Source organism: Xanthomonas sp. 3075, assembly GCF_014197275.1.
Taxonomy (GTDB): domain Bacteria; phylum Pseudomonadota; class Gammaproteobacteria; order Xanthomonadales; family Xanthomonadaceae; genus Xanthomonas; species Xanthomonas campestris_B.
This window is the reverse complement of sequence record NZ_JACIFI010000003.1, coordinates 230,685-272,195: the sequence shown is the minus strand read 5'-3', so window position 1 is coordinate 272,195 and position 41,511 is coordinate 230,685. Positions and strand designations below refer to the sequence as shown.

General features: G+C 58.2%; 37 protein-coding genes, 2 tRNA genes, 1 other RNA gene and 1 pseudogene. 6 read left to right on the top strand and 35 right to left on the bottom strand.

The genetic code is table 11. The features are described 5' to 3' along the window. The coding region (locus GGR62_RS04880; RefSeq protein ID WP_184406835.1) for a transposase at positions 1–106 on the bottom strand (106 nt) is incomplete at its 3' end. A 351-nt stretch (positions 107–457) separates the two neighbouring features. On the opposite strand from GGR62_RS04880, the gene GGR62_RS04875 reads away from it, so the two are divergent. Further along, complete coding sequence (locus GGR62_RS04875) at positions 458–712, top strand: hypothetical protein (protein WP_184406834.1); 255 nt, start codon at positions 458–460, stop codon at positions 710–712. 208 nt (positions 713–920) lie between these two features. On the opposite strand, the gene GGR62_RS04870 is transcribed toward GGR62_RS04875, so the two are convergent. The 17 genes and pseudogenes from GGR62_RS04870 to uvrB all read right to left on the bottom strand — a co-directional run bounded on the left by GGR62_RS04870 (position 921) and on the right by uvrB (position 18,500). After that, a complete protein-coding gene (locus tag GGR62_RS04870; RefSeq protein WP_260305500.1) occupies positions 921–1,409 on the bottom strand; it encodes a DUF4189 domain-containing protein in 489 nt (162 codons plus the stop codon). A gap of 1 nt (position 1,410) precedes the next feature. Beyond that, positions 1,411–2,025: pseudogene (locus GGR62_RS04865) on the bottom strand (type IV secretion system protein); the annotation flags it as partial. A gap of 718 nt (positions 2,026–2,743) precedes the next feature. Continuing rightward, a complete protein-coding gene (locus GGR62_RS04855) occupies positions 2,744–3,859 on the bottom strand; it encodes a type IV secretion system protein (protein WP_260305498.1) in 1,116 nt (371 codons plus the stop codon). Positions 3,860–3,930: 71 nt separating this feature from the next. Then, entirely contained in the window at positions 3,931–4,755 is an 825-nt protein-coding gene (locus tag GGR62_RS04850; RefSeq protein WP_184406831.1) for a hypothetical protein, read from the bottom strand. 56 nt (positions 4,756–4,811) lie between these two features. Then, entirely contained in the window at positions 4,812–7,253 is a 2,442-nt protein-coding gene (locus GGR62_RS04845; RefSeq protein ID WP_184406830.1) for a VirB4 family type IV secretion/conjugal transfer ATPase, read from the bottom strand. A gap of 82 nt (positions 7,254–7,335) precedes the next feature. Further along, positions 7,336–7,644, bottom strand: a complete 309-nt coding sequence (locus GGR62_RS04840; RefSeq protein WP_184406829.1) for a VirB3 family type IV secretion system protein — start codon at positions 7,642–7,644, stop codon at positions 7,336–7,338. Beyond that, positions 7,637–8,032, bottom strand: a complete 396-nt coding sequence (locus tag GGR62_RS04835) for a TrbC/VirB2 family protein (protein ID WP_184406828.1) — start codon at positions 8,030–8,032, stop codon at positions 7,637–7,639. The genes GGR62_RS04840 and GGR62_RS04835 overlap by 8 nt, the downstream gene beginning before the upstream one ends. Positions 8,033–8,102: 70 nt before the next feature. After that, positions 8,103–9,026 carry a lytic transglycosylase domain-containing protein gene (locus tag GGR62_RS04830; RefSeq protein WP_184406851.1) on the bottom strand — a complete coding sequence of 308 codons (924 nt, stop codon included), beginning with the start codon at positions 9,024–9,026 and terminating at the stop codon, positions 8,103–8,105. Positions 9,027–9,079: 53 nt separating this feature from the next. After that, positions 9,080–10,111 (bottom strand): P-type DNA transfer ATPase VirB11, encoded by a 1,032-nt coding sequence (gene virB11, locus GGR62_RS04825; RefSeq protein ID WP_184406827.1) that lies wholly within the window; start codon positions 10,109–10,111, stop codon positions 9,080–9,082. A gap of 12 nt (positions 10,112–10,123) precedes the next feature. Then, a complete protein-coding gene (locus GGR62_RS04820; protein ID WP_184406826.1) occupies positions 10,124–11,380 on the bottom strand; it encodes a TrbI/VirB10 family protein in 1,257 nt (418 codons plus the stop codon). Then, complete coding sequence (locus tag GGR62_RS04815) at positions 11,377–12,150, bottom strand: TrbG/VirB9 family P-type conjugative transfer protein (RefSeq protein ID WP_184406825.1); 774 nt, start codon at positions 12,148–12,150, stop codon at positions 11,377–11,379. Before GGR62_RS04815 ends, GGR62_RS04820 begins: the two co-directional genes overlap by 4 nt. After that, positions 12,147–13,076 (bottom strand): type IV secretion system protein, encoded by a 930-nt coding sequence (locus tag GGR62_RS04810; RefSeq protein WP_184406824.1) that lies wholly within the window; start codon positions 13,074–13,076, stop codon positions 12,147–12,149. Before GGR62_RS04810 ends, GGR62_RS04815 begins: the two co-directional genes overlap by 4 nt. A gap of 65 nt (positions 13,077–13,141) precedes the next feature. Beyond that, the gene (locus tag GGR62_RS04805) at positions 13,142–13,546 is read right to left on the bottom strand and encodes a hypothetical protein (RefSeq protein WP_184406850.1); all 405 of its coding nucleotides are present in this window, start codon (positions 13,544–13,546) and stop codon (positions 13,142–13,144) included. A 368-nt stretch (positions 13,547–13,914) separates the two neighbouring features. Continuing rightward, the gene (locus GGR62_RS04800) at positions 13,915–15,582 is read right to left on the bottom strand and encodes a type IV secretory system conjugative DNA transfer family protein (protein WP_184406823.1); all 1,668 of its coding nucleotides are present in this window, start codon (positions 15,580–15,582) and stop codon (positions 13,915–13,917) included. 36 nt (positions 15,583–15,618) lie between these two features. After that, complete coding sequence (locus tag GGR62_RS04795) at positions 15,619–15,861, bottom strand: hypothetical protein (protein WP_184406822.1); 243 nt, start codon at positions 15,859–15,861, stop codon at positions 15,619–15,621. Positions 15,862–16,307: 446 nt separating this feature from the next. Then, positions 16,308–16,382: transfer RNA gene (locus tag GGR62_RS04790), tRNA-Val, on the bottom strand. A 96-nt stretch (positions 16,383–16,478) separates the two neighbouring features. Continuing rightward, entirely contained in the window at positions 16,479–18,500 is a 2,022-nt protein-coding gene (gene uvrB / locus GGR62_RS04785) for an excinuclease ABC subunit UvrB (RefSeq protein ID WP_184406821.1), read from the bottom strand. A 94-nt stretch (positions 18,501–18,594) separates the two neighbouring features. Here uvrB and GGR62_RS04780 point away from each other — a divergent pair, with 94 nt between their 5' ends. Further along, the gene (locus GGR62_RS04780; RefSeq protein ID WP_326520234.1) at positions 18,595–19,182 is read left to right on the top strand and encodes a GspH/FimT family pseudopilin; all 588 of its coding nucleotides are present in this window, start codon (positions 18,595–18,597) and stop codon (positions 19,180–19,182) included. 50 nt (positions 19,183–19,232) lie between these two features. On the opposite strand, the gene GGR62_RS04775 is transcribed toward GGR62_RS04780, so the two are convergent. From GGR62_RS04775 to grxD, 13 genes are all read right to left on the bottom strand, one after another. Then, positions 19,233–19,309 (bottom strand) — tRNA-Asn (locus GGR62_RS04775). Positions 19,310–19,362: 53 nt separating this feature from the next. After that, entirely contained in the window at positions 19,363–19,812 is a 450-nt protein-coding gene (locus GGR62_RS04770) for a type IV pilin protein (RefSeq protein ID WP_184406819.1), read from the bottom strand. Positions 19,813–19,824: 12 nt separating this feature from the next. After that, on the bottom strand, positions 19,825–23,730 hold the full coding sequence (locus tag GGR62_RS04765) for a PilC/PilY family type IV pilus protein (RefSeq protein ID WP_260305491.1): 3,906 nt from the start codon (positions 23,728–23,730) through the stop codon (positions 19,825–19,827). 10 nt (positions 23,731–23,740) lie between these two features. Then, positions 23,741–24,247 (bottom strand): PilX N-terminal domain-containing pilus assembly protein, encoded by a 507-nt coding sequence (locus tag GGR62_RS04760; protein ID WP_184406817.1) that lies wholly within the window; start codon positions 24,245–24,247, stop codon positions 23,741–23,743. A gap of 3 nt (positions 24,248–24,250) precedes the next feature. Then, on the bottom strand, positions 24,251–25,417 hold the full coding sequence (locus GGR62_RS04755) for a PilW family protein (RefSeq protein WP_184406816.1): 1,167 nt from the start codon (positions 25,415–25,417) through the stop codon (positions 24,251–24,253). Next, on the bottom strand, positions 25,414–25,890 hold the full coding sequence (pilV, locus tag GGR62_RS04750; protein ID WP_184406815.1) for a type IV pilus modification protein PilV: 477 nt from the start codon (positions 25,888–25,890) through the stop codon (positions 25,414–25,416). Before pilV ends, GGR62_RS04755 begins: the two co-directional genes overlap by 4 nt. After that, a complete protein-coding gene (locus GGR62_RS04745; RefSeq protein WP_184406814.1) occupies positions 25,887–26,402 on the bottom strand; it encodes a GspH/FimT family pseudopilin in 516 nt (171 codons plus the stop codon). The genes pilV and GGR62_RS04745 overlap by 4 nt, the downstream gene beginning before the upstream one ends. Positions 26,403–26,572: 170 nt before the next feature. Beyond that, positions 26,573–27,958 (bottom strand): nucleotide 5'-monophosphate nucleosidase PpnN, encoded by a 1,386-nt coding sequence (ppnN, locus tag GGR62_RS04740; RefSeq protein WP_184406813.1) that lies wholly within the window; start codon positions 27,956–27,958, stop codon positions 26,573–26,575. Between the two features lie 106 nt (positions 27,959–28,064). Beyond that, positions 28,065–31,289: a TonB-dependent receptor gene (locus GGR62_RS04735; RefSeq protein ID WP_184406812.1), complete on the bottom strand. Its 3,225-nt coding sequence runs from the start codon at positions 31,287–31,289 to the stop codon at positions 28,065–28,067. Between the two features lie 656 nt (positions 31,290–31,945). Then, positions 31,946–32,021, bottom strand: a non-coding RNA gene (locus GGR62_RS04730) — sX9 sRNA. Positions 32,022–32,081: 60 nt separating this feature from the next. After that, a complete protein-coding gene (locus tag GGR62_RS04725) occupies positions 32,082–32,681 on the bottom strand; it encodes a YhgN family NAAT transporter (protein WP_184406811.1) in 600 nt (199 codons plus the stop codon). After that, positions 32,678–33,421 (bottom strand): SDR family NAD(P)-dependent oxidoreductase, encoded by a 744-nt coding sequence (locus GGR62_RS04720; RefSeq protein ID WP_184406810.1) that lies wholly within the window; start codon positions 33,419–33,421, stop codon positions 32,678–32,680. Before GGR62_RS04720 ends, GGR62_RS04725 begins: the two co-directional genes overlap by 4 nt. Then, positions 33,418–33,738, bottom strand: coding sequence for a Grx4 family monothiol glutaredoxin (gene grxD / locus GGR62_RS04715; RefSeq protein ID WP_184406809.1), 321 nt, complete (start codon positions 33,736–33,738; stop codon positions 33,418–33,420). Before grxD ends, GGR62_RS04720 begins: the two co-directional genes overlap by 4 nt. Before the next feature lie 121 nt (positions 33,739–33,859). On the opposite strand from grxD, the gene GGR62_RS04710 reads away from it, so the two are divergent. Then, positions 33,860–34,438, top strand: a complete 579-nt coding sequence (locus GGR62_RS04710; protein WP_184406808.1) for a Fe-Mn family superoxide dismutase — start codon at positions 33,860–33,862, stop codon at positions 34,436–34,438. Positions 34,439–34,556: 118 nt separating this feature from the next. Here the strand turns inward: GGR62_RS04710 and GGR62_RS04705 are convergent, their stop codons facing one another. Further along, complete coding sequence (locus tag GGR62_RS04705) at positions 34,557–35,717, bottom strand: 5-(carboxyamino)imidazole ribonucleotide synthase (RefSeq protein WP_184406807.1); 1,161 nt, start codon at positions 35,715–35,717, stop codon at positions 34,557–34,559. Further along, the gene (gene purE, locus GGR62_RS04700; protein WP_184406806.1) at positions 35,714–36,217 is read right to left on the bottom strand and encodes a 5-(carboxyamino)imidazole ribonucleotide mutase; all 504 of its coding nucleotides are present in this window, start codon (positions 36,215–36,217) and stop codon (positions 35,714–35,716) included. Before purE ends, GGR62_RS04705 begins: the two co-directional genes overlap by 4 nt. Positions 36,218–36,276: 59 nt before the next feature. On the opposite strand from purE, the gene GGR62_RS04695 reads away from it, so the two are divergent. The 3 genes from GGR62_RS04695 to GGR62_RS04685 all read left to right on the top strand — a co-directional run bounded on the left by GGR62_RS04695 (position 36,277) and on the right by GGR62_RS04685 (position 38,545). Further along, positions 36,277–36,546, top strand: a complete 270-nt coding sequence (locus GGR62_RS04695) for a Trm112 family protein (RefSeq protein ID WP_184406805.1) — start codon at positions 36,277–36,279, stop codon at positions 36,544–36,546. Beyond that, positions 36,543–37,427 (top strand): carboxylating nicotinate-nucleotide diphosphorylase, encoded by an 885-nt coding sequence (nadC, locus tag GGR62_RS04690; RefSeq protein WP_184406804.1) that lies wholly within the window; start codon positions 36,543–36,545, stop codon positions 37,425–37,427. The genes GGR62_RS04695 and nadC overlap by 4 nt, the downstream gene beginning before the upstream one ends. Before the next feature lie 62 nt (positions 37,428–37,489). Continuing rightward, positions 37,490–38,545 (top strand): DUF2272 domain-containing protein, encoded by a 1,056-nt coding sequence (locus GGR62_RS04685; protein ID WP_184406803.1) that lies wholly within the window; start codon positions 37,490–37,492, stop codon positions 38,543–38,545. Between the two features lie 353 nt (positions 38,546–38,898). On the opposite strand, the gene pnp is transcribed toward GGR62_RS04685, so the two are convergent. Continuing rightward, positions 38,899–41,013 carry a polyribonucleotide nucleotidyltransferase gene (pnp, locus tag GGR62_RS04680; RefSeq protein ID WP_184406802.1) on the bottom strand — a complete coding sequence of 705 codons (2,115 nt, stop codon included), beginning with the start codon at positions 41,011–41,013 and terminating at the stop codon, positions 38,899–38,901. 169 nt (positions 41,014–41,182) lie between these two features. Beyond that, positions 41,183–41,443: a 30S ribosomal protein S15 gene (gene rpsO / locus GGR62_RS04675; RefSeq protein ID WP_184406801.1), complete on the bottom strand. Its 261-nt coding sequence runs from the start codon at positions 41,441–41,443 to the stop codon at positions 41,183–41,185. Positions 41,444–41,511: the final 68 nt, after the last annotated feature.

Sequence of the window (41,511 nt, the reverse complement as noted above, 5' to 3'; positions counted from 1 at the left end):
CCGGGCTGAAGCCATGCCGACGGCACAACTCCGCCACGGCCATGCCCGCGTCGGCCTGCTTGATAAACCCGATGATCTGCTCGGTGCTGAATCTGTTCTTCTTCATGTCCGTCCTCTTGGGGGCACGGACTTTATAGCTTCAGCTGGTACGGCTCAGTGGGGGCAGGTCAATAGCAAGCAACCAGAAAGCAAAATATCCATAACTTTTCAAATGCATACACCTCAGTATCGAAGATTAGAATTTGATTGATCTGCTTTAGCCATCAAGCCGGTCGGCTGACTCGCTCCTGTGTTACCAGATGTCATAACTCTTCCGGAATCTTGAGATGACGTAGGAGATTGCGCTGAACCTTCCCCTTGTCGAGCTGGTGCAGGCGGGATGTAAGACCCAGGCGCCTGCCCCTGCGGCCCAGGCGATCCGCCGGCCGAGGCCGCGCCACCGATCTGCGAGTACGCCATGAAGCTGCCCAGCGTGCCCTGGAAGAAGAATGCTGCCATCGGCGGAGTCGTCAGGATCAGGAGCGTCAACAATACGCCCATCCCGCCCGTTTGCATGGCCTGGCTTGTGATGCCGTTCGTGAAATCGGTTTGCAACAACACGCCAAGTCCCTTGACCGCCCAGAGCGATCCGGCAACCTTCACAACCATCTTCATGCAGATCGACACCATGGCCGCCAGCACGCCCATCGAAAACATCGTGCCGATAACGTAACATCGTGCCGATACCGTAGAGCAACCATTCCTAGAAAATCTCTTTACTCGTTGCAGAATCAGCACTGTTATTTTTGGAACTTAAAGAGGATAGTAGAGTTGCAACACATCGTTGACTAAAGAAAACCCCGCCACCTTTAGCACGCAGGAATAAACCAGCAAAGCCTGCAATTAATATAATAAGAATAACCCTGCAGTGGAAGACGTCATCAATACCGTCTAAACTCGGCCAAACTACATGCTGAATAAGTAATCCGACAATCTTGGTGAGCACATTCCTTAAGAGCACTTTCTTCAGCGAGAGCTGCAGATTTATGTAGAAATGTATTAAGCCTTTCCAATGTCCGAGACTGGGCTTGGGCTACACAGCTGTTCTTGTAAACTAACGTTACCTTGCACTCCTCTCCACCAGTCTGAACGCAGAGATCCAAGGCTTTTTTCTTGGCAGAGGATTTTTTCTTCTCGCTATCAGAGGCGCCTAAGACTGAATTATCCTTGCTTCTTGCTAGTGCTCCCCACCTGGTATCCCACTGCCCGGTTGGTTGAGGAGCCCCCGACGAACCTGAGCTCATTGGCGCGCAGCCTGAAACGCCCTGCCCTCCAATCGGATAGTAGCCAGGTGGACAATTGCCCTCGGCAAAAGCCGTCTGTCCAAACAAAAAGATAGTAAAAATCAATAAAAAACCAATTTGCTTCATATTATTCACCGGAATTTCTATTTGACGCACGCCCGCCTGCCACTTGTGCTTGAGGCGCACTCGAACTGGCCACACGCGTATCTGCGGCTCTTAAGTTTTCAGTGCTATTAACTGTGCTAGACGGCGTAGCGGGAGTATAAGACCCCGGCGCCTGCCCCTGCGGCCCTGGTGATCCGCCGGCCGAGGCAGCGCCACCGATCTGCGAGTACGCCATGAAGCTGCCCAGCGTGCCCTGGAAGAAGAATGCTGCCATTGGAGGGGTCGTCAGGATCAGGAGCGTCAACAATACGCCCATTCCGCCCGTTTGCATGGCCTGGCTTGTGATGCCGTTCGTGAAATCGGTTTGCAACAACACGCCAAGTCCCTTGACCGCCCAGAGTGATCCGGCAACCTTCACAACCATCTTCATGCAGATCGACACCATGGCCGCCAGCACGCCCATCGAAAACATCGTGCCGATCCCGTAAAGCAGCCACTTCTGGAACAGCTGCTTGGTCTGGTCGAAGAGCAGGCACAGGATGAACAGCGGACCAAAACCAACGAACATCGCGATGTCCACTTGATACAGCAACAACATGGCAGCCGCCGTCAGCCCCGGACCACCTGTACCAATGCACGTTAACCACTGTGCGGTAGTTTTGTACTATTGCAGTCCTTCGTCATTCACTAATTGCAAGAATTCATTATTATTGCGAACAAAGTGCATACAGACCAGCTCCAATCGAACTGCTTTTAACGTAACCCATTAGTTAAAATAACTCCCATAAGGGCTGACCTAAGGAAAACTACAGCTCCAAAACTTGGTCGACACTAAATTCTAATACGCCCTAAAATAAGGATCACTGCAAGCAGCGTAAAATAATTTACAATCCGACACACCACTTGCCGCACAGCGACTAGTAGCCATTTGAAGAGCTTGCTTACTATCAGGCGCAGAGATAATACTTGAACTATTTGCAGACTCCGAATCTACGACAGCAACGCATGCATTTTTGTAGACAAAAATCACTTTACAACTTCCGCCTGCGCCCCCCTTATTACAATTATCAAGCGCGGTGCGGCGGGCAGCAGACTTAGATTTCTCTCCTGCAGTAGCTCCTAGCGTTTGTGTGGCCTTATCTTTCGCGAGAACTCCCCATCGAGTTTCCCATTCTCCTGTTGCTTGTGGTGCTGCGCCCCCCCCTTGATTATTGATGGGAGCGCACCCCACTGCTCCCTGGCCACCTATGGGGTAATAACCCGGAGGGCAATTACCCTCCGCGAGCAAAGGAAATCCCATTGCACAGGCCAAGGTAAATAAAATCAAAGAAAATAAAAGTCTCATAAATCCCCTACTAATTTCTTTCGGAAGCTCTGCTGCCGCTGTTTTGTTGTTGGATCGGCTCAGAGGCAACTAACTGGCGATTGCGTTCACTGCCAACGGATGCAGAACCTTCCAAAGGCCTTTGTGGCACGTAAGACCCAGGCGCCTGCCCCTGCGGCCCAGGCGATCCAGCAGCCGATGCAGCACCACCAATCTGCGAGTACGCCATGAAGCTGCCCAGCGTGCCCTGGAAGAAGAATGCTGCCATTGGAGGGGTCGTCAGGATCAGGAGCGTCAACAATACGCCCATTCCGCCCGTTTGCATGGCCTGGCTTGTGATGCCGTTCGTAAAATCGGTTTGCAACAACATGCCAAGCCCCTTGACCGCCCAGAGCGATCCGGCAACCTTCACGACCATCTTCATACAGATCGACACCATGGCCGCCAGCACCCCCATCGAGAACATCGTGCCGATCCCGTAAAGCAGCCACTTCTGGAACAGCTGCTTGGTCTGATCGAAAAGCAGGCACAGGATGAACAGTGGACCAAAGCCAATGAACATGGCAATTGCGACCTGGTAAAGCAACAACATGGCGGCTGCCGTCAGCGCCGGCCCGCCAGTACCAATGCCGGTAAGCCATAGTGCCGTGGCCTTCTCTCGTTCAAGACCTTGGTCACCGACCACCTGTAGCGAATCGATCGTGGTCAGCGCAACCTGCATCCAGGCCAGGCTTTGGTCGATCTGCTCTTCGGCCGTCTCCTCACTATTACCAGTAATCAAACCGGTGATTTCCTGAGGAACATCTACCGCGAGAAACTGGTGCAAGTCCTGCCCGAACATCCCCATTGAGGAGGCGACCATCACTACCAGCGCACCACGCGCCATGCCGGTGACCAATGCCATCATCGAATCACGGCTTCTCCCTGAAATGATGAGGTAGCCCTGAATCAGTACCCACAGCGTCATCAAAGTCAAGGCGATCCCACCGACCCAGACCATGAGACGGCGCATCGTCTCCAGCCCGAAATTGTAAATTTCGATCCGGAGATATTTGATGATGGCCTGAAAGAAGAAGAAATCTCCTATCGAGCCACTGTCGGCACTGAAGCTGGGCAGCCAACCGGATACTGTACTAGCGATGTCCATAACCATGAGACGCTTTCCTTGATTCTATCGATGCCTGAGCAAGAGCTCTGACCAGACTACTTGATATGCGATTATCGAGTCTGTTCGTTTTCCAGCGCTGCGCGCAACGCAAGATTCTTGACGACCGTCCCCAACAAAACTTCTTTGCCGTTCAATGCCTTCTTGGCAAGCGATTTCTGCTTATCTTCCATCAACACGATGTAAGACTCGTATGCCTGATTGCGGGAATTCCATGTCGCCATTTGAATATCCATCGAGTTGGACAGCACTTTGAGCTTGTACATCGCTTGCGCCATCTGACCGGATGTCCTATTGCCGACATTACCTTTGGCAATGATATCCAACTCGCGCTGAAACGCCGGCATGGTCGTCTCCAGAAAATCGATGGAATCGTTATACCGCTTATTTTTCAACATCTGGATAAAAGCACAGGTTTTTTTCTGCTGCTTATCGAGATCCTCAGTCTTGAGGGTTTCCTGAATCTTGCTCAGCACGATCTCTTTCAGCCCGGATACGCTAAAAATACTGGGGGCCTCGCCTCCGCAGCGTTCACGCACCATGAAATCTTCTTCTACCTTTACCAACTTCACTCCGTCAGGAAGCAAAGACTGATATGTGCTCAGGTCAATAAGCGCCATTGCTGCATCGTACTGCTGCTTCCAACGCTGCGCCTGATCAACAAAATATTGAATCTCCTGCGCATAATGTGCATTGTCTTTTGCGAACTGCGCGTACGACTGCACCTCTTGGAGAAAGTTTTCGACAAAATTCGTTGGGTCGAAGAAGATAATAGCTTGGCTATTGAGAGAAATCGCGCAGCCAACAGCCAAAACCAATGCGCGCAACTTACGCTTCAGCTTAACGGATTTCTGACCACCCTCAGTCTGATTACTCATCTTCTCTCTCCAACTTCCCTTATTCATTGAGCACCGCTCCTTAGACACAATAGCCACTAGGCTGCGGCCACTTGATGCTTGCTACTACGAGACCCTTTGCGCTTTTCGTAGAAATTTTCCAACCAATCTTCTGGCGACAATTCGCTGATATGAATGCCGCGCTTCACAGCTGCATCCTGAATCACCCGATGCATGATCTCGATGTTGTCGGTCGAAGCCGATATCACGGATAGCGCATCATCCATGCCGCGCAGATTGAGCTGACACACACTCGATGCATGCCCCTGCTTCACGAGGAAACAGCGCGACCGCTCATCCAGAGCAGTCACCACCTGGAATTCCGCATCGGTAAGCTTCAGGCCTTCGATGTAATCTTCCTTGCTTGCATTTGGATTAGGCAGCAGAATCAAGGTCGCCGTCTGCTCGATCAGCGCCGCCGCGATATCGCTCTTCAGCGCGTCTTCCGGGCTCTGAGTCGCAAAAATCCCCATACCATTCTGCTTACGAATGGTCTTCTGCTTGTTCTTGGCGAACTCCTTCAGGCCACCCTCGCCATCGAGGATCTTCCAGAACTCGTCCATCACATAGATGAGCGGACGCCCGTCGATCAGTGACTCCAGCTTATGCAAGAGATAATTGATGACTGGAACGCGGACTTCAGGGTTGTCGATCACATCGGTGTAATCGAAGCCAATGATGTTCGCGCGACTCAGGTCGACCGTGTCTACGGGATTGTCGAACACCCAGCCAAGAGAGTTACCCAGCGTCCAGCGCCGCATCCGGGCGTACAGCCCGTCGTCGCCCATGTTGGGAAGACTCTTCTGGAAGTTGCTCATACTGCGCAAATGCATCGGGGTGTCGAGCATGTTCTCGACGGCCCGATAGATATCCTCCTCTTCACGCGAGGTGTATTCGCGCTTACCGGCCAGCACCTTGATCAGGTCAGCCAGGAACTGGACATTCTCTTCCGATCGCTCGCACTGGAACGGATTGAAACCGGTGGGCTGGCCGTTCTCCAGGGCGAGATAATTTCCACCGCAGGCGCGAACAAAAATCTCCGCACCACGGTCCTTGTCGAAAAAGAAGATGGTCGGCGATGGTTCGTATTTCTGCACCTGGCTCAACAAGAAGTTGATCAGGGCCGTCTTACCCGTACCGGACTTGCCGATCACCATCGTATTCGCAATCGCTTTTTCACCGAGCGAATTTTCCGAAGGATGGGTCGCGTGGAAATTGAAATAGTACGGCTGACCATTGGTAGTCTGCAGCGTCGTGACGCAATCTCCCCACGGATTATTGTGCTGTTTGCCGGTGGCGAAATTATGCAGCGGTGACAAGCCAAGGAAATTCAGCGAACTGATATTGGCCAGACGCGTCCTGTAGCGCCAGTTTCCAGGCAGCTGAGAATAGAAGGACGACGCGATCGCGATATCTTCCTTGGCGGAAACGAAACTCGCATTCGAAAGTTCGGCACGTGTTGCCGCAATGTTCTGCGACAGCCGTTCCTGGCTATCGGCATAGATTGCGATCAGGAAGTGGTATTCGCCGAGCACAAAATTGCCCGAAGACAGCTGGTCCATCGCCTGGTCCAGCTCGATGATCTGGCTGACGGCCTTGTCCCCGGAGGAGATCATCATGCCCTTGGTACGGTCGAGCACCTTCAATGCATCCTGCCGTCCCATCGGGCTGAAGGAATGGGTAATGACGTACTCGAAGTCGAGATACTTCAGGCCGTTCAGAATGCCGGGAAATGTCGCCTCGGCGTATTCCTTAATGTTGAGAATGGCCCCGAAATGATTCCCCCCGTTCGGGGTCGTCACCAGGAAGTCGCCGGTCTTCGGCGAGAACGTGTGACGGCTGACCGGCAGATAATCCCTGATCGGCGCCGACAGTACCGGAACCGGCTCGTCGATTCGGTTGATCAGATAGCCAAAAAACTCGAGCGTCTCGGAGAAAACGACACCATTCTTGGCCTCATACATCCCTAGGCGATAAGGAGAGTAGTCGCGAATCACTGCTTCGACGTTGCCGGCCATTTCCATCAGCTTGGCAATCGCCTGATTTTGCTCGGCCTGAAGCTTGTCTACATTTGTCGACTTTTCGACGAAGCGCTTGCCTGCCACGACAGGGCGATAGATCATCGTCAAATAGAGCTCGTTCTGCATGATCCGCTGCGCCGAGAGCATTTCGAAATACTCATCGGAGAGATCCTGATTGAAGCGATGTTTGAATGAGCTCTTGTTTTTGAGGCGGCGCTTGCGGCGCACATCATGCACCCAGAACGCGACATTAACGAAATCCGGTGCGCGCAATGTCTGCAGCAGTCGATTGAAGGTGTTGTGCTTGTGTTCCAGATCCCAGTCCTCACGGCCGACGAAGGGCAAGCCCTCGAGATGCCATGTAATCAGGAAATCGCCGCCCGTGGTCTTGATGACCGCAGGTGCTACATGGGATGACAACGTGATGAAGTCACCAATTGGCGCATCTGGACTGAACATGCTCTATTCCATTGAAAACACGTAACTAGGGGCCCTCCATGGAACGGACCGGCAACCGTGCCGCCGGTCCGATTTCCAGGCTTCAATCTTTCGGCGCGGGTGTTCGACGATAATTGTTCGGCGAAAACACCCAATGCCCGGCGTGATCGCCAACATTCCTGACCTTGAACTGAAATTGAAGCTTCAAACCAAGCATTCTGAAAATCATTTCATCACGACGCGCCATTTGCCGCAGGATGAATATCTCCAGAGGCATGGCAGCCATCACCCACATCCTTGTGTACAGCGACAGCAGAAACGTGCCGCCCACAATCAAGAAGAACGGCAAGTACGGGACGCCAAGAAACATTGCAGGGCGCGTGCAGCCCCTGAAGACGACGTTCTTATGCATTCATGTACTGGCTGAGGTGCATCACCATCGCGGTGCACTTCTCGCCCTCCTCACCGATCAACATCGTCGCAATCTGACCAGCAGCACCAATAAACACACCGCCAATCAGAATTGGGGCGACATCGCCAATACGCTTATGGGCGAAAGCAATCTGATACCCTGAGAAGATAACGGCGATCGTGACAACAGCGATCGACGCCATGCTAAGCAACCCGTTGATATCTTCAAAGAAGCTGCAAACTCTCTTATCTGTCCCACCGTAGGAGGTACCGCCGGTTCCTTGCGCCAATGCCGCACCCGTAGCAAACAGAGCGACGGACGCAACAGCGTAGGCGATGGTCTTGAGCGTACGGCGTGCATTTGCGATGTCTTGGTCATTCAACTTCACGGTCAATCTCCTTGATGATGATTTAGCAACAACTACTGGCTGGCACCGCCGGCCGTTGGGTTTGCAATCGTCAGAAAACGAATGCGGTATCTACGCTTGGTGCGATTGGCGCAGTGATCTGATTCTGCTGGCCCGTCGGACGCGGAACTTTCGCTTTCTCTCCCCACGGCCGCACCATTACCGGGCCCGATGAATCGGCAGTACTGCCTGCCGCTGACGGCTCCTGTTGCATTTGGGGCAGAGGTGAACCAAGCGGCTCTCCTTGCTCTGGGGCGCCGCGCTTCGTCATCGCGTTGGTGACGACGTTCGCAAGCGCCGCATCGGCAGTTCTCATCAAAGCTCCCCGCGCATACTCGGAGAGGCTCGCAGGGGCGATCACCATTGCAGGATCGCCATTGCGCTGCGGTACGTACTGCGCCTTCTGTGCCATCCCTTGCACCCTCTCGACTGTGTCTTGGTCAACGATTCTACGCTCTATTTGCGTGTTTTGATGAGCCTGTGCCTGGCGTGGCTTTGGGGACTGCCCGGCTGTGCTCACGACCGCAATCGGAACAGCGGCCTCAGCCACCTGTTGGCCCTGGATGGAGGCATAGATCTTTTGCACATAGCCGTGTCGATATCCGGTGACGAAATTTCCGGAGTAATAGCAGCTGAACGATTTACCCCAGTCATTTCCGGACCGTGAATAGCACTCAGCCAAGATCTTGGAGCCTGCCTGCAGGTTGGAGCATTGGTGAAATGCCTTTTCGTAAGAACTCAGTCCGTATTTTGTCAGGTTGTAACGGTTCACCTGCGCCAAGCCGATGGAAAAGTTGTAGCCCTTTTCCTCCAGCATTTTGACGGTTGCCAGCGCTTCCCCCATGGTTTTGGGCTGACGTACGAGCCTACCGCCCACGACGCCAATGGCGTATGGATTGCTGGAAGACTCGACGTTCACCACGTGCTGCATCACAGACATGGGCACTGCCATGCCGGAACACGCAGCCATTTCAATTCCAGGAAGCATGATTCACCTCATCAACTCAATGTTTTTGGTGTCACCTAGCATCAATCAAAGGCACGTTCAGGATTGAAGTCGATACCCGTAATGTAGCGCCGCCCGGCATGCGCCTTGATGTGCACCACTACGTCAATCGTCATCATCAGCAAACGCTTGATAATTGCAAATTCCAGCCCAGATCCTTCAGCGGACGCCTTGACCATCAAAGCCAGCTGATCCCACGTTTGCTCCGGGCTGCCTGCATGGCAACTTGTGATCGAACCCGGGTGACCCGATGCGCAATTACGGATGAAGTAAAAAGCCTCATCTCCTCGCAATTCGGCCAAAATGATCCTGTCTGGCTTCATGCGCAGACAGGCTTCCATACAGCTCTTCGCCGACACATTGCTTGCACTCTGCCCCCCCTTTGAATAAAGCAGATGCACCGTGTTCTGCTGGGTCAAGAACAGTTCCCGCGCGTCCTCGATCGTGACCAGGCGCTCGTTATCGGGAATGTGATGGACAAGCGACTTCATGAATGTCGTCTTGCCACTACCCGTAGCTCCAGACACGACAATGTTCTTCTTGTAGAGGACAGCGCGCCGGAAGAATTCCGCGTAATTGCGCGTATGCCGCAACTCCAGCAACTCGCGATCCTGGTCAGTCAGGTTATGACTGGTTTCGAGGATCTGATCAAAAAAACCATCTTCCTGATACTGGGCCAACGTCTTCATGTGCTTCGACGGAAGACGGATGGTAATTGATACTTTGCCTGCATCGCACGCAGGAGGAATGACGAACTGGGCGCGCTGACCTGTTGGAAAGGTCAGTGAAACCACGGGGTCAGCGTCCGTTATCCGCTGCCCCGTGTTGCTTTCGTTGACCACTGCAGTACAGAACTGCCTGGCGCGCTCGAAGGTCAGGGTCGGCACCTCAACTTTCTGCCACCCAGACGCCGTTTCAAGATAAAGCTCTCCAGGACGGTTGATACAAATTTCCGTCACGTCCTTGGAGGTCATGTACTCGTGAATTCCCAGCACTTCATACTGGTAGCGCAGGAATTCACTGGATACGTCGGCAATCTTGGACTCGGCGTCCATCAAAGCGATCCGTCAGCGGCGCCGTGCAAGCACGGCAGTAAAATCAACATCCTTAGCCACGTACACGTTCACCACGACACCCTGGTTAATTGTGACCGTCGGCGGACGACGCATGTTCTCGTTCAGAGCCTCGCCTGCCAGACGCTCCATGGTGCGAGCAGTCGAGCTTTCATAAGGCTGCTGAATTGCCAAGCCATTACCTGTGATCGTCGTCGTCTGAGGCCCGTTCTCGGCGGCCGCATATTTAAAGATATCGGCCAGCATGCTGATCATCAGCGCAGATGTGATTCGGCTTCCCCAATGTGCGCTGTACTGACCCGGATGCCCTGCACCACCCAACTGATCCACACCAGGACTGGACATGGCAACGTCGATGCCGTTTGGGGTAGTAATGCGATCCCAGATCACGGAAACACGCTTGCCCGTCGGACCACCACCATAGCTTCCGTATATCTTGGAACCCTTGGGTAGTAGCAAACTGCGCCCGTTGATGGAATAAACAGGCTCTGTCAACAGACAAGATGTGAACCCAGGCACGTCAGTGATGATGCGCGTTTCAAGCACACATCGCAGATAAGTACCCCTGACCAGCAACGCATCAGGATGGTTGATGAAACTGGCGCTTGAGATGTTCTCAACGTCGGGACCGCGTTTGGTCTCGGTATTGGCAGGCAACGGCTCGCCACCTGGCATCCGGGACATCAGCTGACGGTACATATCATCAGAAGGCTGTGACGGCTCGCCCGCCCCGCCATCACTAGTACCGCCCTGCCCACCCGACCCCATTCCCGTGGATGCCATGCGCCGCTCAAGCAACGTGGGGCCACGATCACGCTGCGGGGCATCGGGAACAGGCTGGTAGTTGACCTGTGGCGGTGAACTCGGAAGCGCCGGCAACACGTCGATTGCATCCGGCTCACTCTGCTGCACTGGCTCCGGGTCGCGCTGCAAACTGGGAATCGTCGGAGTAGCAGTGCGCGCCATCTGCGTATCCTTCTTTGGCGCCTCTTCGTCGTCACGCGACTTCCGAAGCACCAAGAAGCCCATCAGGATGAGCAACGCAACGATACCCGCCAGGAACACCAGCGCTTTCCTGTTCAGCCGCTGATCTTCGGCACTTCGCAGGGTCGGCGCTGCGGCGTCCAGGTTGGGAGCATCGCCCTGTGCACGACTGTAGTAAGGGTTCGAACCCAGTGCTTCCTCGTGAGTTCCACCAGCAGCATCGGCCTGCTCACGACCTTGATCGTTGTTAGAAGTATTTGGACTCATTTCTTTGCATTCCTTCGCAGCCCGACCACGTTATCACCGTGACGGATGACCAGATAAGGGTACGTCCCGTGCACAACCAACGTGTTCCCTTCAACAGTGGTATTCACCACAAAGTCCTCGCCATGTTCCTGCTCACGACCAAACACCGCCGGGAAGCTACCGGTCTGAAATTCAGGAGACGGATTCAGCTTCAAATAGGTGAAACGGCCATCATCATAGGCACTGACCGGAATCAGCCATGCTTTTTTCTTGTTCCGCGTCGAATAGGAATAGTCGAAATAATACTGACGATCTTTAGCCAGCTCGCTGCTCAATAGCGGTTTAACTTCTTCTTCGACCGCTTTTTGCGCGACCGCGAACTGCGTATCGCCGGGATAAGTGAATGCAATCTTGTACTGTACGCCTTCCCGACGCGCCTGCTCGAGTTGGCGCCAATCGGTCGCAACCACCTTTAACTCGAAGATATAAGAATTCATCTCCGTACGAACCATCAGATTCGTATCCACGTCGACATTCTTGGGCTTCAGATAGAAGACATTGCCGCGCCTGGTGAGTTCCCAGCCGCTGCTAAAACCGGTACTGTAATCCAGAATCTTCTCATTCGGACTTAATTCAATCTGGGTCGTGATTCCCAACCCGGTCCGGACCTGGTAAATCTGATCAGGCTTATAATCATAGTAATCAACCGCCTGTGCCTGCACGACGACTGGCGATGCGGCGACTGCAATAAGGAGGGCTACTGCTAGCCCATATTTACGTCCACTACTCATCGGTTGCTTGCTCCCTCAGCAGTTCCAATGGAAATCGGTTCGGATATCTCTGACTCGACTGCTTGAGGCGCACCAGCTCCAATCGCAGGCAATTGCTCCCCTGCCGATGCAGGCAACTCACCCGAGCCCTGTGGTGCTGGAGCAGCCTGGTCGACCGGTGCTCCAATCGTTCCCCCGTCATCAGCCGGAACAGGCACACCCTTCGAATAATCTGTATCGGCTCGATATTCGGCCACCTGGAACCCAAGCGGATTGAGCACTCTATCCTGCTCGGAGAACGCCACATCGTTGCGATAATCAAATCTCAAAGTGACAATTCGACTATCGAGGTACTTACTTGTACCGGTCCGCTTGTCGAATAAATTCCTTTGAATTCGAACTGAAGCACCACTGAAACCACCGTCTGGCCGAGCATCCAAAGGGGTCAAGCTCAGAATCTTGACCCTGATCGCTTTTTCACGACCATACATGACGAACGGATTGGCCGGATTGGCCCTCGCGTAGAGTTGTCGATAAGATGCAGCCACTGAGTCGGAGGACATCAAAAAAACCAAGTCCCAATCCCTCAAACCCATCAGCTGCGAATCGTAAGATTCACGTGCCAACACATATTGTGCAACGTTACTGCGGTTGACAGCCTCATTTGTGGTGATTTTCTCACCCTGAAAGGTTCCTGTCAGACGCGCAACGGTCGCAGTACCGGTATAGGCATCGGCCATCACCAAGAAAGGAATCTTCTCCTTTAAAGGAAGGATATAAAAATATCCTCCCGCTAGCACGATTGACAGTGCAACCGAACAACCGGCGACCATCCATGCACGCCGCTCGCTTTTGCGAGCCATGTCGGCAACAGTGATCTCATAACTGACGGCCTTGGCGACAGATTGCTCTACCTTGGCCCCCGCAGCTTCCTTCTTACGGAACATGGGTTATCCGTTGATTACAAAACACTATCGTCAGGTCAGCCCCCACAGGGAGGCAGCGGAATAATTTAATGATTCGTGGCAGACCCGGCAGCCGACGCCGCCGCTGGCTGTACAACGATTTTGTTACCGGCAACCGAGACTGAAACCCCCTGAGCCGCGTATACAGAACTCAGGCTGGATGCTGCCTCGCTAACATTCGTGCTGGCAATTTCGGACACTTCACCGAAAAGCGTGTAGTCCGAAAGTATCTTGTAATCCAGTTCCATGTTCGAATCCTTGGCCCACCGCTCCAACATCGCCTTCAACGTTCCATCCATAGGAGTCGCCTGGTAGACGTAGGACTTGTAAAGCGGAATCTCCATGGTGGTCTTTGCAAACCGATTGACCGGCTTCCAACGACCACCGAAGTCCGGAGCAGCCTTGGTCGCGCACGCGCTGAGCAAGATGATTGCACCAGAAATCACACACATTTTTAGGAACTGCGCTTGCCTCACGCTACATCTCCATGGCGGGAGTGACGGCTTTCGCCAGAAGGGTTCACAGTAGCCACTGGCTTAACATGAACCCAGAGGGGCCTTCCATTCCACTCACATCGAGAACTCAGCACAAATGCCTGAAGCTCCGAACAGACCGCGGCGGTGGAGGCAACTAGCTTCATCGAAAAATCATCGAAAACATTCCCTGTTAAAGACCCCAGCAGAGCCGCTCCGGCCATGCCCGTGAGTGCAAGAACGACCGCACCGTGCAAATCTGCACTGACAAAGCGGCCGCGTCAAGCATTAGTTAAAATTTCAGCAAAGCGTGCACAACCTCGCCCTAAAATGTGACTCAATTCACATTAAATGTGAATGGGCTCTACCCTTACTTTGTCTAGCAAACGTCGCGTGAAATATTTGTCTTCGTAATACCGGATCTTGTCGCATTTCACCGGGTGCGGGATGCCCTCGTAAAGGAAGACTTCCTTTTCGTTGCCCATTGCCTTGAGTTCCTGCGGGAGCATCAAGGCACGCCGCTCCTCCGAGGTGCTGCGCGTGGTCTCCCTGCCACGGGTGATGTTCTTCTTCTTGATGGTCGTGTAACCAAGCATCTCCGAGTAGTCGTTCGCGTCTTGCTGTTCCCGCGGCGCGTACAGAATTTGCAGGGCGTGGTTGGTGATGATCGTTCTTGACAGATCCTTGCCATAGGTGGCGTCCAGCTGCGCCATGCTCTGGATGATCGGCAGCAGACGCAGGTTGTAGCCGGCCATGTACGCGACCGCAGTCGCGATGATGTCTACCTTGCCGATGGAGGTGAACTCGTCCATCAACAACAGGCACTGATACTTCAACTCCGGGTTGGACTTGGGAAGTTCGCGGGTGTTGAGGTTGATGATCTGACTGAAGAGCAAGTTGATGATCAGGCGGCTTTCGGCAAGCTTGTTGGGCTGGATGCCGATGTAAATGGTCATCTTCTTCTTGCGGAGATCGGTCAGCAGGAAATCGTCTGCGCTGGTTGCCGCATCCAGGACAGGATTGATCCACGCGTTGAGCGGCTCCTTCAAGGTGCCCATGATCGAGGCGAAGGTCTCATCCGCCTGGGACAACATGTTGGCAAACGCGGAGCGTGCGTTGCCGCTGAGGAACCTGCGCTCGGAGAGCGACTTCAGGTACTTCTTGAGATCGGTGCCATCACCGGACGACAGGCGGTAGATGCCACCCAGTGTCGGGGCGCCCGCCCCACCGGGGAAGCCAAGCTGCAGCTCCTCATCCCGGTTCTCGAATAGATACAAGGCGAACGCCATGAAGGCGTTACGCGCCTGACTGACCCAGAATTTCTGGTCGTCGGACCCATCCGGGTACAGCATCGCCGCAATGCTCATCAGATCCGAGACACGAAATGCAGGATCGCTGGAGACGTAGGTCAGCGGATTCCAGCGATGCGTGCGGCGGTCTTCGGCAAAGGGATTGAACAGGAACACTTCGTGTCCCTGACTTGCGCGCCAACCGCTGGTCAGGTCGAAATTCTCCTGCTTGATGTCCAGCACGACGATCGATTCCTGATACTCGAGCAGATTGGGAATGACCACGCCGACACCCTTGCCCGAGCGCGTCGGCGCGGCGAGGATCACGAACTGCTGCCCACTCAACCTGACGAGTTTGCCGTTGAACTTGCCGACGACGATGCCGTTGCCGCTCGGCTTGAACAAGCCATGCTTGGAAAGATCGGATGCCCCGGCGAAGCGCGCATCACCATGCAGCGCTCGCGCCTTGGGCTTGACCATGAGCACAACCGCGATGGCCCAGATGATCCCCGGCACACCGAAGCCGATGATGCCGGACATCTTGATCTTGCTCGCGTAAGGCGCTACTTCCGGCAGGCTCAGCGCCTTGAAGTAACGGTAGTAGGTATCCCACGCGTACAGCCCGGTATCGAGCCGCAACAGCAGCAAAGTCAAATATCCAGACAGCAGATACCCAACAAGCAATGTCACCACGGTGGCGATTGCAATTATCTTTGGCTTGGACACGCGCCCTTACTCCTTGGGTTGCAACTCAACGGCAATTTAGCGGCGGACGCCATGTTTATGATCGATGGAGTCAGCCTTGCGCCCACCGCTTTCGCTCTCGACGAGCGAGTCGATCCAGACCTTGGCTTGATCCAATGAAAGATCCGGCGTTAGCCGCGTTCCGGCATCCGTCACCACCGCATAGGCCACCACTGCGTCGGGCGCATAGGTTTCATCGCGGGTGATTGCCACGACACGGTAGCCTCCCCTGGTCAGCACGGTGTGCTGATACTCGTCCATCGCCAGCCTTCCTTTTCGTCAGCGCGGAATGGATGCTAAAGCAAGACGTGTGATGGAGAAAGCGGTTTCGGTAACGCCGACGGAACCGCGAGTTCAGGCGATGGCGTCGAAAACCGCCAAGACTCGGATGGCGGGCGCACGACCCCATGCCTCCGCCCTGCGCGACGCCGAAGCGATTCGAACAGCAAGCAAGAAGAGCTCGCCGGGGGCCGGCGATTGGGCAGGTAGCGCACTGCCATTAAAAATGGCCGCATCAGGAGGAAACCAGGGGCCTCTAGCTACAGCGCTTGGTAAGGACGGCCAGCGCCTGACAACGGAGATCAACAAGGCGGGGGTAGAACTCGCATAACCTGCAAGGTCACCCAAAGGCAACTCGTCGAAACATCACGTGCAATTCAGATGATTTCGTTCAAACCACTCAAGTCGCCTGCAATCTGGACTTGGAGTGGTGGGCGGTACAGGGTTCGAACCTGTGACCCCTACCATGTCAAGGTAGTGCTCTACCGCTGAGCTAACCGCCCGTTTTCTGCGTCAGCATTGCGCTGTGCAGGGCGCGCATTCTAGCGCAGGGTTTTGATCACCACAAGCCCTGCCAGCAACGGGCCTGTCGTCCCGCCCTAGCCCAGGCTCGCGGCTTTCAGCTTCTGGATCTGGTCGCGAATCTGTGCGGCGGCCTCGAACTCCAGATCCTTGGCGTGCTGGTACATCTTCTGCTCCAGACTCTTGAGCTTGCCGGCGATCTCTGCAGGCCCCATCGCCCGGTAGTCCGGAGTTTCTTCGGCCACCTGACGCGACTTCGAGCGCCCCTTGCCCGCTTTCTTCTCGGCCGCATCCTCGCGCGCACCTTCCATGATGTCGGAGATCGGACGCGCTACCGACTTGGGCGTGATGCCGTGTTCCAGGTTGTACTCGACCTGCTTCTCGCGACGACGATCGGTCTCGTCGATCGCGGCCTGCATCGAACGCGTCATCTTGTCGGCATACAGAATGGCCTTGCCGCGCAGGTTGCGTGCGGCGCGCCCGATGGTCTGGATCAGCGAACCGGTCGAACGCAGGAAGCCTTCCTTGTCTGCATCCAGGATCGCCACCAGCGACACTTCCGGCATGTCCAGGCCTTCGCGCAACAGGTTGATGCCAACCAGCACGTCGAACTTGCCCAGGCGCAGGTCGCGGATGATCTCCACGCGCTCCACCGTGTCGATATCCGAATGCAGATAGCGCACGCGGATGCCGTGCTCACCGAGGTACTCGGTGAGGTTCTCGGACATGCGCTTGGTCAGCGTCGTCACCAACACGCGGTCGCCGAGCTTGATGCGCTCGTGGATTTCGGACATCAGGTCGTCGACCTGCGTTCCGACCGGGCGGATTTCCACGACCGGATCAATCAAACCGGTCGGGCGCACCACCAGCTCGGTGATCTCGCCCGCGGACTCGCGTAGCTCGTAGGGACCTGGCGTCGCCGAGACATAGATGCTGCGTGGCGAACGCGCCTCCCACTCCTCGAAACGCAGCGGCCGGTTGTCCAGCGCCGACGGTAGACGGAAACCGAACTCCACCAAGGTTTCCTTACGCGAGCGATCGCCCTTGTACATCGCGCCGATCTGCGGAATGGTCACGTGCGACTCGTCGATGACCAGCAGCGCATCTGGCGGCAGGTAGTCGAACAGCGTCGGCGGCGGCTCGCCGGGGGCCTTGCCGGTGAGATGCCGCGAGTAGTTTTCGATGCCGTTGCAGAAGCCGACTTCGGCCATCATTTCCAGGTCGAACTGGGTGCGCTGCGCCAGGCGCTGCGCTTCGACCAGCTTGTTCTGCGAATACAACTGCTCCAACCGCTCCTTCAGCTCATCCTTGATCGTGTCCACCGCACTCAGCGTGCGCTCGCGCGTAGTTGCGTAGTGCGTCTTTGGGTAGACGGTGTAGCGCTGCAGCTTGCGCAGCGTTTCGCCGGTCAACGGATCGAACAAGGTCAGCTGCTCGATGTCGCCATCGAACAACTCGATGCGCAAGGCCTCGGTATCGGACTCGGCAGGAAACACATCCAGCACTTCGCCACGCACGCGGAATGCGCCGCGCGTCAATTCGAATTCGTTGCGGGTGTACTGCAGATCGGTGAGATGGCGGATCAACTGGCGTTGATCGATGTGCTCGCCCACTGACAGGATCAACCGCAGCGACAAGTAGTCTTCCGGCGCGCCCAGGCCGTAGATCGCCGACACGGTGGCCACCACCAACGAATCGCGGCGCGACAGCAAGGTCTTGGTCGCCGACAGGCGCATCTGCTCGATATGCTCGTTGATCGAACTGTCCTTCTCGATGAAGGTGTCCGACGACGGCACATAGGCCTCGGGCTGGTAGTAGTCGTAGTAGCTGACGAAGTATTCCACCGCGTTGTGGGGGAAGAACGACTTGAACTCGCCGTACAACTGCGCCGCCAGCGTCTTGTTGGGCGCCATCACCAGGGTCGGCTTCTGCACCTGCTCGATCACGTTGGCAATGGTGTAGGTCTTGCCCGAACCGGTCACGCCCAACAAGGTCTGCTTGGCCAGGCCGGCCTCGAAGCTGGCCACCAACTTGTCAATGGCTGCCGGCTGGTCGCCGGCTGGGGAGTACGGGGATACGAGCTGGAAACGGTCGGTCATGGAGCGGGTCTCGGGGGAGGACTACACGAAGCCGGAGGTCACGATCGGGAAAAATCTGACGCCCCATCAAGTAGGGTCAGACGTTACCTGAGCTATGGCCGCCGTAGAAACTGCTTTCTCCATGTCAAGGAGAAGCGCGATGCCAGCAGTGACTCGTTCGTGCACGAAAGGGTACACGGCAGTCGAACTACTGATCGTGATGGCACTCATCGGGATCATGGCGACCATCTGCCTGCCCAGCTTCAGGACGTTGATCGAATGGCAGCGAGCGCAGACACGGGTTCACCTACTCACCGGGCATCTAGCGATGGCCCGGAGTCTTGCTATCACTCATCGCATACCGGTCAGTGTCTGCCCATCGATTGATGGGGCGAGTTGCCGATCTGAAAGGGAGTGGAGCCAGGGATGGATCCTTTTCAAAGATCCGCAGCGTAGTGGACAGCCTGCAGACGTTCACTCGATCGTGCGGGTTGAACAGTACGCTGCAAGCGACAACATCAGCATCACTGGAACGATCGGCAGATCGCTTGTCCGATTCCTTCCGAACGGCCGCAATAGCGGTAGCAACATCACCATTAGCCTATGCACGCGCGCTCAACGACTGGCGGATGTCATCGTCAACAACTCAGGACGAACACGGTCCGTCCGCTATAGGCAGCCAACTAGTTGCTCTGCGCACTGAGCTGCAGCCAAAAAAAGAGGCCGCGACTAATCGCGGCCTCTTCAACATCTTGGCGCCCGAAGTTGGACTCGAACCAACGACCCCCTGATTAACAGTCAAGTGCTCTAACCGGCTGAGCTATTCGGGCGGGGAGGCGTATTCTAGATGCAACTTTGCAGGAGCGCAACACCTAGCACAAAGCTACCAGCAGCCTGGAGTGGTAGTTGCACTCGGCGTCTTCACCCCTGCTTGGTTCAACGTCAGCGTGCCGCACTTGTCCTTGGCCTGATTGCCCTGAGGCCCAGCGGTCAAGGTAAAGGTCGACTGCGTGGTCGCGAGCGTGATGCTGTATTGCGCTGTACCGCCCTCGCGCGGCGACTGGATGGTCGTCGACCCGTTTCCGAACTTGAAACTGGCATAGGTGTTGTTAGTCGTATGCGAGCGTTCCAACAACTGCGAGTATTCGACCAGGTCGGCCTTGGCCTGCGCTCGGCGAGACTTGCGAACATGGTCGGCGTAAGACGGGTAGGCGACAGCCGCCAAGATGCCGATGATCGCGACGACGATCATCAACTCGATCAAGGTAAAGCCACCGGCGCCGGCACGCTGGCGAAGTTGTCTAGACAGGGAGCGCGAGAGGTCTAAGGGCATTGACAATCTCCGTTACTGAAGCTGGCGCCAGGACTGGCGGCCGCAAGGATAAGGGACATACATGGGCGCGGCACCGGCTACGCTGACGATCATCCAGCAGCCCGAACCTGCAGGAACAGTAGGCGCCGCAGAACCATCCTTGGGATTGACCTTCGGCTCGAGCCTGGGCACGACCGACACACCCACGTCCTTGACCGGCGCATTGCCGCCAGTATTGAGCGAAATGCCAGCCGAACCGGTAGCAAGCGTGGAGCCACCAATCCCCCCCATTCGCACGCCGGATAGGGCTCCGACGCCGGTTCGCGGATTTAATCCGAACAACCAGTTCACACCATCGGTACTGCACCCGCTGCTGATCGCGAGCGGCGAGTAGGTGGGCATGAACAGAATTCCTGAAACGAGTTCGGGATAGCCCACAAATCGCTCACCGGCGGGCAGATCCACGTACCAGCCAAGTGCCAGGGCGGGAGCAGTCCCCTGCTGCAGCGATCGAGTGGTAGCGGAGGCGCCAGTACTGACCGAGTATGGAGTCAGGTTCGTCCTTGTGAGAGTTGAGGAAAGCACGCCATCCACCTGATCCGTGAAGCCATACAAACTCTGCGTCTGCAGCGCGGAACTCGCCAGGTTGTCTTTATTAAACGAGAAACTGCCCGTGCCGAACAAAACCAGCACCCCTCCATTCTCGCCGGAAGCGGCCTGCAGCCCACCAGTGATCGGCTGACGATAGTTTAGACCACCTTCGGAATAAATCCCGGTCGTGAACGCGGGGACGGTTACTGACGTTGCGGTCGAAGTGAGATCGAACTTCCAGATTGCTCCGCGAAGATCGGCCGCATAGACGGTATCGGCATATCCATCACGCGTGCGAGCTGGCTTATTGGTAGTCGGGTCGATCGTCAGATTATCGATGCGATCCAGTACAATAAGATTGCCGAGCCCGTTATTGCCGCTGATTGAAGTCCCCGCCTCAGTTGCCTCAATCATCCGAATCGTCGGTGTGGAGTTGGTTCCGATATCGACAACGAACAGCACCGCCTTCCCACTGGCGCTAGAATAACCATTACCAAAGATTGCCTTCCAGCTGACCGTCCCATTGGACGCGCGCACAGGGACGATGACGGGCTTGCCGAGCACATGCCCGATGTTCGCGCGCACAGCGGCATCGCCAGCAAGATCGTTGATCTCCCAGAGACGGCTACCGGCACCGAAGCTTGCGGGATTGCTAACGTCTAGTGCGAAGACACCCCGACCCCCTGCACCCGTGGTGCCGACCAGCGTCGTCTGCCAGGCGTTGTTGTAGTAGGTATCTCCTACGGCAATCGGACCATCGACAAAATAACGATGCTCAAAATTGAGCAACGTAGACGACTTAGTGGCTTGGTACGGAAGCAACAAATTTCCCATGTGGCCATAGGAAGTTGCCGGCACATACGCAAAGCGCTCGCGGCCACCACTTCCGGTAACGGCACCAGTGATGTCGATGCCGCCATCGAAAGCATGCAGCATGCCATCGTTGGCTCCTGCATACACCATATAGCTTTTGTTGCGCTTGCTATTCAGGTAGTTGGTATAGCTAGTCCCAAGCGTGCCGCCCAGGCTACGATATCCGTAGTCATCGACCGGGGCACTGATCACCGGTGTGGAATTGACGATATCGCCGAGCACAGTACTCCGATCGCGTAGCTTGCCGCCCTGCTGAACTTCGCCGCTGCGGTCGCCCAGCAGATAATTGGCTGCAGTCGGGGCGGTTGCACCAAGACTGGTCAGGTCTGACTCAGAGCAAAGCGACTGACTGGGATACAACGTCTTAGACAGACTGCATAGACCGCTTAAGCTGATGGTAGTGCCATCGAGCTTTCGCACGTTGCTGCCATCATTGAAGTACACATTACGCGCACTTGCAGTTGGCATTTGCGCAGCTGCCTCCCAGAGCGGCGTAAAGCGCGCCTCGCGCGTATCCGGATCGACAGAGACACTATTGGCCTTCAGCGTACTGGACCAATCCGTGGCGTTGTTCTTGATCTGGTACTCAGGAGTGACGGTCAACGAGCCTGCACCGATGCGCGCACCTGTCAACGCAAGGGTGCCAGACGGCGAGTTGGGGGCACTGGCAGCCGACAGCACGCGGCGCATGGCACTGGTCACTTCATCAGGACTCTTGGCGTTGATAAACTGACCACGACTATTGACCGTGGCGTGCCATAGCTCGTCAATGACACGACCATCGTCAGAAGTTACCGGATTTCCATTTCCAGTCCAGTCTGGGGCATTGGCGTAGGGGTCATCTGTAGCCGCTTGATTGACCTCATAGATATTCCCCTGCGCGCCTAATGTGATCGCATAGAAGTTCATATGCAGATCTTTCTGGCAGTCCAAACGCTTCCAATCCGCAGATGTCTTGGCGAGCGTCGCGCACTTTTCGTCCACAGGCACCAGCCCAGCCGGGAAGCCCGGCCCTGTCACTAGTGGCGTAGAAGCCCCTGAATAATAACTCGCAGCGATGTCAGCGATTGTATCGCTGTAACTATCAGCGAACGGCACGATGGGGAAATCCACCGTACCAGTGGAATCGGCATTGCCATAGCCAGTGACCGAATTGTTCTTGGTCGTGTACCCATCAGTAAATAGCATGCCGCCATTCTTCTGACATGCGCGCACCACCGGAGCTCCGTCCCCCGTCCGCCTAAATTGTTGACCCAAATAATCGATGGCCGCGCGATTTGGCGTGCCACCACTCGGCCTGAGACGATAAATTTGCTGAAATAAAGCCTCACGCGAATCATCGTTCGTGACATCATACATGGTCGGCTGAGCCAAATTATTGATTGTGAAATAACCGACCCGCATATTTTCAATGCCGGTCAATGCTCGCGACTCGGAGCCAATGATCGAGAGAATACGATTCCGGTGATATTGAAACCAATTAGCAAAATTTTGTTTGGCGTCATTATAAGCAGACGTATTAGCAGCGGAATAATTGCTCCGCAATATTTGATATCGCCGCATATTGCACCCCGGGCCGCATGCATTTGCGATAATTGGCCGATTGGCGTTGTTAGTCAGGTATCCTGCGGGCGCCGGGGCGGCGGCAGGCAAATAGAACGTTGCAGGGACGTAGGAGATTTGCACCGAACAATTTGCAGCCACCTGGGCATTAAAGCTAAGAGTTGACCAAAGTCCATTCGTGCCCGGCAGGCCATTTGAGTTGTTGGTATTGCACGCCCTAGCATTACCGCCCGTGCGATAGCGCGTCCCAGAAGGAATCGTCATTCCAATTAAAAACCGAAATGAACTATCGCTATTAACCTCTCTACTTACTCCAAGATTAACGGCAGTGTCGTAGCGGCTCATGCTTATCGTGCCGTCTTCCCAATAAACATCGGGGTCACGTGAATCCGCTCGAGCACTGCCAAAATCGGCCTGCGGCCATAAGCCCTTATTAGCATCATCGCCTTTGGATAGACTCCACGGTTCGTACTTGATATTCGGATCGAAATAATTAGCGTTATATGCTGGCGATCTTGCAAAACCAAATTGATCAATCGGCGGAAGAGCCACACCCGGACTATATGACGAATTATACAAGGGAAAAGGAAATAAATACACGTAACAGTCGACAAAACCATTACAGTCGGAACCATTATTAAAAAAACTTCCATCGGCGTTAAAGAAGCTGGAATTGACACTATTCCATTGCAGCCGCCCATCACCGCCTTTGAAAATACGCTCGAACGTCATTGAGTTCGAATCATCCACCGTCATAATAAATGCTGGCGCGACCGGACTGCCATTATTAAGTGGACCCTGTGCCAACTTTTCCTGACCCTGCGCCGCGATCAGGTTGTATACGAAGTAACCGCTCATCGCGATCAGGACGATGACGGAGGCGATAGCGGTTCGAACGGTGCGACGCGACATGCTCACGGCCTCAAAGCTTGAAGATGGAATCGATCGCCGCCGACGAAGATGCATCCGTCGTCGCATCGTTGGCGAAGGTGGTGATTTGATATACAGGAGTTACAGGATCTACCGTATCGCCCATCGCGAGCGAGCCGCCACCGATAATGCACGAGTCGATGCGCCGCACATTGACCGCCTGGTTCACCGACACGGCCTTATTACGCGCCCAAGCCACCGGATCGAATGCGGTATCGCAGTTTTGCTGGATATCCGTGTCGACCAACGTTGCGTCGCTGGGAGCACTCTTGCGATTGGCGATGGCTTCAATCGCCCGCTCGCTCCTTCGCGTCACGCCCTCGGCATTCTGGAAAGCGATGTTGGTCACCAGATAATTGGACGCCATTTTTTCCTGCATGCCTGCCACCTGCATGCCGGCGATCCCGATCAACGCCAGCAGAATCAGCATAATCAAGGCGACATAGAGCACTGCTCCACGAGGGCGGGAAGGCATTGGGCGGGGGCGAGCTACATTCATTGATCAATTCCCAAACAGGCGGTTGCGTAAGGCGATCGTGGATTCATAGGTCATTCGGTAGCGGCCATCCGTCTGGGTGGGCGGCGCAAACGAGACGCCCAACGCACTGGGATAACTCAACGCATTTGCCGGGCGTTCGGCTGTGGAAGGTGCAGGACTGCGCGCCAGGATGCCAACCTGAACTTGCCCGACCCGTCTCCACTGGCCAGCAGCAGTGGCATCGACCGCAGTGGATACGTCGCTCGCGATCGCCTGGGTGCTGATGTTTCCTAACGGGGGCGAGGTATTGGACATGTTCACGGTCTGATCGAGACCGAACAGCAGCTGCATGTTCTCGATCCCTTCGACCAACTCTTCCGGCGTGCCATAGTCGTCGACGCCATTGGACCGTGCACGCATTAGCGCAGGCTCACCCGAGGTTGTCGATGTACCGACGTAATACACCAGCGAGTCGGCGCGGTATATCATGGCCTGCCCGCTAGGACGGGTGGAGTAATTGGACAGATTGGTTCCTGTGGCGGTGACTTGGCCGCTGGCATAGGTGCCCTTGAACACCGTGGCATGGGCGCAGTCCGCAACCCCGAACAGGTTCGGAGCCGTCTGCCCCCCCTCTGTCAAACGCAATCCGGCAGAGGCATTGAAACCCACGACGCTGTTGCTGCCTGTGGTCAACGTTGTGATTGGCACGCCTTCAGGAGCTAGGAAACGCAGGACCAGGATATCGCTGCCGCCGCGCGGATTGAGCTTGGTGATCGACGCTGGCAGATTCGCTGGTACTGCCCAGTTATCTCCAAGCTTCAGGCTGCCGGGAGGCGTCGTATTAGGCGCCTCGTAGCCTTGCACGCTGATGCTGAAATCCAGCGGATGACCCGAGCCGCTGGCCGCGCCGGTAGTGACCACCGGGTCGCCCTCCCCGCGCACGAAATGCGCCTGGTCATTGACGCAGCCGAAATGCCCGGCCATGCGAATGTCGCGCTGGAGGAAATCCATGGCGAAACGTCCGTTTTCCTGTGCGCGCGCACTGCCTTCGGCCAGCATCGATGCGGTACGCGACGCAGAAAAGACCTGGATAACTCCCAACATCAGCACAAGGCCGATCACCATGGCGATCATCATCTCTATCAGGCTGATGCCCGCAGCGACGCGCTTGGAAGAAGGCCGCTGCGTCATAGCTGCGATACCAGGGTGAAGGTGGTCTGGGCGTTGGGATTATTGGCGTCCCAGCGCTGGTCTCCCCAACTAATGCCAACGGTGACCTGGCCGTTGTTATTGAGAACGGTTGCGCTGGCACCTTCTCCCAATGCGCGTACGACCTGGCATTTCCAACGCGCGATATTGTCAGCGATGGCCACGCTCCCGAGAGGTCGGCTGCAGCTGGCTGCGGTCACGCTATTTGCGGCAAAGGTGGCATCGGTATACCAGGCAGACTGGAAGCGGTTGCTTCGCATCTGGTCCATCAGGTCGTACGCCAGGTTGGTTGCCTGGGTGCGGTAGTTGGAACTTTGCACGAACCGCACATTGGCCGTCTGCAACAGCGCAAAACCAAGCAAGCCAAAGGCGAGAACCACGATAGCAATCAACACCTCAAGCAGACTGAATCCCTTGGTGCGAGAGGGCGAAACGAAGGGACGGAGACGCATCATTGGCAGGAGCTCTTCTGAGACGTGATCTGGCCGGCGGCATTGACGAACAGGCTACGACGCAGCGCCTGCCCATCACAGGTCACCGGCTGCAGCGTGATCTGTTGGTTGGTGGACGAGACCCTGCGCCCCCGCCCATCGAAGGCAATCACGGCGCCAGAAGGACCGGTACTGGACAGCGATGTGTCGATCGCGACGAAGCGCAGGACCGTATCGCCAGTCTTGAACGCCCCATCGCCATCTGTATCAGCCCAGGCCAGCATTCCTGCACCCCAGTTGTCGTCGCACGCGGTCCCGGATGCGCTGCCGCAGACACCGCCACCACGGCGATTGCGAATGGCCTCACTGCGCGCCACCGACAGCAGACCGAGGGTCTCGTTGGCGCTGCTCGCGACTCGATTGGAGCGAAGCGTTCCGCGGAAGCTGGGAAAAGCAATGGTGAGCAGGATCGCCAGCACGACGATCGCGATCATAAGTTCAACGAGTGTAAAGCCGGCAGATCGGCGAAAAGACATTGAACGCTCCCCAGCGTGACGTGTGCAAGATGCTACGCCCGCCCCCTAGCAACAAGCACAAGGGGGACGAACGGTTGTTTCAGGGTCACCGACGTATGCGTCGGACAATCTTTCCAGCGACTTACCTTCCCCATACCACTTTTCGGCTAGAGATTGGATACTCTTGAGTCCTAGGTCACCACCCGATAACAAGGCCGGTAGTCCCCCGATATCTTCATCCGGCGCTGCTCGACGAAGCCCCGCAGGAGCTCGTCCAGGGCCTGCATGATGTCCGGGTCGCCGTGGATTTCGAACGGGCCGAACTCCTCGATGCGGCGCATGCCGTCTTCCTTGACGTTGCCGGCGACAATGCCGGAGAACGCGCGGCGCAGGTCTGCGGCCAGTGCAGGTGCCGGGCGGCCGTGGTGTAGGTCCAGGGCGGCCATGGCCTGGTGACTCGGCTCGAACGGTTGTTGGTACTCCAACGGGATGTGCACCGACCAGTTGAAGTAGTACGAGTCCTTGTGGTCCTTGCGGTGCGCACGCACTGCGTGGACACCCTCGGCCATGCGTCGCGCAACTGCAACCGGATCGCCCACGATGATTTCGTAGCGGGAAGCAGCAGCCTCGCCCAGCGTGAGCCGGATGAAGCGGTCGATCTGCTCGAAATACGGCGCGGCGATGGTCGGGCCGGTCAGGATCAGTGGGAACGGCAAGTGGGCGTTCTCTTCGCGCAACAGGATCCCAAGCAGGTAGAGGATCTCCTCAGCCGTGCCGACCCCTCCCGGAAACACCAGAATGCCATGGCCGATGCGGATGAAGGCCTCCAGGCGCTTTTCGATGTCCGGCATGATCACCAGGTGGTTGACGATCGGGTTCGGCGATTCGGCAGCGATGATGCCCGGCTCCGTGAGGCCGATGTAGCGCGTGTGATGCTTGCGCTGCTTGGCGTGGGCAATCGTGGCGCCTTTCATCGGGCCCTTCATCGCACCCGGGCCGCAGCCGGTGCAGATGTCCAGCCCACGCAGGCCGAGCTCGTAGCCCACCTGCTTGGTATAAAGATACTCGTCGCGCGAGATGGAATGCCCACCCCAGCACACGACCAGGTTGGGGTCGGACGGCTGCAGGATGCGCGCATTGCGCAACTGGCCGAACACCGCGTTGGTGATGCCCTCGCTGGTATCGAGATCGGCGCGTTGCGCTTCGAGCTCGATCGCCATGTAGGCCAGGTCGCGCACGACAGCGAACAACAGCTCGGCCACACCACGGATGATCTCGCCATCGACGAACGCCATCGCTGGCGCACTGCTCAGATCGATGCGGATGCCGCGATCCTGCTGGTTCACCTGAATGTTGAAATCCGGATACAGATCACGCGCGGCACGCGGGTCGTCCGAGGCACTACCGCTGGTCAGCACGGCCAATGCACAACGGCGCAACAGCTCGTGCATGCCGCCACTGGATGCATCGCGCAGTCGCGCCACTTCCGCCTTGGACAACACGTCCAGACCACCGCGCGGGTAGATCCGCGCATCCACCACCGGCAGCGCCCGTGCTGCCGTACTGCTGAGTTCCATAGCTTGCTCCTGTCTTATGCACAAGACTTTAGCGTACTCACCCACACAAAAGAAAACGGCCGGGAGAACCCGGCCGTTTTCGCAAACTTAGACACGCTAGCCAGCTTTAGAACTGGTAGCGGAAACCCAGCTGCAGCGCCCAGCGGGAGATGCCCTTGTCGTCATAGACGGTCGCAGCATCTGGCTCATTAAACCGGTAAACGTATTTTTTGGTGGTCGGGTCGATACCGCCGTATTCGGCCACACCCTTGAAGCCCGGGAACGCATATTCGTCAACGCGACCCCACTTCTTGTTGAGCAGGTTACCGACGTTCATCACGTCAACCCAGATCTGCGCCTTGTTGCCATCGAAGAAGCCAGGAAGCTCCTGCTCGATGTGCAGATCGAACTGGTTGACCCATGAGTTGCGCACGGCGTTGCGGCCCGCAACCTGGCCCTTATGCGTGGACAGGTACTGGTCGTTGTTGACGTAGTTCCAGAACGCATTTTCTTCAGCCGCGTTGCGGAACAGCACATCGCCGCGCGCTGCAGGGATGTAGAGCAAGTCATTGAAACGACCATCGCCATTGGCATCGTTATCGAAGGTGTAGCTGTAAGGACGACCGCTACGACCCTGATAAACCAGCCCAACCTTGGTCGCAAAATCGCCGAAGAAATTATGCTTCCACTGCAACGTACCAAGGAAACTGTCCTTGATCTCGTAAGCCGAGGTTGCGTTCACTTCTTCATTTGCCTGGAAGGTTGCAGTATTGAGCAACTGCGAACCCGAGGTGGAGCTGGTCAGGCCGCTAACTTCCTTCGCATTTGAGTAGGTGTAGGCCAGGCTCCACGACCAGTCACTGTCGTTGAACGGCTTGCTCAGACCAACGGTGAAGCTCTGTGTGCCGCCCTTATCGGTCGAACGCGCGATGATGGCGTCGTTGAAATTGGTGTTTCGACGCGCACGAATATCCGTGCCGCTGTTCGCACAGGAGGAACCCACTGCTACACCGGTTTCGCGAAGACATGCGCTACCCAGAGAGTTCCAGCTGGCCGGATTAAGACCGTTGGGGTTCCAGTAGATGTTACGTCCATCCTGACCAACCTCGGTTGCGGTACCAAGATTGAGCTGCTGGTAATAGATCGCTTCCTTGACCTTAGTGACGACACCCTCCATCGAGGCAACAATGCCATACCATGGCAACTCGGTATCGAATGCCAGGTTGGCCTTCCACACCGAAGGCTGACCAAGGTCCTTATCGACGAAGTCGACCGATTGCGTTTGACCCGATACGCCGCGCGGCTGATTGTTGATGTCCGGCGTAAAGCGGATGCCACTGCTAGACGCGTTATTGAAGTTGTAGTCGGTGAACGCAAGGCCGGTATTGGAATACGGGTTGGACAGCCACACCGACGCAGCCGCACCCTGGAACAGGCCTACACCACCACGCAGCTGAGTCGGACGATCTGCATCGAAGGTGTAGTTGAAACCAAAGCGCGGCTGCCACAGGCCATTGCCGTCGATCGTTTCATCGTTACGCACGCCAAACGCGCCAAAGGCAGCCTGGTTGAACTGTGGCGAGTTCTTTACCATCGGCTCGTCATAACGCAGGCCGAAATTCAGTGTCAGGTTGCTGTTGACTGCCCAGGAATCCTGCAGGAATACGCCGACATTGCGCATGCCCCACTTCGCAGCGATATTGTCAATCCCTGTGGGCGAATACGAATAACGATATGCGTTCGGCAAATTTGCCTGGTAATTGGCAACGGAATTGAAGGTGTAGCTGCCGAAGACACGTGGCCCGTACAAGTTGTAAATGTCGTTGTCTTCGTAGTCGAAGCCGAACTTGACCGTGTGGTCATTCAAGAACAGGGTGCCGGCGAAGAACGCGTTCCAGGTTTCGGTGCGCAACTCGTTAGCCTGCGTATTGGCTTCGGTACCGAGGTTTAACGTGTTGTTGCCGAAACGCACAGCGATGGCTGGCAACTGCGATGCCGCAGTACGAACCGCCGAGTAATCGCGATAAGACACCTTGGCTTCGGTCGAGAACGTATCGGTCCAGTCGCTGAACAACTGGCCGGTGTAGGTCTCGAGTTCAAAGTCGCGCACATAATGGTACGAGTTCAACGCCAGCTGATTGTTACCGAAACCATTGAGGTTGGCCGTACTTTGCTCGGACTTGCCATAGCGGAACGAACCGCGATGTTTGTCGCTGATGTTCCAATCCAGCTTGAAGCCCTTCTCTTCCGAATCAGAATCCAGTGCCGGCAAGGCCAAGGCACCGGGATCGAAGCCGTAGACGTTGCGCGAGATATCGATCACCTGATCGACCTGCGCCTGGGTGATACCGACTTCATTGCTGGCACCAGAACCGGCCGGACCGTAACCGCTGTTGCCGGTGAACACGCCCTTGCCCTTGTACTTTTCGTAGTTAGCGAAGAAGAACAATTTATCCTTGACGATCGGACCGCCCAGGGTCAGACCATAAGTCGCTTCGTTATCGAACAGCTGTGGACGGATGTCGTTCTGGTTCTTACCTGACCAATCGTTTTCACGATATGTGCCGTAGACCGAACCATGAAATTCGTTGGTACCGGACTTGGTGACGGCGTTGATCACGCCACCGGTACCGCCACTGATCGTCACGTCGTAATTGGCCACGTCCACCGAGATCTCATCGATGACGTCCATGGAGAACGGTTGGCGCGGGGTCGGCAGGCTGTTGGATTCCAGGCCGAAGGCATCATTGGTGCTGATGCCGTCGACGCGGATCGCGTTGTAGCGCGGGTTCTGGCCGGCGATGGAGATTTCGTTGCGGGCCTTGTCGGTCTGCGCGACGCGCGGATCCAGACGCACGTAGTCCTGCAGGTTGCGGTTGATCGACGGCAGCGACTCGATTTCTTCACGGGTCACGTTGGTGCCGGTACCCATTTTGTTGGCGCTGAAAATGGCCGAACCGTAGTTGCCGGCGATCGCCTGCACGGTACCCATCGTCGCCAGATCGCCACCAAGGGCCGCATCGACCTGATTCACCTTATCCAGGTTCAGGTAAATGCCTTCGCGGGTGGTGTTGCCCGCGCCGGATGCCGCAATGGTGATGGTGTACGGACCACCCACACGCAGGCCGCGCGCGTTGTAGCGTCCGCTGGCATCGGTGGTGGCGCGGCTGACGGTTCCCGATTCGACGTGGGTGATCGTCACTTCGGCATTCGGCACCGGTTGACCGGCGCTGCTGGTAACCATGCCGGCGACGCCGGCAGACGTGCTCTGAGCGAACACCGGGGCAGCAGCAAGTGCGGCAACAAGGCCAAGCGTCAGCTTGGACATGCGGAGACAACGGGGGTGGGTCATTTCGGTAGCCTCGATACAGGTTGGGCAGTGACAAAAAGGCGCAGTCAGCCCAACCGTTCCCGGGGGTGGGCTGCCGATCATCTGGGGTCCCTTGCCGCGCGACTGGTTGCTGCCGCAACGGTTAACAACAGATTAACACGCTAAGGCCTGATTGTGACGGCCGCGTGACAAAACGCGTGCAGTGCAACATGAACATCTTCTGGGGCGGCGCAAGCGCCACATTGCGCAAAGTCGCAAGCAAAGCGAGACACATATCGCGCTTATGCGGAGTCGGGATTTGGCTGTTAAAACTACAGATTCGTAAGGAAAAGTAGCCGTCATCGATTCGATGACCTCGCCGGTCGCTCCGTGCTTCGTGAACATGCGCCCTGCGCAATCCATCAGCCGATTTGCGCAGCCCCAACGCATGCACCCGTGCTGCTACCAGAACGCCACATCCTGCCTGATCCGAATCGCCGCCGTATCGGCAGCGGCCCCATCAGCAGCTTGCGCAATCCAGTCCCCTGCAACGGCGGCCGGATCAAGCAACGCAGCGTTGGCTATGGAAAACCGCTCTCTGCCATGGAAATGGTCGGAGCCAGCCTGGCGCTCGGCCCACCTCAGCAGCCACCTGCCTTGTGCAGGACCGGCCCCACCCCAGCGCGGACCTCAAGATCGGCTAACAAACCGTAGCGAGCGGTCGTCAGGTTGGTGTGCACGGCGCGGAGGAACCGGAGTGGACGCGTGGTACACGGGGATTCCGAGCACCGTCCACACCCGCCTGACGGCGGCGCAGCAGGTTTGCTAGCCGCTCTAAATCGACACTGGCAACTTGAAATAAGTCCCCAACCCATCCAGAAACATCTGCACCGAAATGGCCACCAGCAACATGCCCATCAGGCGCTCGATCGCGGTCAATGCGCGATGGCCGAGCAGCTTGTACAGCAACGGGGCCGAGGCCAGGATCGTGGATGCACCGATCCAGGCGATCATCAGTGCCAGGCTCCAGTCCCATAGCCGCGTGGGTTCGTTGCTGCCCATCAGCATCACCGCCGCCATGCCGGACGGGCCGGCCACCAGCGGGATCGCCAGCGGCACGATGAAGGGCTCGCCGTCCGGGATCTCGCCCATCAGGCCTTCCGGGCGCGGGAAGATCATGCGGATGCCGATCAGGAACAGCACGATGCCGCCGGCGATCGCCACCGACTCCTGGCGCAGATGCATCAACTCCAGCGCGTACTTGCCGCCCCACAAAAATGCCATCAGCACGAACAAGGCGATCAACAGTTCGCGCGCGAGCACGAAGCGCTGGCGCCTGGGCGGCAGCGGCTTGAGCACGCTGAGGAAGACCGGGATGTTGCCCAGCGGGTCCAGAATCAGGAACAGCAGCAACGCCGCCGACAGAATGGTCATACCGAAGGGCTCCAGATCGCACCGCGCTGCGCTGCACCCGCCATGGACAACAACGTGACGCAGGCAGGCGCATAGCGTGCAGGGTCGACCGCGTCGCTGTCTTCCTGATGGGTAAAGGCACGTGCGCGCAGCGCGGTGCGCATCGGGCCGGGCTGTAGCCCGCTGATGCGCACCGGGCCGGCGGCAGTCTCGTGATGCAGGCTGGAGAGCAGGCCGCGCTGCGCATGCTGAGCTGCACCGTAGGCGCCCCAGTACGCCTGGCCGACGCGTGCCGGATCGTCGACGACCAATACCACAGCCGCATCACGCTGCTGGCGCAGCAGCGGCAGGCAGGCCTGGGTGAGCCACGCACGTGCGGTAAGGTTGACATGCAGGTTGCGCGCGAAATCTGCGGGGGCTGCAAGCTCGGCCGGCGTCAAACCGGCAAAATCGGCTGCGCAATGCAGCAGCCCGTGCAAGCCACCAAGTTCGGATTGCAGCCGTTGCGCGAGCGCGCCGTAATCGTCCGGCGTGGCGCCGGCCAGATCCAGCGGATACAGCAACGGTTCCGGCCCGGAGATGGCGACCGCATCGTAGACCCGCTCCAGCGGACGCACCTTCCGACCGAGCAGCACCACGGTGGCGCCGGCAGCAGCACATGCCTGCGCTGCAGCAGCGCCCAGTCCGCCAGCGGCGCCCGTGACCAGCACCACCCGCCCGGCCAGTACAGCCGCATCGGGCTGAGCCTGCGCCGAACTCACGGCTGGTACGCCTCGCTGACAATGCGCTTGAGCTCGCCGGCTTCAAACAGTTCCAGCGTGATGTCGCAACCGCCGATCAGCTCGCCATGAATGAATAACTGCGGGAAGGTCGGCCAGTTGGAATAGCGCGGCAGATTCGCGCGCACTTCGGCTTCTTCCAGCACGTTGATCGTGCGCAGCTGGTCGGCACCGGCAGCGACCAGCGCCTGTACGGCGCGACTGGAAAATTCACACATCGGGAACTGCGGGGTGCCTTTCATGAACAGCACGATCGGGTGTTGTTCGACTTCGGCCTGGATCCGTTCCATCACCGGCATTGGACTCTCCTGACTGGGAGCGGCAGGCCCGACCGCCGGGTCGGATAAACTTCCGCAAAGGCGCGCATTGTAAGCCTTCAGCACGGCCTGTCGCCGCACTCCCTTCGCTGCCACTGACATCATGCCGATCGAACATCTTGCACTGCCCTACTCCCGCGCCGCTCTGGAGCCACACCTGTCGTCCGCGACGCTGGAAGCGCACTACGGCGTCATTCATCGCAGCGAGGTCGAACAGCTCAACGCGCGCATCGAAGGCAGCGAGTTTGCCGAACTGATGCTGGAAGAGATCATCGCGCAGGCGCAAGGCACGTTGTTTCATCTTGCCGCGCAGGTGTGGAACCACAATTTCTATTGGCAGTGTCTGCGTCCGCGCGGCGGCGGCGAACCGCTGGGCCGGCTGGCCGACAGCATCGCCAAATCGTTCGGCGATTTCGCGCATTTCAAGCAGGAATTCAACCGCGTCGCGCTAGGCACCTTCGGCTCGGGCTGGGTGTGGCTGGTGCAGCGCCCGGACCGCACACTGGCCATCGTCGCCACGCCAAATGCCTCCACCCCGCGCACCGGGCCGGATACGCCGCTGCTCGCCTGCGACATCTGGGAGCACGCGTATTACCTGGATTATCGACAGGATCGTGCGCAGTACCTGGAGGCGTTCTGGAAGCTGATCAACTGGGAGTTCGTAGCCAGCCAGCTCGGCTAGCCACGTCACCGCTCGGGCTATCGATGCGTCCATCGATCATCGCCGGGTGGCCCCGACGACGTTCAAGAGGACGACACCACCGCCTGACAAGCCATTGCGACGGTCCTGCGTCGATGCATCACCGCACCTGCAGAGTGCATTCACCCAAGCGCGCGACCACCGGCCCAACCTGCGCATCGCGCTGCAACGCATTTCCGGCATCCGCCAGTGCACGCGCAAGCGCCTGCGGGGTGTCGGCACGCAGCGTTGCGTGCCCCACCTTGCGTCCATCGCGCGATTGCTTGCCATAGTCGTGCCAATGCCCGCCAGGCACCGCCAGAAATGCGGCAGCGTCCGGCATCGCGCCTAACCAGTTGAGCATGCAGGCATGGCCGCGCATGGCGGTGCTACCGAGCGGCAAACCGAGTACGGCACGCACATGGTTTTCGAACTGCGAGGTCTCGGCGCCTTCGATGGTCCAATGGCCGGAGTTGTGCACGCGCGGCGCCATCTCGTTGGCGAGCAATTGGCCGTCGCGCACGAACAGTTCAAGCGCGAATACGCCGACATAGTCCAACCGCTCTGCGATCGCGCGCGCATGCGCCTGCGCGGCGGCCTGCACATCGGCATCCACGCTGGCCGGCGCAAGGCTGGCCGACAGCACGCCATCCACATGCCAGTTCTCGGTCAACGGCCAGGTGCGGAACGCGCCATCGCGGCCGCGCACCGCCACCACGCTGACCTCGCGCTGGAACGGCACAAAGGCCTCCACGATCAAACCGACCTTGGCCGCCTGCGCGCCGAGCGCATCCCAGGCGGCATCGGCATCGGCCAGCGTCTTGATGCGGAACTGGCCCTTGCCGTCGTAACCGAAGCGACGCGTCTTGAGCACGCAGGGGGTGCCGATACGCGCCAATGCGGCATCCAGCCCGGCACGGTCGTCGATCGCTGCAAACTCGGGCACCGGAATACCGAGCTCGCGGAACAGGGTTTTTTCGCTGAGCCGGTCCTGCGCCACCGCCAGGGCGGCGGCACTGGGAAACACCGGCACTTGCGCAGCGAGCTGTTGCGCGCTGGCGGCCGGCACGTTCTCGAAATCGAAGGTGATCACCTCCACATGCGCTGCGAAGGCAGCCAGCGCAGCGGCATCGTCGAATGCGCCGACCTGCAATGACGCGACCTGCCCTGCGCAGGCATCCTCCGCCGGATCGAACACTGCAAAACGCAAGCCCAACGGCGCGCCGGCCAGAGCCAACATGCGCGCCAACTGACCACCGCCCAGAATCCCGACCGTGCTCATTGGCGCGGGTCGTCGCTGGCCATCACATCGTCGGTCTGCTTGGCGCGGAACTGCGCCAGCGCCTGACCGATCTGCGCCTGCTCGGACGCCAGCATCGCTGCGGCGAACAAGGCAGCATTGGCCGCACCGGCATTGCCGATCGCAAACGTGGCCACCGGAATGCCGGCCGGCATCTGCACGATCGACAGCAACGAATCCATGCCGTTGAGCGCCTTGGACTGCACCGGCACGCCGAGAACGGGCACTGCGGTCTTGGCAGCGAGCATGCCCGGCAGGTGCGCCGCACCGCCAGCGCCGGCGATGATCGCGCGCAGGCCGCGCTCGCCAGCCTGCTCGGCATAGGTGAAGAGCACGTCCGGCGTGCGATGCGCCGAGACCACCTTGACTTCGTAAGGCACGCCCAGCGCATCGAGCTTCTGAGCTGCGTGTTGCATGGTCTCCCAATCCGAACGGGAGCCCATCACGATGCCGACCAGCGGCGGGGAGTGGTTGGAGGTCATGGCCCTGCCCTGCGGTAAAGACGTATTCTAGCCATCTTCCACGCAAGACAAAGACTTCGATGGATCGCAAATTGCTCGACCTCCTATGCTCGCCCGACACCCGCCAGCCGCTCTCGCTGCTCGACGGCAAAGGCCTGGAAGCACTGAACACCGCCATCGCCGGCGGAAATCTGCAGCGTGCCGACGGCACCGTGCAGGCACAGCCGCTGCGTGAGGCGCTGATCACCCGCGACCGCAAGCAGATCTTCCGCGTCGACGATGGCATTCCGGTGCTGCTGGCCGAAGAGGCCATCGCTGCTGCGCAGATTGCCGACTTCCCCGAGAAGTGAATTCCTCTGTGCGTACGACCGTGCCGCAGGCGCCCCCGGCCGCGCTGGTGGATGCCGACGTGGCACGCGCACTGGCCGAGGACATCGGCACCGGCGATGTGACTGCGGCGCTGCTGCCCGATCAGGCCGACAGCGCCTATCTGCTGTGCAAACAGGATGCGGTGATTGCCGGGCGGCCCTGGTTCGACGCCACGCATCGCGCGCTCGACCCACAGGTGCGCATCGACTGGCAGGTGCATGAAGGCCAGCACGTCGGCGCCGGCACGGTGTTGGCGCTGCTGCATGGTCGCAGTCGTAGCCTTGTCAGCGCCGAACGCACTTCGCTCAATTTCATGCAGACGCTTTCGGCTACGGCCACCGCGACGGCCGCCTACGTTGCGGCAGTCGCCGGTACCGGCACGCGCATCCTGGATACGCGCAAGACGCTGCCGGGTCTGCGCGCTGCACAGAAATACGCGGTGCGTTGTGGCGGTGGCGACAATCACCGCATCGGGCTGTTCGATACGGTGATGCTCAAGGAAAACCATATCCGCGCCGCCGGCTCGCTGAGCGCTGCCGTGCACGCTGCACGTGCGCAGCAACCGCAGCTGCCGCTGGTGGTCGAAGTGGAAACACTGGAGCAACTGCGCGAGGCCTTGCAGGTCGGCTGCACGCGCATCCTCATCGACGACTTCGACCCGGCGATGCGTCGCGAAGCGGTCCGCCTCGCTGCCGCCTTGCCGCGCGAACGACGCATTCCACTGGAAGTCTCCGGCAGCGTGGACCTTGCCGGCATCGCTGCGATTGCCGCCGATGGGGTGGATTGCATATCCATCGGCGGTCTGACCAAGCACGTGCAAGCCATCGACCTGTCGCTCAAACTCGGCCCGCCGCCACGCTGACTTCACGCGTGCCCACACGCAGCTCTGTCAGCCTGTTGATATTGTTCTGTACAGGATCTGCGATGACTGGAAAACCTTGGCCGTGGGTCTGCCTGTTACTGGCAGCATGGGGCGGCAACGCGGCAGCTGCGGAAGTGTGCGATATGCCGCCGCGATTCGGCACCAGTCCTGCAGCAATCGCCATCGTGCGCAGTGCCTGTAACGAACACAGGTTGTGGCAACGCCCGTTTATCGATGCCAAAGGTCGTCTGGCCAGTCTTGGCGTGACCGAAGCCGAGTCCAGCTATCTTGCCGACCACGGCGTGGTGGCCTGGCAACGCGTCGCGGGTTATTGGCGCGACAGTGGCACGCTGGCATCGATGGGCGGCAGTGCGGGGGCATCCAGTTGCGCCGCGCTCGATGGCACGCGTTACACCGCCAGTGATTGCCGCGCCTTCCTGATCGACAACCCGTGGTCGGCCGCCTTCATTTCATGGGTGATGACGCAAGCGAGGTTGAGCGGTTTTCATCGCTCGGCACGCCACCTGGATTACATAAAGAGCGCGTATAACGACGGCGCCAGCGGCCCGTATCAGTTCACCGATCCGGCGGTGGAAAAACCTGCTCCCGGCGATCTGTTGTGCCTGCTGCGCGGGCGCAGCGCCGCGCTCGGCTATGCCGGGCTCAAGGCCGGACTTGGCGGTAGCGCCCCGATGCCATGGCAATCGCATTGCGACGTGGTGGTGGCGGCCAACGTCGGTGGCGATCGCACCTTGTATTTGATCGGCGGCAATGTGTTCAACACGGTAATGATGCGCAAGATGCCGCTGGACCGTGCCGGCCGCGTGGTGCTGCCGACGCCGCAGTCCGCCGGCAGCCAGGATCAGAGCGAAGACGGCCTGGGCATCGCCAGCGAATGCACGCCAGCGCACGAAGAACTGTGCGATTTCAATCGGCGCGATTGGGCTGCGCTGTTGAAGCTGCGGCCGGATGCAGCGATGACGGCGCCGCCGCCGGTTGAACCGTTGCCCGCCGCGCCAGTCACCTCGCCCGCAGACCAAACGATGCCGCCCGGTTTCCCGCGCGTTGTGCCGCCGCGTCCGCAGACGCAGCCAGCGCCGACCCAGCAGCCTGGGTGACGGGGGTCAAGGCCCTGCTCTCCCCTGGGGCGACAAAGGCGCAGCTCGCGCACCACTGGCGCGCGGGCCTTGGAAAGCTCCCGCGCCACGAACGCTGACTTTGGCGCGAAGCGGGGGCGAGGTGAGGGTTCATGGTGAGTGGTGAGGCCTTCGCCTTGTTTCAAACTGCACGAGGCTTCGCCACACCCTCATCCGGCGCTGCGCGCCACCTTCTCCCGCTCGCGGGAGAAGGGAATCTGTTGAAAGCCTTTCTTCCGGGGGGGGGGGAGAAGGGTCAAAGCCCATGTCATTACCGAGCACATACGAAAAAGCGGGCCGAAGCCCGCTTTTTCGTCATGCTCAGACAGTGGCGATTACTCGGCCGAAGCCGGCACGCCCTCGCCTTCTTCCACTGCCTTGATCGACAGACGGATGCGGCCCTGCTTGTCCACTTCCAGCACCTTGACGCGGACCAGATCGCCTTCCTTCAACTTGTCGCCGACCTTCTCCACGCGCTCGCTGGAAATCTGCGAGACGTGCACCAGGCCGTCCTTGCCGGGCAGGATGGTGACGAACGCGCCGAAGTCCATGATCTTGGCGACCTTGCCTTCGTAGATGCGGCCCGGCTCCACGTCCGAGGTAATCTGCTCGATGCGCGACTTGGCAGCTTGCGCGGCAATCGCGTTGACCGAGGCAATGATGATCGTGCCGTCATCCTGGATGTCGATCTGCGTACCGGTTTCCTTGGTGATGGCCTGGATGGTCGAACCACCCTTGCCGATCACTTCGCGGATCTTGTCCGGGTGGATCTTGATGGTCAGCAAGCGCGGCGCGTAATCGCTCAGTTCCAGACGCGGGGTGGTCAGTGCATGCGCCATCTCGCCAAGGATGTGCAGACGGCCGGCCTTGGCCTGCTGCAATGCCTGCTTCATGATCTCTTCGGTGATGCCTTCGATCTTGATGTCCATCTGCAGCGCGGACACGCCTTCGGCAGTACCGGCCACCTTGAAGTCCATGTCGCCCAGGTGATCTTCGTCACCCAGGATGTCGGACAGCACCACGAAGCGGTCGTCTTCCTTCACCAGGCCCATGGCGATACCCGCCACCGGCGCCTTGATCGGCACACCGGCGTCCATCAGCGCCAGCGAGCTGCCGCAGACCGATGCCATCGACGAGGAACCGTTGGACTCGGTGATTTCCGAGACCACGCGGATGGTGTACGGGAATTCTTCCAGGCTCGGCATCACCGCGAGCACGCCGCGCTTGGCCAGACGGCCGTGGCCGATCTCACGACGCTTCGGCGCACCGAAACGGCCGCACTCGCCCACCGAATACGGAGGGAAGTTGTAATGGAACAGGAAGTTTTCCTTGTACTCGCCGCTGACCGCATCGATCACCTGGCCATCGCGGGCGGTGCCCAGCGTGGTGACCACGATCGCCTGCGTCTCGCCGCGGGTGAACAGCGCCGAGCCGTGGGTACGCGGCAGCACGCCGGCCTGCACCGCGATCGGACGCACGGTATCCAGTGCACGGCCGTCGATACGCACCTTGGTCTCCAGGACCGAGTCGCGCATGGTGTGGTATTCCAGCTCGCCGAATTCCTTCGACAGCTCAGCGGTGCTCCAGCCCTCGGAGGCGACACGGCCGGCCAGCGATTCCATCACGTCCTTCTTGATCGCCGAGATGGCGTCGCGACGCTGCAGCTTGTCGCGCACCTGGAAGGCACCAGCCAGCTGCGTGCCGACCGCTTCCTTCAGCGCGTTGATCAGCGCGGTGTTCTTGGCAGGCGCAACCCAGGTGCTGGGCTTGGTGCCGGCTTCGACGGTCAGCTCGTTGATCGCGTTGATGACCTTCTGCAGTTCGCGGTGACCGAAGGTGACCGCGCCCAGCATCACTTCTTCGGACAGCAGCGCCGCTTCCGACTCCACCATCAGCACCGCGTTCGCGGTACCGGCGACCACCAGCTCCAGCTGCGAATCCTTCAGCTCGGCGATGGTCGGGTTGAGAATGTATTCGCCGTTCTTGTAGCCCACCTTGGCGGCGCCGATCGGGCCATTGAAGGGGGTGCCGGCCAGCGACAGTGCGGCCGATGCGCCGATCAGCGCGGCGATATCGCCGTCGATGTCCGGGTTCATCGACATCACGGTCGCGATGATCTGTACTTCGTTCTTGTAGTCCTCCGGGAACAGCGGACGGATCGGACGATCGATCAGGCGCGAGATCAGCGTTTCCTTCTCGGTCGCACGTCCTTCGCGCTTGAAGAAGCCGCCCGGGATGCGGCCGCCGGCATAGAACTTCTCCTGATAATCAACGGTCAGGGGGAAGAAGTCCTGCCCTTCGCGCGCGGTCTTTGCGGCGACGGCGGTGACCAGCAGTACGGTGTCGTCCATCTTGACGATGACCGCGCCGCTCGCCTGGCGAGCGACTTCGCCCGTCTCCAGGGTGACGGTGTGCTTGCCGTACTGGAAGGTTTTGGTGATTTTTGCCACGGAGGTTTTTTCCCTTAGGTGTTGCTGTCTTCGTTGGACCGTCGTCGACCCATGCCGAGAACGGGTGGCCGGGAGGCTCCGGCCCATGAACTACATGCTGCAAACAACGGAGTGCCAATGACCAAAACGAAACCGCGGCGCATCGCTGCGCCGCGGCGGTAGGACTCGATTAGCGGCGCAGGCCGAGCTTCTCGATCAACGACTTGTAACGCGCGTTGTCCTTCTTCTTCAGGTAGTCGAGCAGGCTGCGACGACGGTTGACCATCTGCAGCAGACCACGACGGCTGTGGTGATCCTTCTTGTGGGTCTTGAAGTGACCGGTCAGCAGCTCGATGCGCGCGGTCAGCAGAGCGACCTGCACTTCCGGCGAACCGGTGTCCTGGGCGCTGCGCTTGTTGTCTTCAATAACTTTCTGGGTGTCGACGGACATGATGTGTACTCGATAGATGCGTGGTCGACAGGAACGTGCATGACGCACCGTCGGACTCGCCGTTTGCT

Bases quoted from the DNA above. Each gene is read 5' to 3' on its own strand.
- GGR62_RS04875 (WP_184406834.1), top strand. From the start codon at position 458: ATGAAGCTGCCCAGCGTGCCCTGGAAGAAGAATGCTGCCATCGGCGGA.
- GGR62_RS04870 (WP_260305500.1), bottom strand. From the start codon at position 1,409: ATGAAGCAAATTGGTTTTTTATTGATTTTTACTATCTTTTTGTTTGGA.
- GGR62_RS04855 (WP_260305498.1), bottom strand. From the start codon at position 3,859: ATGGACATCGCTAGTACAGTATCCGGTTGGCTGCCCAGCTTCAGTGCC.
- GGR62_RS04850 (WP_184406831.1), bottom strand. From the start codon at position 4,755: ATGAGTAATCAGACTGAGGGTGGTCAGAAATCCGTTAAGCTGAAGCGT.
- GGR62_RS04845 (WP_184406830.1), bottom strand. From the start codon at position 7,253: ATGTTCAGTCCAGATGCGCCAATTGGTGACTTCATCACGTTGTCATCC.
- GGR62_RS04840 (WP_184406829.1), bottom strand. From the start codon at position 7,644: ATGCATAAGAACGTCGTCTTCAGGGGCTGCACGCGCCCTGCAATGTTT.
- virB11 (WP_184406827.1), bottom strand. From the start codon at position 10,111: ATGGACGCCGAGTCCAAGATTGCCGACGTATCCAGTGAATTCCTGCGC.
- GGR62_RS04820 (WP_184406826.1), bottom strand. From the start codon at position 11,380: ATGAGTCCAAATACTTCTAACAACGATCAAGGTCGTGAGCAGGCCGAT.
- GGR62_RS04815 (WP_184406825.1), bottom strand. From the start codon at position 12,150: ATGAGTAGTGGACGTAAATATGGGCTAGCAGTAGCCCTCCTTATTGCA.
- GGR62_RS04810 (WP_184406824.1), bottom strand. From the start codon at position 13,076: ATGTTCCGTAAGAAGGAAGCTGCGGGGGCCAAGGTAGAGCAATCTGTC.
- GGR62_RS04805 (WP_184406850.1), bottom strand. From the start codon at position 13,546: ATGTGTGTGATTTCTGGTGCAATCATCTTGCTCAGCGCGTGCGCGACC.
- GGR62_RS04795 (WP_184406822.1), bottom strand. From the start codon at position 15,861: ATGGACGAGTATCAGCACACCGTGCTGACCAGGGGAGGCTACCGTGTC.
- uvrB (WP_184406821.1), bottom strand. From the start codon at position 18,500: ATGACCGACCGTTTCCAGCTCGTATCCCCGTACTCCCCAGCCGGCGAC.
- GGR62_RS04780 (WP_326520234.1), top strand. From the start codon at position 18,595: ATGGCCGCCGTAGAAACTGCTTTCTCCATGTCAAGGAGAAGCGCGATG.
- GGR62_RS04770 (WP_184406819.1), bottom strand. From the start codon at position 19,812: ATGCCCTTAGACCTCTCGCGCTCCCTGTCTAGACAACTTCGCCAGCGT.
- GGR62_RS04765 (WP_260305491.1), bottom strand. From the start codon at position 23,730: ATGTCGCGTCGCACCGTTCGAACCGCTATCGCCTCCGTCATCGTCCTG.
- GGR62_RS04760 (WP_184406817.1), bottom strand. From the start codon at position 24,247: ATGAATGTAGCTCGCCCCCGCCCAATGCCTTCCCGCCCTCGTGGAGCA.
- GGR62_RS04755 (WP_184406816.1), bottom strand. From the start codon at position 25,417: ATGACGCAGCGGCCTTCTTCCAAGCGCGTCGCTGCGGGCATCAGCCTG.
- pilV (WP_184406815.1), bottom strand. From the start codon at position 25,890: ATGATGCGTCTCCGTCCCTTCGTTTCGCCCTCTCGCACCAAGGGATTC.
- GGR62_RS04745 (WP_184406814.1), bottom strand. From the start codon at position 26,402: ATGTCTTTTCGCCGATCTGCCGGCTTTACACTCGTTGAACTTATGATC.
- ppnN (WP_184406813.1), bottom strand. From the start codon at position 27,958: ATGGAACTCAGCAGTACGGCAGCACGGGCGCTGCCGGTGGTGGATGCG.
- GGR62_RS04735 (WP_184406812.1), bottom strand. From the start codon at position 31,289: ATGACCCACCCCCGTTGTCTCCGCATGTCCAAGCTGACGCTTGGCCTT.
- GGR62_RS04725 (WP_184406811.1), bottom strand. From the start codon at position 32,681: ATGACCATTCTGTCGGCGGCGTTGCTGCTGTTCCTGATTCTGGACCCG.
- grxD (WP_184406809.1), bottom strand. From the start codon at position 33,738: ATGCCGGTGATGGAACGGATCCAGGCCGAAGTCGAACAACACCCGATC.
- GGR62_RS04710 (WP_184406808.1), top strand. From the start codon at position 33,860: ATGCCGATCGAACATCTTGCACTGCCCTACTCCCGCGCCGCTCTGGAG.
- GGR62_RS04705 (WP_184406807.1), bottom strand. From the start codon at position 35,717: ATGAGCACGGTCGGGATTCTGGGCGGTGGTCAGTTGGCGCGCATGTTG.
- purE (WP_184406806.1), bottom strand. From the start codon at position 36,217: ATGACCTCCAACCACTCCCCGCCGCTGGTCGGCATCGTGATGGGCTCC.
- GGR62_RS04695 (WP_184406805.1), top strand. From the start codon at position 36,277: ATGGATCGCAAATTGCTCGACCTCCTATGCTCGCCCGACACCCGCCAG.
- GGR62_RS04685 (WP_184406803.1), top strand. From the start codon at position 37,490: ATGACTGGAAAACCTTGGCCGTGGGTCTGCCTGTTACTGGCAGCATGG.
- rpsO (WP_184406801.1), bottom strand. From the start codon at position 41,443: ATGTCCGTCGACACCCAGAAAGTTATTGAAGACAACAAGCGCAGCGCC.